This window comes from Hoyosella sp. YIM 151337, from assembly GCF_026041215.1.
Classification (GTDB): domain Bacteria; phylum Actinomycetota; class Actinomycetes; order Mycobacteriales; family Mycobacteriaceae; genus Hoyosella.
In genome coordinates this window covers 230,687-288,357 of record NZ_JAPEIQ010000039.1, presented here as the reverse complement: position 1 = coordinate 288,357, position 57,671 = coordinate 230,687, and the positions used below count along the sequence as shown (strand labels likewise).

The window sequence follows — 57,671 nt, the reverse complement described above, 5'->3', positions numbered from 1 at the left end:
CACGACAGCACGATGGCCGCGTCACTCGGAGATACCACCCCTTTCCTGGCGCGCCTGATGCGGTAACGCTTGTTCCCTGACATCAAGGGAAGCAGGGTGTCGTGAAGAGAGTCACGTAGAAAAACGACACCTCCCACTGAGTCCCGAAGCCGCCCGGATACGCACAGATGTGCGGGTGTGGCCACATTTCTGGCGCCGCGTTTGCGACAGCGGGCGCCCCGAGTGTCGCGCCTGCTGCGAGAGCACCCACAACCAGGACTCGGCCAATTCTTTGTTTGACGGCCATTGCAGCCTCCAAGAGAGATTGAGTCCAAATGTAACGGTGCTATTCTATCGATTCTTCACTGCAACTTAAATACCGTATTCGCACCAAAGCGTCGTTTATATTTTGAAAGTTGCAATTTCAATATCCCGCCCAGCGAATTGAAATATCAAGCACATTGTTTTGCCTGACGAGGCACACTGATCGCAGTCGGACTTCGAGCGCTTGCCGGTTGCCTGGCCCTCGGGCTCCGCAACGATGCAGCACGAAATCGCGTCATGCAGGTCGAAGCCCGTGCGTTAGTGACAAGATGGTTCAGTGACCGTCCGACGACCGCTGCGCAACCAGCAGCGTCCACTCGTGTCGCTTTACCGGGTCAATCTTGACGGGGGCGGCAACTGGCTGCCCGTCAGCGTCCGGCATGAGTTCTTTACCTATCTCGCTGGGATGGGGATTTCCCATTTGTGGCTGGCCGCTCCTTCCGGGAGTGCCGCTACAGCGGCCACTGGGGTGATACCGGCGCAGTACGATCTCGACGATTTCTCCAGTCTCGCGACCGCAGCTCATTCCCGAGACATCGGGCTGGTCATCGACATCACTCCGTCGTGCACGGATGTGTCGCGTCCCGCCGACAATGCCTGGTGGTGGGACGTCCTGTCTCGCGGACGACACTCCCCCTACGCCGGCGTCGTCGACGCAGATTTCGACGCAGATCCGTATCACCAGCTGCGACTCCCCTATTTGGACAATGCAGCGAGCACGCCTGTCGTCAGTTCAGGGGATCGGTTGCTACTCGCTGGTTCCCCCCTTGAGTTCCCGCTCGCAGCCGGGACCTCGCACTTGCCCGTCGACCAGATGCTTCGCCACCAGCCTTACAGATTGGTTTCAGAAAAAGAGCATCCGAACTATCGCATCGCCCGCGGTTCAGCGTTGTTTGCGGCGCTGCGCCAGGAAGATCCGGCTGTCTTTGACCGTACGCATGCGCAGCTGCGTGCGCTCGTGGCAGATGGGATTCTCGACGGGTTGTGTGTTCGCGGACTCGAGGATCTCGGTGACCCGCGCGGCTACCTACAGTGGCTGCGCGCGGCCGTAGGGTCAGACCGTTTGCTGGTCGTCGACCAGATGGAATGGCAGCCCCAGGTGCTCGATGCGGAGCTGTCTGTCGACGGCGCCAACGGAGCGAGCATCACACGTGAGATTGCTGGGGTGTTCCACCGAAAATCGGCCTCCAGCGCAACCGCTGCCGAGCGATACGTACCTCGCTCCGAGCTTCACCTCTACCTGGCGGACGTCGCACGATATTGGCCCCGCAGTCTTTCAGGGGTACCCGTGCCGCCGGAACCTGGACCACCCAACGCGATGCCCGCGCAGCAGACCACCAACGTCGCGGCATCCCTATTGCACATCATGGGTCCCGGCCTGCCGGTTGTTACCGCAGGCAGCGAGCTTTGGAAGAAAACAGATAGCCTCGTGACGCTCCTCGCCCGTTGCCGCGAACTCGCCGTCGAACTTGGCGCGGCGGAATCGGACGACCCGGTGCTCGAGAGGGCCGAATACACGACAGATCTCGCCCGGTTTTTCCTCTTTCGCTCCGCACTGCGGTTGCGGGAAGAGCGGCCAGATCTCTTCGTCGGCGGTGATTACGAAGCGATCGCTCCCATTGGCGCTGCGCAAACCCACGTCATCGCATTCGAGCGGGCGCGCGAGCACTCGCTTCCCGAGTTAGTTGTTGCCGTGACGCGGCTGCCCGAGTCATTACCTCAATCTGACGGCCGTCCGGACTGGGGCGATACCGCGCTGCCACTCCCAGAGGGCTGGTGGCGCGACGTACTGACGGGCAGACGGCACCACCGCGCGGCCGCCGCCGCTCAGCTTTTTGCAGACCTCCCAGTCGCATTGTTGGTGCGGGGGAGCGAGACGCCGCGCATGCCTGTTCCACTCACCGCCCGTGAAAAGGACTATTCTGGCGGCGAGGACGCGGAGGCACCCCCGGCAACTTAGACAGATTTACGCATTTCCCGCTGAATCAACGCGCCCACTGCCGGGAGGGCTAACACGACATGCTTGTGTCCCTGCCCACGCAGTTGCCCGTAGAGCTTCGCAACGCTGCGATACGACGACGCCTCGGCGCGTGCATCTACAACCGCGAGCAGTGCGTCCGCCGCCTCGTCCCCCTGGCCCGCCAGGAACTGTCCGAAATCTGGCTGCCCCGATGAGGCAAACGCATCCCAGTGCGGCTGCATCCGATCAAGGAAGTCAGGCAGCAGAACGCGTATCACTCCATTGACGAACGTCGCATGGACAGCGTTGACGGTCTTGTAGGCACCTTTCAGCATCACGCCGGTGGGCCCGCGCTTCGACCGAACTTCGTCGTCGAGCACAGCGCGCGCCTGAACGACGAACGCTTCGCGGCTTTCCTCGTCCGAGATCAAGACATCCCGCAGCGATTTCGTCATTGATGTCCTCCGTATCCAGCGCCGCCGCACAACGCGGACCAGAAGAATTTACCGCACGCCGTGACCATTTGTACGCGGATACCCGCTGACCTTCCGTGAGCGGTTAAACGTGCACCGACGGGGCAAAACCGTCCAGCCGGTATAGTCGGAAGCGTGACAAATGGCTCAACTCGGGATCGCATTCTCGACGCACTCGAACAGCTACTGCTTGCTACCGGGTCTGCTCAAGTGACACTTGACGCCGTCGCTGCTGAAGCGGGCGTTTCCAAGGGCGGCCTGCTGTACCACTTCCCGAGCAAAGATGCCCTTCTGTTAGGACTTGTCTCCCGTCTCGGCGAGCGTGCGGACAAGCAACTGGACGATGCGGTCTCGGCTGGGAGTTCGATCACTGAATTCTATCTACAGAGCCCTGATGCTGCGGCTGAGGCGGACCTGCAGGTTTACCGTTCACTGTTAGCAGCCCTGCACAGCGTCGATGGCCAGAACCACGCGCTCCGCGACGCTGTCATTGCCGTGCTCCGAGGCTGGGACGAGCATCTGCAAAACGAGATCGAGGACCCCGTCCTCGCTGAGATAGTGCGACTCGCCGGCGACGGTATCTACTTCGGGGCAATGCTCGGAATGCCGCCCCCGGATCCTGAACTGCACCGGCGAGTCGTCGAACGACTGGCACAATCCGGCGATCGCTAAATCAGGTAACGGAATGCGGGGCTGCCGGGCGCGAGGTGCTCTACCTCCATACTTGACTTCCTGATCCGCTGCATCAATGGCTCAAGGCCGTCGGCGCTGCCAAGTTCGATTCCGACGAGCGCCCCGCCGGTCTCGCGGTTGTTGCGCTTGACGTACTCGAAGAGCGTGATGTCATCGTCCGGCCCCAGAACCTTATCGAGGAATCGGCGCAGCGCACCGGGCTCTTGCGGGAAGTTCACCAGGAAGTAGTGCTTGAGCCCCATGTGCACGAGCGACCGTTCAACGATCTCGCCGTAGCGGGAAACGTCGTTATTGCCGCCGGAGATCACACATACCACGTTTTGGTGCGGCTCGAACTTCATTTGCCTGAGCGCGGCCACGGCGAGCGCACCAGCAGGTTCAGCGATCACACCTTCGTTCTGGTAGAGGTCCAGCATTTCTGTACAGACAGCACCCTCGTCGACTTTGAGCAGCGATATGTCACCGGGATGCCGCGGCGAAGGCACTGATGCGACGAGCGGCAACGAGGCGTGCGTGACTGCCGTCGCACCTGCCGCGGAGAGCACCGCGTACGGGAAGTCGCCTATCCGCCGCACTGCTGCGCCATCGACGAAGGGATCGATGTCGCGCAGGGTTACCGGGCCGCGCGCGGCGAGGGCAGCGATCATCGATGCCGCGCCAGCAGGCTCAGCACCGACGATCGTCGTCGATGGTGAGCGCTCGTGCAGGTACGCTGTCATTCCGGCGATGAGTCCGCCACCGCCGACAGGCACGACGACGACATCAACCTGCTCGTCGAGCTGAGCCGTGATCTCCTTTGCAACGGTGCCTTGCCCGGCGGCCGTCCGCGGGTCATCGAACGGGGGCACTAGTGTCGCTCCGGAGGCTTCACAGTCACGCAGCGCCGCTGCAGCTGCCTCATCGTAGGTTGGCCCGGTCACCTTTAAGGCGACGTATGGTCCACCGTGGGCGCGGATACGGTCACGCTTCTGGCGCGGTGTGTTGGACGGCAGATAGATACGCCCCTGTATCCCGAGCTCACGGCACGCGAAAGCCACTCCCTGCGCGTGGTTGCCGGCGCTCGCGCACACCACACCGGCCGCACGCTCATCGTCGCTGAGCTGGACCATGAGGTTGTAGGCGCCACGGAGCTTGTACGAGCGGACACGTTGCTGATCTTCGCGCTTGAGGTAAATGTTCGCACCGGTTGCCTGCGACAAGCGTTCACACTTCTCGAGAGGGGTCTGCGACGCAATGCCGTTAATACGCTCGGCCGCTGCATCAATGTCGGCAGCGGTCAGCGTGGCACGGCTGATCGGGGTGGTCGCAGCTTCAACGCGGGGAACTGTAGACACCCGACCTATGCTGCCATTAATCGGGCGCGGATACACACTCACTTTGCCCCGCCTGATATGCATTGGTTACGAAGGCGCTTGTGACAGCTCGTAACAAACCAGGGGCGTATGAAGGCGTTTAACCAGCGGGTTCGAGCACGATTACGGGAATTTCGCGGGTAGTCTTCTTCTGGTATTCGTTGTAGTCCGGCCACACGTCCGTGGCGCGTTCCCACCAGAGTTGACGTTCCTCGCCAGTGGACTCGTGCGCGATGTAGTCCTTCTTCACGCCGCCATCTTGAAGCTCGACCAGCGGGTTGGCGCGCACGTTGTGGTACCAGACGGGATGCGTAGGCGCGCCACCCATTGACGCGACGATTGCGTAGTTGCCGCCATGTTCAACCCGCATGAGCGGGGCCTTGCGCAGCTTGCCGCTTTTCGCGCCCAGGGTGGTAACGATGACGACTGGTTTGCCGCCCATCGTGTTGGCCTCTTCGCCGTGTGTGCGCTCGTAGGTTTCAACTTGTTCGCGGACGTAGTCCGCAGGACTGGGTTCGTACTCACCATGGAGAGGCATAGTTACAGTCAACATCAACTAGCGATTCATTGCAGTGGGTTTTCCACTGCTCCGGCGAAAAGTGGGGCGCCGGTGGGCGTGTGCATGACGACGAAGCTGAAGGGGCGGTCAGCTCTGAACTGGATCTCAGCATCCGGCGGGAGGCTGGTCACTCCGGCTACTCCGGTAACGGCGGCAGCTTCCGTGCCTTGCTCATCGACGGTGATGTTCGCGCGGTGTATCGCATCGTTCACCGCGAATTGAGGTGTTATCCCGTCAAGGTCGGTGAGGTCGGTGAGCCCAAGTTCACGAAGCTGACCCAAGAGTTCGATCGTGGTTCCGAAGTCCCATCGGGGCAGGGCAACATCCACGGAAACAGTCTCTCCGCCTTGGTGCAATTGTTCGAGCAGACTCGCGCTGAGATTCGGTGCGGCTGGCGTGCCGGTCTCACCCGACGGGTCAGCCAGCACGAGCCACATGGAAAGCTCACCTCCGGCATAGGGCAACTCGATGGCGCTCCAGCCTTCAGCGTCGCCACCCCCAGTCAAGTAGCGCAGTGAGAGTGAGTCCTTGCTCATCATCGGCACAGTGACAGTGGAACCGTCGCCTAATGTGAATTCACTGTCTTCCGTTGCAGTTTCGGTAAATTGATGTTCCCATTCGGCTTTCATGTAGATCGCGTTTGCGAGCACCGCGACGGTCTCTGGGTCGAGTTCGTCGAAAAGGCGGTCGATGCGTCCAGCAGTCTGCTCGTCCACCCATTCGTCGATCGTCTGGATAGCCTCTGGGCTGGCGAAGTCGACATCAATGGGCCGAGCGCCGTAGTACTCGGCCAGGGTTTCGGTGAACTCTGGCTCGAGCGTGAGCCCGTCTTGAACAAAGAGCCCATTTGCGATGGCGACGATTGGGTCTTGCGGCTCGTCATCTGGTCCGCGGGCTTCCCCGGGCTCAGTCCGCGGTGGGGCGTCGTCGATCGTCACTGTTTGTTGAGCGAGTGTGCGCGCTGCTTCCGCGAGTCCATCTGCGGGAAAGCCGAACACGTCGTCGAGCTGACTGGCGGTTTCGCCATCTGCACCGGCACGCAGCATTGCGAAAGCGTAGGCGATGCTAAGGGGCGAGTACACCGAGTTTTCCCCCTCGGTCAGAACTGACTGGCCGAAGCGTTCGGCGAAATCGTAAAGGCCTGTCACGAGCGGGTCAGCTGCATCGGGTGGAGTGGTCTCGCCGTTGGCGGTTGCCTCAGGCTGCGTGATCGTGCCGTTGTTGGTTGCCTCGGGTTCGGTGGCGCACGCCGTGGCGAGCACTAGCGCAGCGCAGGCGCCCAGGGTCATTGCTCTACGAACTATCACGTCAGCACTCTCCCTTCTCGTCAACTCCCTCGTCTCACCCTAAACAACCCGGGCCAAGCAGCGCTTTGAGATCGCCCATGAGCGCCGATGATGGCGTAACGCGGTAGCCGTCATCGAGCTTCAGCGTTGTCGTGCGGCTGCCAGTGATCAGGCGAACATGCACGTCCGCTTGCCCTGGGTGCCGGGTGAGGACCTGTTTGAGCGCGCCCACTTTGTCGGGCGTGCACATCCGAGTGTGCATGCTGACTGAGATGGGCTGCGCGACACCTATTTCCGAGAGGTCAGGCACGACGAGGTCGTTCGCGATTATCGATATCCGGTCGTCTTGCACCTTGAGACGGCCACGCACCAGGACGATGGCGTCCTCCGCCACTTCCATCCCGAACAACGAGTACGCCTGCGGGAAGAACATCACCTCGATTCCAGCTTCGAGGTCTTCTAGTTGGGCGGCAGCCCAGGGCTGGCCGTTCTTGTTCACGCGCCGGGTGACGGACGCGAAGATGCCTCCCACAGTGACTTGGGTGCCGTCTTTGACCGAACCTTCGAGGATGGCGGTGATCTGCGTATCGGTCTGCGCAGCTATCAGGTGCTCGATTCCGTTGAGGGGGTGGCCAGATACGTAAAGACCGAGCATTTCCCGTTCGAGCGCGAGTTTGTGTTTGGTGTCCCATTCTTCGTCAGGGACTTTGACTTCGAATACGCTGGCGATTTCGTCGTCCGCACCGCCACCGCCGAAAAGGTCGAACTGACCCATCGCTTCGGCTTTCTTCGTACTCATCACGGAATCGACAGCATCGGAGTGGACGAGAACGAGTCCCTTCCGTGGATGCTCGAGTGAGTCGAAAGCTCCGGCCTTGATAAGCGATTCGATCGCTTTCTTTCCGCAAGCGGAGGCGTCGACCTTGTTGAGGTAATCCGAGAAGGAGCCGAAATGGCCTTTCTCATTGCGTGCCTTGATAATCGCCTGCACGACGTTGGCACCGACGTTGCGGACGGCGCCAAGGCCGAACCGAATGTCATCCCCCACCGACGTGAAGTTGTGTTCAGATTCGTTGACGTCTGGCGGCAGCACAGTCACGCCGATCTTGCGGCAGTCGGAAAGGTAGATCGCCGCCTTGTCTTTGTCGTCGCCGACCGATGTGAGGAGGCCCGCCATGTATTCGGCCGGGTAGTTCGCCTTCAGGTAGGCCGTCCAGTACGACACGAGCCCGTAACCGGCTGCGTGCGACTTGTTGAATGCATATCCAGCGAACGGGAGGATCGTATCCCACAGCGCCTTAATTGCATCGTCACCGAAGCCGTTGGCGCGCATGCCTTCCTGGAAGCCATCGAACTCCGCGGCGAGGACTTCGGCCTTCTTCTTACCCATCGCGCGGCGCAGAATGTCTGCGCGCCCGAGTGAGTACCCTGCGACCTTCTGAGCGATCTGCATGATCTGCTCTTGGTAAACGATCAGGCCATAAGTCTCAGCAAGGATCTCCTTGAGCGGCACCTCGAGCTCAGGGTGGATTGGCCGGACTTCCTGACGACCGTTTTTGCGGTCTGCGTAGTCGTTGTGGGCGTTCATGCCCATGGGGCCAGGCCGGTACAGCGCGAGGACCGCCACGATGTCTTCGAAGCCGGTGGGCTGCATGCGGCGCAGCAAGTCACGCATCGCCGAGCCGTCGAGCTGGAACACGCCGAGTGTGTCACCGCGGGCGAGTAGCTCATACGCTTTCGGATCGTCGAGCGCGAGGGTGTCGAGGTCGATATCGATGCCACGGTTGGCTTTGAGGTTCTCGATTGCGTCACCAATCACAGTGAGGTTGCGCAAACCGAGGAAGTCCATTTTGAGCAGGCCAATATCTTCACATGATGGGTAGTCCCATCCCGTGATGATCGCGCCGTCCTGCTGCCGTTTCCACAGTGGAATCGCGTCCATCAGCGGTTCGGATGACATGATCACTGCGCAGGCATGCACACCGGCATTACGAATGAGGCCCTCGAGGCCAAGGGCGGTCTCGTAGATTTTGCGAACATCCGGATCGGTCTCGATGAGTGACCGAACCTCGACGGCTTCTTTATAGCGTTCATGGTCTGGATTCATGATCCCGTGCAGCGGGATGTCCTTAGCCATGATCGGTGGCGGCAGCGCCTTACTGATCCGGTCAGCAATCGCGAACCCTGGTTGCCCGAACAGGACGCGGGCAGAGTCTTTGATCGCCGCTTTCGTCTTAATGGTGCCGAACGTGATCACCTGTGCGACCCGATCACTTCCCCACCGCTCGGTCGCGTACCGCACCATTTCGCCGCGCCGGCGGTCGTCGAAGTCGATATCGATATCCGGCATCGAGACACGCTCGGGGTTGAGGAACCGCTCGAACAGCAGCCCATGGGGAATTGGGTCGATGTTGGTGATTCCGAGAGCGAACGCCACCAGTGACCCGGCCGCGGAACCACGACCGGGGCCGACCCTGATTCCCACCTCCCGGGCATGCCAAACGAGATCCCCGACTACGAGGAAGTATGCGGGAAAGCCCATCTGGTTGATGACGTCAAGCTCGTAGTCCGCACGCTTTGTGTACTCCGGAGGCACGCCATCTGGAAACCTACGTTGCAGGCCGGCATGCACTTGCTGCTGCAGATAGGTCGCCTGGGTCTCGCCTCCCGGGACCGGGAAGACCGGCATCCGGTCCCGGTGGGTCCACACATCTTCATACGATTCGACGCGGTCGGCGATGAGTAATGTGTTGTCGCACGCACCGGGTACTTCTTCATCCCAGATCGCACGCATCTCGGTTGCAGATTTCAGGTAATAGCCGTCGCCATCGAATTTGAAGCGTGTCGGATCGCTCAGCGTCTTTCCGGTTTGCACGCACAGGAGTGCCTCATGGCTCCGGGCTTGATCCACCGTCACGTAGTGACAGTCATTCGTGACGATAGGGGGAATTCCTGCTTTCCGCCCCACCTCCAACAGACCTTCACGAACGCGGCGCTCGATGGAGATTCCGTGGTCCATCAGCTCGAGGAAAAAGTTCTCCGGACCGAAGATCTCACGCCACTTGGCAGCCGCCTCGAGTGCCTCACGCTCATGCCCAAGGCGGAGTCTCGTCTGCACTTCGCCGGAGGGGCAGCCAGTCGTGGCGATAATGCCTTCCGAGTACTGGGCGATCAGCTCAGCATCCATTCGCGGCCACTTGCCGAGCTGGCCCTCGATGGATGCCAATGACGACAGCTTGAACAGATTCCGCAGGCCCGTCGCGTTCGCCGCGACCATTGTCATGTGGGTGTATGCACCACTGCCGGAAACATCGTCGGATTTCTGCGAGGGGTCACCCCAGCGGACACGTTTCTGGTTGAACCGCGACTCTGGCGCGACGTACGCCTCGATACCAATGATCGGCTTGATATCCGCACTGACAGCCGCTTTATAGAAGTCGCTAGCACCGAACATATTGCCGTGGTCGGTCATGCCCACGGCCTTCATGCCGAGACGCTTCGCCTCCGCAAACAGCGGCTTGACTTTCGCGGCACCATCGAGCATCGAGTACTCGGTGTGGTTGTGCAGATGGACAAACGACCCCGAATCAGTCACGCGCACCCTCTCCCGCTCCAGCGAACCTGCCGCGTCGCCCAAGCCTAACGACTACCACGGCTCACTCATGCTAGGCGCACCCTCTGACAATTTTCCGCCCAGCCGCTGCAGTCAGTCCCTGAGCCGAAGCGGGGCGAGCTCCGCGAACCGGTCCCCGGGACCCGGGTTGTCCACCTCGGTGCCACCGCCGAAGTCACGCATGACGCCCCACACCGCGTTCAGCGCCGTCTGAATGGCACCTTCCGCCCAGCCCGCAGTCCACGAAATATCATCACCAGCAAGGAAGATTCCCCGGTGCCGCGGAGCCAGCTCCTCCTGCATGAAGTGACTGAACAGTCGCTCTTGGTACCGGTAGTGACCAGGCAGGTTCGCTTTGAAAGCGCCCATGAAGTCTCGCTCGGTCTCCCACGTCAGCGTGACCGGCGTCGCGATCACGTGCCTGCGGATATCGACCGCGGGATAGATCTCACGCAGTGATTTCAGCGTGAGATCCATTCGCTCAGCCGCATTCAGCGGGAGCAGCTTGAGCGAATCATCGGCCCATGTATACGACAGGCACATCATCGCTGGTGCGTCATCACCGTGATCCAGCAGATAGGTTCCTCGGCTCATGCGGTCGGTAAGCGTCATGCTGAGCCGTTCCCGGCCGGTCGCGGGGTCTCGCTGCTTCCAGAATGGCCGGTCCACTAGCGCGAACACCTTAGTCGAACCCATGTAATGCGTCCGCTCGATCGCCGTCCAGTGATCGATCGGGAACAGATCGTCGTCACACCGTACGCCACCGAGAAGCATCCAGCTCTGCGCGGTGAAAACGACCGCCGAATAGGTGCGGATTTCACCGCTAGCGTCAGTCACTGTGTAGTTGCGCGGGGCGGTTCGGCGCAGCTCGGTGACGCGCGGCCGCGGCCGTCCACCGTTGAGCACGCTCACGCTGGTTCCCGCAGGCCAATGCGCCATGCCCTCGTGCGACGCGGGCGCGCGTTCCCACAATCCCATCGGGAGTTGCTGGCATCCGCCCACTACACCGCGGTGATGGTCGTCCGCGGCAGTACAGACGACGCGAAGAATCTCCAGTATCGAATTCGGATAGTCGGTATCCCAGCCGCCGGTGCCGAACCCGATTTGACCGAAGATCTCACGCAGCCGGAACGAGCCAAAGTGTTTCGACGCCGCGAGGAATCCGTAAAAGGTTTGGTCATCGAGACGGATAACCAACTCATTCCAGAGCCGTTTGAGCGTCGTGGTGTCGCGCCGTCTGATGGCGTCCTGTAACGGTCCGACCCCTGCATAGTCTTCTAGGGTCTTGTGCCAGGCGTCAGCAACGTCCCGGAAGACCTCGGGCAGATCGTCAAGCGTGCGGGCATAATACGTTTCGCCCTTAAGGTCGATGACGGTGCTCGGCGTCGCCTCCGCGAGCGGATTGGGGAACGGAAACGTCCGCAGGCCGAGCTGATTGAAGTAGTGGAAAAGCGTGGTCGACGATGGCGGGAACCGCATCGCACCCATTTCCGCTACCACGCCTGGGGCTTGCGGAAAACTCACGGAACGCATGCGGCCTCCGATCTGATCCGATTCGTAGACAATCGGCCTCAGTCCCATCTTCATAAGTTCGTAAGCCGTGACCATGCCCGCGAGACCGCCACCGATTATCGCGACTTCTGCGCCGTAGCGCTCCCGCGGAATCGAGCCAAGCCCGGCGGGGTGCGCGACGTAGTCGTCGTACGGAAAAGGGAAATCAGGACCGAACATCGTGAGGGGCCGGATATCGGTATCAACAGCGGTGCTGTCATGCGTCACCGGAATCGTCATGGTGAAGACCTCCTGCCTGTTCGTGTGTCAGTAAAGATCCCGCCGCCGGTCACTGAGGTGGGTGTTTACCGCGCGAGACCTGTCAAGAACGGTGGTGTCGATGTCCGCTATGAGGAGGTCCTCGTGCGCGCCCGCGCGCACCAGTTCGCCCCCGTCCGGAGCGATCGCACAACTGAGGCCACAAAACTCGAGTCCGTGTTCACTCCCGCACCGATTCACGTAGGTAATGAATAACTGGCTCTCGTACGCGCGGGCAGGGACGATATGCAGTGCAACGTGCTCGAATGGGCGCATCAGGCCAGTGGGTACGAGCAGCCACTGGGTACCAGCGTCCGCATGCGCCCTGACCGTCTCGGGAAATTCCACGTCATAGCAGGTGATCACGCCGCAGCGAACCCCATGGAAATCGAACTGGGCAACCAAGTCCTGCCCAGGCGCGAATACCGATCGTTCATAGTCGCCGTACAGATGAGTCTTGCGGTAGTGCGCGAGAGAGTGGCCATCTGCGCCCGCGATCATAGTGCTGTTAAACACGGCGCCTGCGTCGCTCTCCGGGTATCCGCACCCGATCGCGATGCCGTGCTCGCGAGCCATCTCGCACACGCGGCGGCACGTCTCCCCGGTGCTCGGCTGCGCAAACTCAATCATCCGCTGGCCAACGTTATATCCGGTGCTGGATAGCTCCGGCGTGACGAGGATATCCGCGCCTGCCGCTGCGGCGGAATGAGCCGCGCGGCCGATAGCGTTGAGGTTGCTGGCGATCGAACCCGGCTGCGCCGGCCCCTGAAAGAGCGCTGCTCGAACCACGGTCACGTCAGCGGCCGCCTTCAGGAAGCGCCGGGGCGAGCACCCACAGCACACGCGCACCCGCCGGCCCGATCGCGGTGAATGCATGCTGCCGACTCGGTGTGAAGGTCAATGCATCTCCTGCTCCGAGGTCAATGGAGCCAGCGGTCGGTGCCGCTGGTCCGGCGTCCTGAATTGGCGTGTGAGAATCTCCGGCCGGAGAAACCTCGATCCGCAGTTCCCCGTCGAGTACAAGCACGAACTCGACGTCCACAGGAAGCGCGTAGGCCTCGGTCCCACTGCCACCGCCCGGCTCGATTTCACTGAGAAGAACCTGCAGTCGCCGCTCACTGCGTGGGGATAGCAGATACTCAGCCATTCGCTCGCCACCGAATGCGATTGGTGGATACGCCCCGGCGCGCACGACATCGCCGACCGGCGCAGCCTCGAACAACGAGCCAACGGGTAACTCTAGGGCGCCACAGATGCGGATAAGGGTTGCCACGGAGGCGCTCGAGTTGCCGCGCTCGATTTTCGACAAGTAGCCCTTGGTGAGACCGCAGGTGGCGGCGAGATCATCGAGCGTAAGCCGCTGAGCCTGGCGCGCCGCTTTGAGACGAGCCCCGATTATGCGTGCCGCGTCGGGGGCTCGTTTGCCGCTCCCGCCCTCACTAATGTCCGGCACGTCCAGAATATATACACCTCTCCTGCCAGGAAACAAGGGTTGACAGCATGCTCCGGCTGGGAAACCATACGTTTTATTCCTAGCTTTGTCGGAGGAGAAATGAGCGCTCCTTTTGATCTGCCGCGGATCACCAGCCCCAACGGGGCTGAAGAGACCGTCGGTCAAGTCGACGCCACTCGCGTGCCGCGCTTCGCTGAGCCAGCCACGTTCGCCCGCCTGCCGCGACTCGACGAGGTCTCACGAGCTGACGTCGCCATTCTGGGCGTCCCGTTCGACGCGGGCGTGAGCTATCGGCCCGGCGCCCGCTTCGGACCGTCACATATCCGCGCGTCGTCGAAGCTGCTGCGCCCGTATCACCCCGCACTTGACGTCCACCCATTCGCTGCGCAGCAAGTTGCGGATGCGGGCGACCTTGGTGTCAACCCCTTCAGTATCGATGAGGCGCTTCGTACGGTGGAAACCGCAATCACCGCACTTCGGCAGGAGGGATCTACTGTGCTCACGCTGGGTGGCGACCACACTCTTGCGCTGCCCATCCTGCGCGCTCTGCACCGAGACCATGGCAAGGTCGCCGTCCTGCATTTCGATGCCCACCTTGACACGTGGGATACCTACTTCGGAGCCCATTACACGCACGGCACGCCGTTCCGCCGGGCGAGCGAGGAAGGCCTCATCGACATGGAACGGTCACAGCACATCGGTATCCGCGGCCCCCTGTACAGCAAAAGGGACTTGGAAGATGATTCGGTGCTGGGGTTCCAGATCGTGCGGTCAGACGACTTTCAGACCGACGGAGTCACGAGCATCATCGATCGAATGCGCAGGCGGCTCGCGGGCGGTCCCGTGTACGTATCAATCGACATCGACGTTCTAGATCCCGCGCATGCTCCCGGCACGGGCACGCCCGAGGCCGGCGGACTCACGTCAAGGGAACTTCTCCAGACGCTGCGCGGGCTCACCGGAATGAACGTCGTGGGTGCGGACATCGTTGAAGTTGCTCCTGTGTACGACCACGCAGAAATCACAGGCATCGCTGCCGCGCATGTTGCCTACGAACTCCTCTCGGTCCTCGCCGCTAACGGCCCAGTATGAGAAGCACTGACGGATAATGTCAGGGCGCACCCTGGGGCACAACCGCGCGCGCCGTCGCGCGCCGCCGGGCCCGTCGCACTGAATCAGCGGTGAAAACTGCGAGCGCACACCAGATCAGCGCGAAACCTAACCATCGTGACGCTGGCATGTCCTCTCGGAGCACGAGGATGCCCCACGCCATCTGAAGGGCGGGAGTGAGGTACTGCAGAATCCCCATCGTCACGAGCGGCACCCGCTGCACGGCTACCGCGAACAGCAACAGCGGCACCGCGGTAACGGGCCCCGCGGCGATCAGCAGCGCGGCATGGGCCGGGCCTTCGCTCACAAAAGTGGCCGAACCGGCCACACCAAGCACAATGAGAAAACCCAGCGCGAAGGGGGCGGCAATGAGTGCCTCACCGGCGACGCTCAACCGGGGGTCCAGTGGCATTACCTTCTTCACTACGCCGTACATCGCGAAGCTGAACGCGAGACACAGCGCGATGACCGGCGGGCGCCCGTAATCGAGTGTGAGGACCACAACGGCGGTGACCGCGATGACCACCGCCACGAGTTGCGCCCGGCTGAGCCGCTCCCGGAAGAGAAGCACTCCGAACACGACACTGACAAGCGGGTTGATGAAGTAACCGAGCGCTGTCTCAACCACGCGGCCCGTCACCACGCCGAAGATGTAAACACCCCAGTTGATGGTGATGAACAGCGACGCCGCGGCCACCAATCCCCAGGACCGTCCACCCATCGCGAAAAACGGGCGTATCCGGCCAAACATTGCGACCACGAGCACCATGAGCACCGCGGTCCACACGATGCGGTGGGCAAGAATCTCCAACGGTGCAGAAGCGGCCAAGAGCCCGAAGAACGCCGGAAACATGCCCCAGCACGCATAGGCGCCCGCACCAAACGCAACGCCGTCAGCGGGGGCAAACCGGGAGCGCTTCACCCGAAGAAATATCTCATTAACGGGCGCGGACCGCGAAGTGACCCCACACCGCGTCACCAGCCAACGGTTCCACCGTCGCGACAGCGTCCTGCCGGGCCGCCGCCCGGAGTGTGTCCCCGTCCCCGCGGACCACCACACCGACGATGCATGCGCAGTCCGGGGTCACCCCGTCGTCAAACGCTCCGCGGAAGGTCCGGATCCGTGACAATGCGGCAGCCACTGCAGTTTCCAGCGCATCGCCCGGCGTATTCCGGCCTTCGACTGGTGCGGGCAGATCGATCGGCATATCCGGAAGGGTCCGATACGCTTCGTCCTCTGCCCGCGCTCCCGAACTTCCGTCGACGACGACTCGCGAGATCCGCACGTCACCCACCGCACTGATGACGACAGCAGGAGAAGCGGGCGGATCGAACGTCACAAGCCCCCAGTGATCCAGTGCGCCTGCTTGGTCGAGAGCCGCTGCGGCTCGGGCCGCGTACTCCCCTGCCGATTCACCGCTCATCGGGCCAAGCCGGTCGGTGCGCACGTTGTCGCTGTTTCGCGGCGGTGTCATCATACCGATGACAACCACGATGACCAGGAACATTGTGAAGGCTGCGGCCATCGTCCACCACCAATGTCGCCACGAGCGAGTCAGCATGCTGGTGGCTGGCCCTCAGTGGGCCCGCAGCACGCCGAGTGCGCGCTGCAAGTCGTCCGGGTACTCGCTGGTGATTTCTAGCCAGCGCCCATCCGCCGGGTGCGCAAAGGCGAGCGAGCAGGCGTGCAGCCATTGCCGCTCTAATCCGAGGCGCTGCGCGAGGCGTGGGTCCGCGCCGTACGTCAAGTCGCCGCAGCAAGGATGTTTCAGCGCGGAGAAATGCACTCGGATCTGATGGGTGCGGCCAGTCTCAAGATCCACGCTGAGCAGACTCGCCGCCTGGAAGGCCTCGAGAGTGTCGTAATGCGTGACGCTGTGTTTACCGTCTGGGCGCACCGCGAACTTCCAGTCATTACTGCCGTGCCGCCCTATTGGCGCCTCGATCGTGCCGCTGCTGGGATCCGGATGCCCCTGCACCAGCGTGTGGTACTGCTTTTTGACAGTGCGCTGCTTGAACGCGCGTTTCATGATGCTGTACGCGCGTTCCGAGACCGCCACGGCCATCACGCCAGATGTACCGACATCCAGACGATGAACAATCCCCTGCCGTTCCGGCGGGCCCGACGTCGAAATGCGATACCCGGCAGCAGCGAGACCGCCAAGGACGGTCGGCCCGGTCCAGCCCACGCTGGCGTGTGCCGCCACGCCCGCAGGCTTGTCGACGGCCACAACGTCGCTATCGGCGTACAAGATTGTCATGCCTTCAACAGGCTCTGGCCGGTTCACCGGCTCACGCTTCGGTTCCGGAAGTTCAACTTCAAGCCAAGAGCCCGCATGCAGTCGATCGGATTTGCCTGCGACAGCGCCGTCAACGTGCACTGCACCACTGTCTGTCAAAGACGCCACAACTGTCCGGGACAGACCGAGCAGCCGCGCGAGGCCCGTATCGACACGCATTCCTTCCAGCCCGTCTGGCACCGGCATCGACCGCGTCGTCGTCGACGAATGCGCCATCATCGCTTGCCCTCGTTGTCCGCGTTCTCCTTCTTCGAATGCCGCTGGCCGTCGGGGTCGTAGCCGAGAAATGTCAGCACCACGAGGAAAGCTGCACCACCAACGATGGCCGGATCGGCGACGTTGAACACCGGCCAGACGCTGCCATCGGGCGCGAACAGCGAAACGAAATCGACGACGTGCCCCCGCATCGGGCCTGGCGCGCGGAACAAGCGGTCAATGAGGTTTCCCAGGGCACCACCGAGAACCAGTCCGAGGCCGAGCGCCCACGGCAAGGACCGAAGGTTGCGGCTTAGCCTGATGATGACGACGACCACTGTGATCGCGACGATGGTCAATAGCCATGTCATACCGGTAGCCATGGAAAAGGCAGCGCCGGGGTTGCGGTACAGCGCCAAGTACACGGCGCCTCCGAGCAACCGCACTGGCTCCCTGTCTTCCAGGGCAGCCACCGCAATGATCTTGGTAGCAACATCGAGCGCGAGCACAATCGCTGCCACAGAAAAGAGCAGGCGCAAGCGGCGAGGCTGTTGGTTATCGGTTTCCGTCTCGTCGTGACTCACACTGCCATCATCCCTTATCTCGGGTTACGGACAGTCCTCAGCCTGTCCGTGCGTGGCGTGCATTACCCTCGCACCTGTGATCTTTCCTGTCTTTCTTCCCCGGTCCAACAGGGCTCGGCACCGTGGCACTGCCGGTGCGCGCGGCACAGCTGCCGGTCTCCTCGTTTTCACGCTCGCAACCGGGTGCACGATCGGCTCGGAGCCTGCAGATGAGCCCGGGGCCGCAGAGGAGACTGCACAGGAGTTCGCTATTCCCGTGCCGCCCGTCACGGTGACTGTGGAGGAACCTGGAGCGGAGCCCCGGCAGATTTTGGCTCCTGATCTCAGCGAAGGCGCGCGGCACAGCACGGTCCTCACCGTGACTTCTGAGGTGTTCCAGCAGCTGGGCGACGAGCCTGAAGCCGACTTGTCGCGGCCCGCGGTCACGGTTCCGCTCGACAGCGAGGTCGTCGCGGCCGAAGGCGGCGAGTGGACGGTCACGTTCACAATCGGGCGGGCCGAGAGCCGGGACGCGATCGTGAATTACTCTCTCGGTGCCGCCGAGGGAAGTGTCGCTGGCCTGTCGATCATGTCGGATGGGTCGGTCCCCGAGCTGCGGATCACACCCAATGCTGAGGCTGACGACGTCGCGCGCAGCACCATTGAGCAAGCCCTGTTCCAAGCGGTGTACGGCATGGTCGTGTTTCCGCAAGAGCCGGTCGGCGCTGGCGCGCGCTGGACGATCGAGCAGCCCGTCGCCCAGAGCGGCATGGAGATCGTGCAGCGCACCACCGTCACATTGCGAGAAGTTTCGGGCACGGCCGCGCTACTGGACCTCGAGATAGAGCAGCAGCCGCGTCTCCCCTATCTGGAAGTCCCCGATGAGGGCCGGATATCTGTTGACGAGTTCGACGTTAGCGGCGGTGGCGCACTGACGGTTGACCTCGAGCGGCCACTGCCCGCCGAAGGCAGCACCAGTGTGCGAGGCACTCAGCTGTACTCGGACCCCGACACCGGCTACACGGCCCGTCAGCGGGTGTCGATGACGACTGGCTGGTCCGCGCCCTGACAGACAAACACGCTGACAGACCATGAGGGTCTGTCAGCGTGTTGTGAGCCTAGCTAGCAGCGGTTCAGCAGAGTTCCGTTTCGATGCCGAACGAAGTCGCGATACCACACGCGTCCTCGCGGGACAGCTTCCACTCGCCGTCTTCGGCGACGAAGGTGAGGATTCCCGTGTTCGGTTCCTGGTCTGGCGCGATCTGGAGCGTGAAGTCCGCGGTCAGTGTGCACTCATCAAGCGGGAAGATGGCGTTCGCGTCATCGGAGATCTCGTACTGGATATCCGGGTTCGCCGCAGCTTGCTCCGCAAGCTGAGCCCACACCTCGGGGTCATCCCCGCCGCCTTCGATGAGGTTCGCCTTCTCTTCATCCGGCAGCGTGGGGTCAAGCGCATCATCGAGAATCGCCGTCAGCTCGTCCCTCGTGGGAGTGTCACCGGCGGGAACCTCACACTCCGCGGTGGGCGCCGCGGTCGTACCGGCGGCGTCATCCCGAGCCTCACCGTTTTCGTCCGAACCACACGCAGACAGGGCAAGCGCCGGGAGCGCTACGCCTGCGATCATCATGCTACGAAGTTTCAACGACACAGTCCTTTACTTCTCATCACGCCGATGTGACGCACTGGCAGGCCACATCGGCACGAGCAGTCTCTGCCCACAGATAGTACGGCCCTGCCAGCGAACAATTGCGGATACCTGCCGCATCCACAATCACTTCTTAATATGTGGTACCGGCCACAGGAGTTGCGATCGGCACCTACGCTATTTCGACCACCGCACGAATGCCTCCACCCAGGTCGTGGCCCACAGCGTCGGAGTCACCGGCGGCAACCGCGAAATCAACCGCCAGAATTTCACCCGCGATGAGATCGGCATGACGCTGCGCCCACTGTCGGCAGTCATCCGGCACGACGAGCGACACCTTGATGCGATCAGAGACGTCCAGGCCGAGCGTGCGGCGCAGTTCCTGCAGTTCCCGGATCCGGTCTTTCGCCCAGCCTTCCGCCTCGAGTTCCTCCGTAATCGTCAGATCGATGACGACGACGCCTGCCCCACCGGGCAGCGCGGCCGTGGACTCCGGTTCCGCAGCGACGAGCCGCTGGGTGAACTCTTCTGGAAGAAGCGTGATCCCGGCAGCGGTGACCGTACCGTCGTCGTTCGCCGTCCAGTCCCCCGATTTCACCGCCCGGATCGCCGTCTGGACATCCTTGCCAAGCCGCGGTCCTGCCACACGCGCGTTGACTGCGAGCTCGAACCGGCCGTGCACGTCCACGTCGGTAGTGAGGTCGATGTGTTTGACGTTCACCTCGTCGGCGATGATGTCAGTGAAGGGCCGCAGCCGTTCCGCATCGGCCGCCGCTATGGTCAGCGACGCAAGCGGCAACCGAACACGCAGTTTCTGCGCCTTGCGCAGGCTCAGCACTGTGGAGCACACGGCCCGTGCTTCGTCCATTGCCCCAACCAGTCCGGAATCTGCGGGAATGTCCTCCGCGGCAGGCCAATCAGTGAGGTGAACTGAGCGCCCACCCGTCAGCCCGCGCCAGATCACCTCAGTCATCAGCGGCAGTAGCGGTGCCGCCAGGCGGCACGTCACTTCCAGCACCGTGTGGAGCGTGTCGAAGGCGTCCGCCTGCGTGTCCTGGCCCGCCCAGAACCGGGAACGCGAGCGGCGCACGTACCAGTTCGTCAGGGCATCACTGAACTGCCGAAGAGTGTCACACGCGGTCGCGATGTCATTGCTTTCCAGCGACTCCGTGATGATGTCACGGGACTCACGCAGCTTCGCGAGGATGTAACGGTCGAGCACATGCTCAGAATCGGTGCGCCACGTGGCTTGGCGGTCGGCGTATAGCCGCAGGAAGCTCCACGCGTTCCAGATAGGCAACAGCGCCTGGCGCACGCCTTCACGGATGCCTTGCTCGGTGACAATGAGGTTGCCGCCGCGCAGCACCGGTGACGCCATCAGGAACCACCGCATCGCGTCCGAACCGTCACGCTCGAACACTTCGTTGACGTCCGGGTAGTTGCCTTTCGACTTGCTCATCTTCAGACCGTCATCGCCGAGGACGATGCCGTGCGCGATGACGGTGCGGAACGACGGGCAGTCGAACAGCGCGGTAGCGAGAACGTGCAGCGTGTAGAACCAGCCGCGGGTTTGCCCGTTGTATTCGACGATGAAGTCACCCGGGTAATGGCTGTCGAACCACTCGCGGTTGTCGAACGGGTAGTGCACTTGCGCGAAAGGCATCGAGCCCGATTCGAACCAGCAGTCCAGCACCTCGGGTACGCGCCGCATCATTGACGTGCCAGTTGGATCGTCTGGGTTCGGCCGGGTCAAGTCATCGATGTACGGCCGGTGGAGATCTTTCGGGCGCACGCCGAAGTCGCGTTCAAGCTCATCGAGTGAGCCGTACACGTCCACGCGGGGGTACGCGGGATCATCCGATTTCCACACCGGAATTGGGCTGCCCCAGTATCGGTTACGGCTGATCGACCAATCGCGGGCTCCTTCGAGCCATTTGCCGAACTGGCCGTCGCGGATGTGCTCGGGCACCCAATTGATCTGCTTGTTCAGCTCGACCATGCGGTCGCGGAAGGCGGTGACCTCCACGAACCAGGACGACACTGCCCGCTGGATGAGCGGGTTGTTGCAGCGCCAACAATGCGGGTACGGGTGATCGTAGGTTTCGTGACGAAGCAGCACACCGGCCTGTTTGAGGTCGGCGATGATCGCTTTGTTCGCATCGAATACCTGCTGACCGGCGTACGGCGGTACCTCGGTGGTGAACTCACCGCGAGAATCGACCGGTACCACGGCGTCGATACCGGCGGCGTCAGTAACTGCTTTGTCGTCCTCACCGAAGGCCGGTGCGATGTGGACGATGCCCGTGCCGTCGCCGGTTGTTACGTAGTCGGCAGTCAGTATCTGGTGTGCGTTCTCACGTCCTTCGAAGAACGGAAAGATCGGAGTGTACTGTGTGCCGACAAGCTGCGCACCGGTGAAGCGCGCGAGGATTTCCGGCTCTTTGCCGAGCTCACGCTGGTAGTGACCGAGTCGTGCTTCAGCGAGCAGGTACTTGCTTCCGTTTTCCGCCTGCACTTGGACATACTCGACTTCTGAGTGCACTGCCATCGCGAGGTTGGAGGGCAGAGTCCAGGGCGTGGTCGTCCACACCAGGGCTTGGGTATCCGCCAGTTCACCTTTGAGCGACATTCCCACCGTGACGGCCGGATCCTGGCGCATCCGGTACACATCGTCCATCTTGGTTTCCGTCGCAGAGAGCGGAGTTTCACAGCGCCAGCAGTACCAGAGCACCCGGAAACCCTCGTAGACGAGGCCCTTGTCCCACAACGTCTTGAACGCCCACATCACCGACTCCATGTAGTCGGTATCGAGGGTCTTGTAGTCGTTATCGAAGTCAACCCACCGGGCCTGCCGAGTGACGTATTCCTGCCACTCGTGGGTGTAGCGCAGCACCGACGTGCGGCATGCGTCGTTGAACTCGGCAATGCCCATCGTGTCGATCTCAGACTTGTGGGTGATACCGAGCTGTTTTTCGGCTTCGACCTCGGCTGGCAGGCCGTGGCAGTCCCAGCCGAATCGTCGGTCGACCTTCTTGCCGAGCATCGTCTGGAAGCGCGGCACCAGGTCTTTCACGTATCCCGTAAGCAAGTGGCCGTAATGCGGGAGCCCGTTAGCGAAGGGCGGACCGTCATAGAACACGAACTCGGGCGCATCCGCACGACGGGCGATGCTCTCCCGGAAGGTGCCATCGGCGTCCCACTGTTTGAGGACTGCTTTCTCCAGGTCAGGGAAGCGCGGAGACGCCTGGTCAGCTCCGGGGAAGCTGACGAGCGGATACTTGCCTGTAGTCGCGGTGCCGGACACCTCAGTACTCCTCGTGCTGCGTCATTGTTCGCTGCGGCACGGGGACGACAAAAGCCGCGGTACCACCCCGCTTGCGGCTTCGGTGAAAGAGGCCGCCACTCAACTGCAGGCGGTAACGGGCCCACCCGTCCGGTTCTACTAGGCGCGTGCTGTTCTTCCGGAAGCTCCCCGGTGATGGCCGGATCGGTGCTGTTGGCTGCGATGATACGGCAACTGTTGCCCGCTGCGCTAACGGGATAGCTCGAGCGCAATCGACTCACTAATCGGGGTGGTGTGGCGCCCGATCAAGCGGCTCAGGTCGCCGCTGCCACCTTCCAGGAGACCCTTACTGACGGCGATGTCCACATCAGCGAGGATGTGCGCCAGCGGCGCCGGAACACCGGCGTTCGCAAGTACCTCCTCGAAGGCCGCTGGCGGCAAGTCGGTATACGTGACATCTGTGCCTGTCTGGCGCGCAAGCTCGGCCGCGTAGTCCGTGAGCGTGAATGAGGTGTCGCCGCTGAGTTCGTACGCGACGTTCTCATGGCCCTCAGTCGTGAGCACTACCGCAGCAGCCGCTGCGTAATCGGCGCGCGAGGCTGTACCGAGCCGCCCTGCACCCGCGCTGCCCGCAACACCAAACTGCAGCTGCGCGGGGATTTGTTCGGTGTAATTTTCGCTGTACCAGCCGTTGCGCAACAGGGTGTATTGCACCCCGGATTCGATGAGGATCTGTTCGGTCTCTTTGTGCTCCTCTGCCAGCAGAAAGTCTGCGGCCGGGCCGCCGAGAACACTTGTGTACACCAGCCGCGACACATCCGCCTTGACGGCCGCTTCGATGACTGCCCGGTGCTGTGGAACACGTTGTCCCACTTCGCTTCCTGAAATCAGCAAGACCGTGTCGCCTGCATTGAACACCGCTTCCAGCGTCTCCGGCACGCCGTAATCTGCCGTTCGCACTTCGATACCACGGCCCGTGAGTGCCGCGGCTTTCTCTGCACTTCGCGCCACGGCCGTGATGGCGCTCGATGGCACCTTCTCAAGCAACTCAGCTATGACGAGTGTGCCGAGTTTTCCGGTTGCCCCTGTGACGACGATGCTCATGAACCAGCCCTTTCGCAAGACGTGTGATAGTCACATCGCAAGCTACCCGAACAACTAACTAGAAGTTAGTACCAACTTTGAAGTAAGTTACAGGCATGGACGTAAGACAAGTGGTCAGAGACGCGGATGTGTACAACCAGAGATGCCCGTCACGCAGCGTCCTCGAACACATCACGAGCCGCTGGGGTGTGCTGGTTCTCGGAATTCTTCTGGCTGGCACACAGCGTTTCAGCGAACTCCGAAAGGGAATCGGCGGCGTCAGCGAGAAGATGCTCGCGCAGACGCTGCAGACACTCGAACGCGATGGCCTCGTGCTGCGCAAGGCCTACCCAGTGATACCACCGCGCGTCGAGTACTCCCTTACCCCGCTGGGACTAGAAGCCGCGCGGCGCGTGGCTGAGCTTGCGAGCTGGTCGGAGCTGAATCTGTCTAAGGTGCTCGACGCGCGTCAGACGTACGACGCCCAGTCGTGAGCAGGTGACGATCCCAAAGGCCGGCAAGTACCACTTTGGCGCACTGGGTACACGTAGCCACACCATTCCGGTGACTGTGGCGCCAGTCTCACCAGGCGAGACTGTAGGCAACCGGCGCACCAGAAAGCAGACCAGCCATGACCCACACTTCGACCCTGGCAACTTTGGACCGGGCAGAACCGGCGTTCACCCTCTCGGTTTCCGGCGGCGGCACCCCGACTGCCCTCATCACGTGGCCCGATAGCGTTCCGCCGCTTGCCGACATTGTCGAGAGCTTCGCGAACGTCGGATTGCGCGTCGCCGAACATGAAGAGGCTGGGGGCGGCCACCGTTTTACCTTCTGCCCGACTGAACCCGAGTGGGGGGAGGAAACAGCTGCCCTCCTCGCGGATGCGCTCGCCGCCGCGGCACGCGGCCGCTTCGAACTGGATATCTATGCCCAGTTGATTGGCTCCGCACGTATTGCCTGGACACACATCATCCTGGTGCGGGCGGCTTGCCGCTACCTTCGCCAGGCCGGTCTCATGCTCGCGGAGTCCAGCATCGTGGCAATCTTGAAACGTCATCCCGATTTCCTTCGCGCGTGGACTGCCCTGTTTGAGGCCCGCTTCGATCCGGACCGGCAAGGTAAGCCGGGCGGTGCAACGAGTTCACTCAGTCCGTCGGCGCTCAGCGAGATCATCAACGCTTCGGTCGCCGTCACCTCGACACTTGACGAAGACCAAGTGCTTCGGGCCCTGCATTCGTTCCTGCACGCGACACTGCGAACAAACTGGTTCCAGCTTCCGGCGCCGCGTGCGGTTGCCTTCAAAATAGACCCGTCGAAATTGTCGCTTGCGTCGCCCGTCACGCCGTTCCGGGAAATCTTTGTCCACTCCCCCTCGGTTGAAGGCAGTCACGTTCGGGGCGGACTCATCGCGCGCGGTGGTTTGCGCTGGTCCGACCGGCCTGACGACTTCCGGACCGAGGTGCTGGGCCTGTTGAAGACGCAGGTGGTGAAGAACTCCCCGATCGTTCCCGTAGGCGCGAAGGGAGCATTCGTTGTTCGCGGAAAGAAGACAACGCACGACACGGTCCGCGCCGCCTACGAGGAGTTCGTTGGCGCACTGCTGGATGTGACAGACAACCTGGTCGGCGGTAACACTGTCCGTCCAGCACGCACAGTGACATACGACGGCGACGACCCGTATCTCGTTGTCGCAGCAGACAAAGGCACCGCCGCGTTCTCTGACGTCGCGAACGCCATCGCGGTCGACCGCGGGTTCTGGCTCGGCGACGCGTTCGCGTCCGGAGGATCCGCTGGGTACGACCATAAGGCTATGGGCATCACCGCGCGAGGTGCCTGGTGCTCGGTGCATCGTCATCTCAGCGAACTCGGTATCAATGCGGCCAGCGATCCGTTCACCGTTATAGGTATCGGGGACATGTCGGGCGACGTGTTTGGCAACGGCATGCTGCTGTCGCGCGCCATCCGGCTGGTCGGCGCGTTCGACCACCGCCACATCTTCCTCGATCCGGACCCCGACCCGGAAGCATCTTTCGCCGAGCGCCAGCGCCTAGCTGCGCTGCCACGCAGCAGCTGGCATGACTACCGCCGGTCACTGATCTCCGACGGCGGCGGTGTGTGGTCCCGCAACGCCAAAACAATCCCGCTCTCACCGCAGGCGCAACAGCGGCTCGGTGTGTCGGCGACCCAACTGTCGCCCAGCGAACTCATCAAAGCGATGCTCACCGCTGAAGTGGATTTGCTGTGGAACGGCGGAATCGGGACATATATCAAAGCCAGCGACGAAACAGACAGCGCTGCAGCAGATCCTGCAAATGACTCAGTTCGGGTCGACGCCGCCCGCTTACGCTGCCGTGCCGTGGGCGAGGGCGGCAATCTCGGCTTCACCCAGCGTGCCCGAGTGGAATTCGCGCTGGCTGGCGGAAAAATCAACGGCGACTTCATCGACAATGCGGCGGGAGTCGCGACGTCCGACCGTGAAGTGAATATCAAGATCGCACTCGGCGCCGCCGTTGCCGCGGGTTCGCTCAGCACACACGCACGCGACGGCATTCTCGCAGCAGCCACAAGTGACGTCGCGGCTGACGTTCTGGCAGATGCGGACCGTCAAACCCTCGCGATCAGTCTTGCCGAGGCGCATTCTCGATTCCTCATCAGCAAACACGAGCGGCTGATCGAAAATCTCGAGGCGGCTGCCGGAATCACGCGCGAAAGCGAGGGGCTGCCCACCGAAGCTGAGTTCCGTGCACGGCAGCTTGCGGGCACCGGACTAGTTCGGCCCGAGATTGCGATCCTGCTGGCACAGTCGAAGAATCTAGTCCGGCGCGAACTCGCGGCTTCCGTTGAACTCGATGACCCCATTTTCGCCAATACAGTAGTCGACTACTTCCCGCCGGCCGTTCGCGCTGCCGCGTCTCGTGAAATCACCGACCATCAACTCGCTCGTGACATAAAATCCGTCACCGTCACAAGCGAACTCATCAATCGGGTGGGACCGGGCTTCGTGCGCCGGCTGGAGGAACAGTTCGGCGTCACAAGTGGCCAGATCGCCGTGGCGTACTGGGTGGTGCGCGAAGTCTTCGGCATCGACGAGCTTTGGGCGGCCTTCGTGGATGCCGAAATCCCACCGCATACGCGCATGACCTTGCTCAATGCGGTGCAAACATTGATCGAAGCCGAGACGTCGTGGCTATTGCGGCACAAACGAGGGGTGCCCGCCAGCAAGCTGGTGGCCGAGTTCGCACCGCACGTTTCGGAGCTAAAGGGTGAATTGCCGCAGCTGCGCGGCCTGCTGGCGCCCGACCTGACCACACTGCGCACACTTTCACACGCGCTGGCGTTCGCCGAGGCTGCCCGGCAAACCGGCTGCCGCGTGGGCGTTGTCGCACAAGCGTTCACCGAACTAGGCCGCGCCCTCGGTTTCGATTGGCTGACGGAGGAACTCACTGCAGCTGCCACTCCCGAAACCGATCACTGGGACGCGCTTGCAGCGACAATCCTCACTGCGGCACTGCACGATCGGTGGCATGACACGGTCCGCCGCATCATGGAACAGTCTCGCCCCGATCCCTCCGCTGTGAATGCGCAAGCAGCAGTGGCGAAATGGCTCGCCGGTTCACGCGAATGTGAGCGAATCGGAGAACTCGTGAAGGAAGTACGGTCAACTGGCCGCGTGACACCCGCACGACTATGCGTGCTAACAGCCGCGTTTGGGTGACGTCATGACTGCCTGACTATCAAGCCGAGAAGCAACTCCGCGCGCACCCGGGCGACACTGAGATCGCATCGCAGTATCGCTTCGGTGCGCGCGATCCGGTTGCGCAACGTGTGCCGGTGCACCCCGAGTGTGGCGGCAGCGGATTCCCAGTGCCCGTTCGCTTCAAGGAAAGCCCGCAAGGACGGCAGCAGTTCCGTGCCCTGCTGCGCGTCGTGCTCCGCGAGCGGCCGGATGAGCGTATCCGCCAGCGCGGCGAGGACCTCCCGGGTCTGTGGGAACGTGAGGAGTGCCTGGCCGGTGAGCTGCGCGAATTCTAGTGGAGTACCGCCGTACTCAGCCGCGGAGGCGGCGAGGGCCGCGGTGCTGGACGCATCGCTCAGCCGATCTGCCGGGACCTCCGAACTGAGACCGCAGCGTGTGGCTTTGCGCTCTTCAGACCGCAGCGGCTGCAGCAGCGATTGCGCGAACTCGGCAGTGTCGGTGCCGCGCAGGGCCACAAGCAACTGACCCTTCGAGCGATGTGTGTAGACGGGTCGGCCCTGCTCTGTGAGCTGCTTGTCGACAGCTGCTGCTGCTGATTCGATGACATTCTCGTCGGCGGACGTGATTGTGAATGCCCGCACGTGCCCGTGCGAGTCGGCAGCACCACGCACATGGACGCGGGCGGCTTCTTTATCGGCGTGCCCCGTGAGGAGCAAGCCCAGTGCGGTGCTGTTCAGGGTGTTCTGCGCTGCGCGCAGCCGCACGGGCTTTTCGAAATCCAGGGCGAGCAGCGAATTCGCATGACCCAGCAAAATTTGCTCGACATTGCCAAGCGGAACGGGACTCACCACCGCGAGGTACCCGTGGATGCTGCTCCCCACCGCGATCGTCTGAACCGCTACCGATGCGCCACTGGCGAGCACAGACACGCGACTTGTTGCTTTTCCCGAATGAACCAGGCGGCTTACTTCCTCTACCGCATCTCGTGCGGCGGCGCGCGGTTGTGAGTCCGAAAGGCGCCCAGACGGATCGAGGAATAGCGCCGTCCCGCCGACCGCAGCGGCGAGCTCACGCAACGTCGCCGTGATGCCGCCCTGCACGGCGGCGCGGGTCATGCGTGGCTGTGCCCGAGAAGCGCGCAGTACCGAGTCGTACTGAAGTTCAGCGATCCGCGTCATCACCTTTTTGTGGATCGCGGCGAACGGGGTCGGCAGCGGTACCTCAAACAGCGGAAGCCCCGCTTCGTCAGCCGCATCAGTCAGCCCTGCTGGGATCTGTGGGTGTGAGAGCCCGGTGCCGAATCCTAGTGCAGCCACATCTTTGTCACGCAGCTGGTGGACGAATTCCGCGCGGTCGGCGACGCTCAGTGGCAGCGTGATCCCCGTTGTCAGCACGAGTTCGCCACCGGAAAGCCAGCGGAACGGATCCTCCAGTTCGGTCGTCAGCACGAGCGATATGGATCTGTCCACACCTGCCGCACCACCGCGGAGTTCGAGCGCGAGGTCGGGTTGCTGCAGCACCCATTTGACTGGCACACCCATGGCGCTCCTTCGAACCACACAGCAACGAAATAGACATTATGGCACGGCGCTTCTCATCCATAACGACATTCTGTAAGGGGACGTGGTGGTGTGAACGCACCCACACTGAGTGCATTGATGACGACACCGACGCCGGGTGTCCGCCAGGCGCTGCTCCCCTGGCCCTGCCGACCGGCCTGACGGAAAAGGAAACCACATGTCAGTCTCGCCAGCTCCCGCATATCGCCTCCCGCAGAAGCGTGCGCTTGTCACCGAACTGCCTGGCCCCAAATCACAGGCACTGACCGCGCGGCGGCGGTCTGCTGTCGCCGCCGGTGTGGGCTCCGCGGTACCCGTATTCGCCGCGGACGCCGATGGCGGCGTCATCGTCGACGTTGACGGCAACTCACTCATCGATCTGGGCTCCGGAATCGCCGTCACCAGCGTCGGAGCGTCTGACCCGCACGTCGTCGACGCTGTCCGTGAGCAGGCGGGGCACTTTACGCACACCTGTTTCATGGTGACGCCGTACGAGGGCTACGTACGAGTTGCCGAGGAACTCGCGGCGCTTACCCCCGGCGACCATGACAAGCGCACGGTGCTCTTCAACTCCGGCGCGGAGGCGGTCGAGAATGCTGTGAAAGTCGCTCGCCTCGCAACCGGGAAGAATGCGGTGGTTGCCTTCGACCACGCGTACCACGGACGCACCAATCTCACGATGGCGCTGACCGCCAAGTCGTTGCCCTACAAGAAGCACATGGGCCCTTTCGCGCCCGAGATCTACCGCATGCCAGGCTCTTACCCCTTCCGTGACGGCCTCGACGGCGTGACAGCGGCGAAGCGAGTCATCAGTCAGATCGAGGTTCAGATCGGCGCCGATGAACTCGCCGCCATCATCATCGAACCGATCCAAGGGGAAGGCGGCTTCATCGTTCCGGCGAAAGGCTTCCTCCCCACCCTCGTCGACTGGGCAAAGGCAAACGGAGTGGTTTTCATCGCCGACGAGGTGCAAACCGGTTTCGCGCGCACCGGTCAATGGTTCGCCAGCAACGACGAAGAAGTCGTGCCCGACATCATCACCATGGCTAAAGGCATCGCCGGCGGACTGCCGCTGTCAGCGATCACTGGTCGCGCTGACCTGCTCGACCAAGTTCATCCTGGCGGACTCGGTGGTACTTACGGTGGCAACCCCATCGCGTGCGCGGGCGCACTCGGGGCCATCGAGGCAATGCGTGCCTATGACCTGCCCGGCCGGGCTACATCGATCGGTGACACCGCGCTTTCCCGCCTGCGTGCGCTCCAGCATGACGTCTCGGCAATCGGTGACGTCCGTGGGCGCGGCGCGATGATTGCCGTCGAGTTCGTGACGCCGGGCACCACCGAACCGGACGCCGCGCTCGCCAAAGCGGTTGCAGCGAAAGCACTCGAAGAGGGAGTCATTCTGTTGACCTGTGGCTCCTACGGAAACGTGATCCGGCTCCTGCCGCCATTGGTGATCAGTGACGAACTGCTTAGCGACGGCCTCGACGTGCTTGAAGCAGCGCTCCGTTCCCTCATCTGAATCTTCTGACAAAGGACCATTTCGTGAGCGACATCAACAACTTCCTCGCCACCGTCCCCACTGGGCTGTGGATCGACGGCACATCGACCACTGCGCTCGAGGGCGGCAGCTTCCCCGTGTACAACCCTGCGACCGGTGCAGTCCTTGCGGAAGTCGCCGACGCGGCCCCGAAAGACGCCCTGCGTGCACTTGATTCTGCCCACGCAGCACAAGCTGAATGGGCGGCCACTCCGCCTCGCGCGCGCTCTGAGATTCTGCACCGCGCCTGGGAGATTCTCATCGAGCGTACGGAGGACTTCGCTCTCCTCATGACCCTGGAGATGGGCAAAGCGCTCGGCGAAAGCCGCGGCGAGCTGAATTATGGTGCGGAGTTTCTGCGCTGGTTCAGCGAGGAAGCGGTGCGCATTCAGGGCCGCTACACTGACGCGCCAAACGGCACCGGCCGCATCCTCGTCACTAAGGAACCTGTCGGGCCTTGTCTTGCGATTACGCCCTGGAACTTCCCACTCGCCATGGGTACCCGAAAGATTGGGCCAGCACTCGCCGCAGGATGCACGATGATCGTCAAGCCTTCCGAAGACACTCCGCTGACCATGTTGCTGCTCGCGCAGGTTCTTGCGGACGCAGGTCTGCCTGCCGGTGTGCTCTCCGTGCTGCCCACGTCCCGCTCAGCGGCGCTCAGCGGGGAATTGATCAGCGATCAGCGTTTGCGCAAAGTGACGTTCACCGGTTCCACCCGGGTAGGGAGTGTGCTTATCGGTCAGTCCGCGGCCCATGTTCAGCGCACCTCCATGGAGCTCGGCGGGAACGCGCCGTTCATCGTCTTCGACGACGCCGACCTCGATGCCGCAGTCGACGGTGCGATGGCAGCGAAAATGCGCAACGGCGGCGAAGCCTGCACCGCAGCGAACCGCCTTTTCGTGCACAACAGCGTGCGTGCGGAATTCACCGCCCGGCTGACCGCGCGTATCGCGGCGATGAAGGTGGGTCCTGGCTATGAGACGAGTACCGATATCGGACCGCTGATCAACGCGAAACAGCGCGACGCCGTTGCTGATCTCGTTGCCGACGCGGTCGCCGCGGGAGCCAGAGTGGAAACGGGCGGGGCACCCATCGATGGGCCCGGATTCTTCTTTGCGCCAACAGTTCTCACAGATGTTCCGGACTCGGCGCGAATCACACGGGAAGAAATATTCGGCCCCGTGGCTCCCATCTACGGCTTCGACACCGAAGAAGAGGCGATTGCGCTCGCCAACAACACAGAATACGGGCTGGCATCGTACTTCTACACCCAGAACCTGGACCGGGCCTTCCGCGTCGCACGCGCGTTGCAGGCGGGCATGGTCGGAGTGAATCGCGGCGTGATCTCCGATCCCGCTGCGCCGTTCGGCGGAGTCAAGGCGTCCGGCTTGGGAAGCGAAGGCGGCACCGAGGGCGTTGAGGAGTACCTGAGCACAAAATACGTCGCGTTCACCCAGTGACTGTGATGTGAAACGCGTGTGATCTGCGCCCTTGAGCACACTTCGCCGGGGTGCAGATCACTATCCTCGATACCGGGACAAGCCGACGAGGCCGTCGGCGAACACTTTCCCGCTGACTTTCTTTCGCTGCCACTGCCGGCCGCGTAATCGCACTGCGTGTTCCAGCGCTGCGGACAGCCGTCGGCCGTGTCTTCAGCGCGTCACCCGTGCAGACAGCACTACCGCATCGTGAGGAGCTTTCAGCATGTCAACACCCACCTTGTCGCCACACTCCGTGGAAACGTCGGTTGCCCGGTCGTGGATGTTGCGGGGCCCGGCAATCTACAGCGACATCGTTGCGGCCGAGACTAGCTGTGCCGACGTGGTTGTCCTCGACCTCGAGGACAGTGTGGCTGAACAGGAAAAGCACTATGCGCGGGAGAACGTGTGGCGCTGGCTGGATCAAGGGCATTCCGCCTGGGTTCGCATCAACGATGTCAGCACGAGCCATTGGAGCCATGACCTCGACATGCTGGCAGCCGCGCGCGACGTTGCCGGTGTGATGCTGGCAAAATCGGAGCACCGCGACCAAATCGCAGCGACTGCCGAGCGCCTTCCCGCCGGGACCCCGATTGTCGCACTTGTGGAGAGCGCACTCGGTCTCGAGGAGGCCCGCGGCATCGCGAGTGCGCCTGGAGTTGTGCGGCTCGCTTTCGGAACAGGCGATTTCCGCAAAGATATTGGTGCAGCAGCTGATCCGGTTTCGCTTGCCTATGCTCGTTCACGCCTCGTGGTCGCAAGCCGGGCCGAGCGAATTCACGCGCCGATCGATGGACCGACGTTGACCGACCGCGTACGCGAGTACCGCGACGGCATCAACATCGGCGTCGCAGCCGGCATGACGGGCAAATTGTGTTTATCGGAGAAGCATGCCCGGCTCATCAATGACGAACTCACACCCTCAGCTGCCGACGTCGCGTGGGCAGAGGACACAATCGCAAAGCTCGGTGAAGAGGGAACCAACGTCAAGTACGGCAGCGAGCGGCCGCAACTCGAGCGGGCCCTTAAGATCCGCAGGCTGGCTGCCGCGTTTTCATAGGTTGCGCCGTACTTCGCTACCTATTTAGCGTTAGAAAAGAGTCCGGTGTAGTCGTGCAGCCGTTCCGCGGCGGGTGCTTTGGCAGCATCCTCGTCACCACGCGGCTCAGGGTCTGAGACGGGCGCAGCTGGCGCTGCCAGAAACTTCGGGTAGTCATTCACAGGTAGTGCTCCTTGTGTTGCCGGGCCCGGGAGAATTCATGAGCTGCCAGCTCGGATTCAGGCCTGGAGGATAACGGCCAACGCTCGGCCGTTATCCACCACCGTACGGCATGCCCGGTTCAACTTCTTGGGCAGCGCCGCGCGCCCCACAGGGACATTCGCAATGACCTGCCGTGTTACGCCGAACGCCCGCCATCGATAACGGCCAGGTGCTGGCCGATGCCCAGCATCGCGAGCAAAGCTGCGCAGTCTTCAGAACCGTCGCTGTGCGAAGCAACGACGCGCTGCGCTTTCGCGTACGTACCGGGATCGAGCCGGCCGATAATCGAGGATTCAGATCTGTCGCTAGCCCAGTTGGTATCCATGGATTAGCGCCGCTTGAGCGCCGCGTTGGGCTCAGTGGGGCCGTGAGAAGCCGATTTCGCGCGCTTCTCCGCACGCTTTTCCTTGAGAGACTTTCCGGACTTTTTCGTCATCGTTTGACGTGGCGACTTGTCGGACATTAACCGTCCTTCGGTTGGGAACCTGAATAGTCCCGGCAAAACAACCTTACTTGTGGTGTCTACTCCGGCGCGGCTCCGTACGTAACCCGCACGTAGTTGGGCGCGGGCGCCCTCACCGCCGCGCACTTATCGTCTGCGACAGTCGGTGCGCCTGGTCGAGCAGCAGCTTTCCGAGTGCCTCGCGGCGCTCTTCACGAAATCGGCTCTCGACCCCAGTGATGCTCAACGCCCATGCCGGGGTGCCCTGCTGGTCGAATACCGCGGCTCCCATTCCCCAACTGCCTTCAACCAGCAGCCCCGGATTCACTGAGTACCCCTCGAGCCGGGTCGCTTCGAGCCGTTCCCGGATCAGGTGGGCACTGTGCTGCTGCCCCCATTCTGGAGCGAGGTTTGCCCGTGTCAGGTATTCCGCTATCTCGCGGTCTGACAAGTGGGCGAGGATGACGATGCCAGCGGACGCGACACCTAGCGGCATACGCAGGCCGACATGCAAGACGTGTGAGCGCAGCGGGAAGCTGCCCTCCTCACTCGCCAGGCACACCGTTTCGTCACCGCGCCGCGCGGAGAGGAACGCGCTCTCGCCCGTCTCCCGGGCAATCTCGCGCAGCACCGGCCGCGCTCTCGGTGTTACGTCGTAGCGTGTCGCCGCGACCGAGCCCAACAGGTACAACTCGGGGCCGAGCGACCATAAGCCCGTCCTGGTGTCACGGTCTACGAGGCCTTCATGCGCGAGCGACGTGAGCAACCGGTGCGCTGTGGGTCGCGCCAACCCAGTCTGCCTGGCTGCATCCGTCGTGGTGGAACCTTCCTGCTTTCCTGCGGCCAGGGCGCGCAACAGGGCACTGGCCCGGCTGACTACCTCTGCTTTGGGTTCCGAATCCATAGCCCTATTCTATCGTCCATTCAGTGAACGCATGATGGAACACTGTTCGTCTTCCGACCGGTTTTGGTCAGTGTTGTTCGCGACTATTGACCGTCTAGCACGGATTGAGCTTCAGTATCTACATTCCGCTGTGACGTTCATTGAACGAACATCGCAGTGAATCGCACGGTTCCAAGGAAGGATTACCATGGCAACACGCGTGTTCGGCAGTCCTGCGGCCGCGGTCGCTGACATCACCAGCGGGGCGTCACTCGCTGTCGGCGGATTCGGGCTCTGCGGCATACCTGATGCACTCATCCAGGCGCTCGTCGACTCAGGCGTCGACAACCTCGAGGTCTTCTCTAACAACTGTGGTGTCGACGACCACGGTCTCGGCCTGCTGCTGAACGAGGGCCGCGTTCGCCGGGTCACCGCGTCGTACGTCGGCGAGAACAAAGAGTTCGCGCGGCAATACCTCTCCGGTGAACTCGAGGTGGAACTCACACCGCAAGGCACGCTCGCGGAACGCATGCGGGCCGGCGGCACGGGCATTCCGGCATTCTTCACCCCAGCGGGTGTTGGAACACCCGTCGCGGACGGCGGGCTGCCGTGGCGTTACGACGCTGAGGGAAAGATCGCCGTGGCGTCACCCCCCAAGGAGATTCGAGTCTTTGAGGGCAAACGGTTTGTGATGGAGCGCGGCATCAGCGCCGACTTCGCCCTCGTCCACGCAATTAAGGGCGACACCGCCGGCAACCTCATCTTTGAGAAAACCGCGATGAACTTCAATCCTCTCGCCGCGATGGCGGGCAAGATCACGATCGCGCAGGTCGAAGAACTCGTCGACGCCGGCGAAATTGACCCCGGCCAGATTCATCTCCCTGGTGTTTTTGTGCAGCGCCTCGTCGAGACGGGCGCGCAGGACAAACGAATCGAAAAGCGTACAGTTCGCACAGCAGGAGCGGCATGATGGCAGAAACACAAGGCTGGAACCGGCACCAGATGGCCGAGCGCGCAGCGAAGGAACTCGTCGATGGCGAGTACGTCAACCTCGGTATTGGACTGCCGACACTCATTCCCGGCTACCTCAGCCCTGACGTCCGGGTGACCCTGCACTCGGAAAACGGCATCCTCGGCACCGGGCCTTACCCCACCGAGGACGAGCTTGATGCCGACCTCATCAACGCTGGCAAGGAGACGGTTACCGTCAACCCCGGAGCTGCCTTCTTCGACTCGGCCGCATCGTTCGGGATGATCCGCGGCAGCCACATCGACACCGCCATCCTGGGCGGCATGCAGGTGTCCCGTACCGGCGACCTTGCCAACTGGATGGTGCCCGGCAAGATGGTCAAAGGCATGGGTGGCGCGATGGACCTCGTCCACGGCGCGAACCGCGTCATTGTGGTTATGGAGCACACCGATCGCGCTGGCAACCCGAAGATCGTCGACGTCTGCACACTGCCGCTCACCGGACAGGGAGTCGTCAACCGCATCATCACAAACCTCGCGGTCATCGATGTCGCCGACGGTTCGGCGCTCGTGCTGCGCGAACTCGCTCCCGGGGTCTCCGTTGACGAGGTGCGCGCCGCCACGGGCGCAACACTGCAGGTGAACTTCACGGAGCAGGAGGTCGCAGCATGAGTTCTGTGATCGTTGCCGGTGCCCGTACCCCCATGGGGCGACTGCTCGGCTCGCTTAAGGACTTCTCCGGCGCCGATCTGGGCGGCATCGCGATCAAAGGCGCTTTGGACAGAGCTGGTGTCGCACCGGAAGCCGTCGAATACGTCATCATGGGCCAGGTACTGACTGCGGGCGCCGGGCAAATCCCCGCCCGGCAGGCCGCGAACGCCGCAGGTGTCCCCATGTCGGTTCCCGCCCTGACGATCAACAAGGTCTGCCTCTCGGGACTGAACGCTATCGCCCTGGCCGATCAGCTCATCCGGGCCGGAGAGTTCGAGATTGTTGTAGCAGGCGGCCAGGAATCCATGAGCCAGGCACCGCATATGCTCGAGAAGAGCCGCAGCGGGTTCAAATACGGTGACGTGACGCTGCGCGACCACATGGCATACGACGGCCTGCACGACGTTTTCACCGACCAGGCGATGGGTGCTCTCACTGAATCGGCAAACACAGATATCACACGGGCAGAACAGGACTCGTACGCAGCAGCGTCCCATCAGCGCGCCGCACGCGCCTGGAAAGACGGCCTGTTCGACGACGAAGTCGTGCCGGTCACGATGCGGGGCCGCAAAGGCGAGACCACGGTCTTCCGTACCGACGAAGGCGTCCGTCCCGACACCACCGCCGACTCGCTGGGCCGCCTGCGTCCCGCATTCGCCAAGGACGGCACGATCACGGCTGGCTCTGCCTCGCAGATCTCCGATGGCGCTGCGGCAGTCGTCGTGATGAGCAAAGCGAAAGCCGAAGAGCTAGGACTCAATTGGATCGCCGAGGTCGGCGCCCACGGCGTGGTCGCAGGGCCGGATTCCACCTTGCAATCACAACCTGCCCGGGCGATCGCGAAGGCCTGTGCGCGCGAAGGCCTCGATCCACAGTCGCTGGACCTCATCGAAATCAACGAAGCCTTCGCCGCGGTGGGTATCGCCTCCACCCGCGAACTGGGGGCAGACGCTGAGAAAGTGAACGTTAACGGCGGCGCGATTGCGATGGGCCACCCGCTTGGGATGTCCGGCGCACGCATTGTTCTGCACCTGGCGCTGGAGCTTCAGCGCCGCGGCGGCGGGGTGGGCGCGGCTGGCCTGTGCGGCGGAGGCGGCCAGGGCGATGCGCTGATCATCAAGGTCCCATAGGACACTGTGTCAATCTGCCTCCGGAAAGCGGAGGCAGATTGACACTAGCGCCCTAGGGCAGCGAGGATCTCGCGCAGCACGCGGTCTGGTTCGTGAACGAGGTGGTGCCAACTGAACCTCAGGACCCGCCAGCCGTCGTTGACGAGAATGTTCTGTCGCTTCATGTCGTGTGCGAATCGGTCTGCGTCCCGATGCCAGGCCCAGCCGTCGACCTCGATTGCAACGCGCTCACGAACGAACGCGACATCGATTTCAAAGCCGCAACTCGGGACATGGGTGCGCCACCCCGTCAGCCCCGCGGCACGAAGCAGCCGGTGCAAGATTCGCTCCGCCTCGGAAGCGCCTCCCTCACCGGCGGCGTGCAACAGTTTCTCCGCAGCTTTGGCGGTGGCCCGCCCGCGATTGCGTTCGTGGATGGACCACAGAATCTGCAGCGACGTGTGCTTCTGGAGCGCCCGGTCCAGAAACACCGAACCGTTGGGCAGCGCGACAGCGGTTTCGAGAACCGTGAGCGGAATACAGGTGAGCCGGAGGCGGCGCACCGTGCACACGTCAGCAGCGCACAAGTCCCGCCGGCGCAGGTCGAAGTCCCTCGCGCGCACCCGGCGCACTCTGGGGACCGTCACTGTATGCCGCTTTGGCGCGCGATCGATCAGCCCGTACCACCATGCTGCACTCACGCCGTGCGCAAGCGCCGACGTCCCGGCCGTGAAGACCGCCGCGCGCAACTGCACCGCCGGTGTGATTGTCCGGTCAGCACGCAGGTAGACACTTCGGCACAAACGCCGCCACTCACCTGAACGCACCCGGCGCGTCACAGCCTGAGACGTCATGCCAGCTTCGAGCGCTTGCCCATAAGCGATTACGCCGTCCTGGCTGGCCATAATCGCGTGTACTCGTCGAGGGATCACACCGGAGTTAGACGCGCCCGGTGCCCGTTGGTTCCGCCGACACGCGGTGTGTCAATCTGCCTCCGGAAAGCGGAGGCAGATTGACACAGTCACTGCTTGCCGTAGGTAAGCCGCCGCAACACGACTTCAGCCGGACCGCGCTGGTTCCGCTTTTCGAGCATGTACGCACCGATAACTGTGAGAACCCAGACTGCGACTGCGTAGAGGAACAGGTTCGCGCTGCCCATGTGCTGACCAAGGCCGAATCCCCAAGCCGCCAGGATGGGCGCACACAGGATCGACTGCGCGAGGTAGCCGGAAAGTGACCGTTTGCCGAGCGCGTTGACCGCGGCGCCGAAGGTGCCGAGAGTCCGGCCCTGCAACCGGTGACCGACAAGGCCGAAGAGCGCGACGTATCCCACACCGCCAGCGAGCCCCGTTGTGACCTGTACTAGCTCGAAAGCCTGGACGGCCCCCTCGGGCACATCCCATACGCCGAGCTTCGCGAGCGCAGTTACGCCGCCACCGATCCATGCGGTGCCGATTCCGATTACCGCGACCCTGCGAAGCAGCGGCAGATGCGCGCCGGGCTCTTCGAGGATGCGTCGCCGAGCAGCCCAGATACCGAGCAGGATTGCGATCGGGACCGCGAGAGTGAGTAGCCCCTGAAAGACGATGAGGAACGCCCAGAACGAGATTCGGGTGATCATCGACGCGAGGTAGTTCGGCTCGCCATTGGCGGCTTCGATGACGCCATAGAGGTTGAATGCCTCCTCGGCTTCGCCCTCAGGGGTGGCCGACACCGCCGCAAACGTGAGCAGTGTGAGGGCAACAAGCACCCCCGCTCCGATCGCGCTCCACACGAGCAGTGTGCCGTCACGACGCCGCAGGAACAGCCACACGAGCAGCAGACCGGCTAGACCGTAGGCACCGAGAATATCGCCGAACCACAATAGGGCGGCGTGGACGAAACCGAATATCAGCAGCCAGAAGTTGCGGCGCTGAAGGAGGTTACGTGCGGTGCGTTCGTCGGTTCCCGCGGCTTGTTGGCGGAGGTAAAGCTGGACGATGCCGTAGCCGAAGAGGAACGCGAACATGGGGTAGACGCGCAGGTCGATCGTGGTGATGATCAACCCCTGCGTCAGTTGGTCAATGAACGACTCCGACGGCGGATGCGCAGACACACGTTCCCCCGCCCGGCCCCACAGGTACCAGGGAGTGTTTGCGATCACAATCAGCAGGAGCATAAAGCCACGCGCCAGGTCAGGCGCGAGGGCGCGCTCCCTGGCACCTACCGGCCCCCTGGCAAGGTGACGCGACATCGTTTCCTCCGTAACTGCAAGCCTGCCGGGTATACCCCGGGGACTAATTAGTCACGGGGTGTTCCATTCGGCCCGAAGTATATCCAGCGCGCGGGCACGAAGGAGACGTCCAAAAGTAGGACTTTCGTTCTCCTCCAGATACCGATAGTCTCCGAATTATGACGGTATCTGAACGGTCGCAGCGTCGCGGCCTGATAATCGGCTGCGGTGGCACTCTCGGTGCCGCCTGGACAGTCGCCGCACTCGTGGCAGTGCGTGACGTGCTCGATTGGGATCCCCGGGATGCACAGCTGCTCATGGGCACCTCCGCCGGCGCAGAGCTCGTGACTATGCTCGGCAGCGGTGTTGACGTCGATGAGCTCGTCGCCATGCAACTTGGCACGTCTGCACACCCCGCACTTGCCCACCACCTCGCTGCCGCACCAGGCCGCTTCCCGCCGCTGCCTGCCCCTGCTTTTCCGGCGTTGCCACTCGTGCTGCGCGGCAGCGGCCTAGCGCGACCGGCTGGCCTGCTGCCTCGCGGACGTGGAGACGCGTCCTGGCTGAAAAAACTCACAAACAGGCTGACCGAGGGATGCGAGTGGGTTAATCATCCCGCGACGTGGCTTGTCGCGACAGATGTGAGCACAGGTGCACGGGTCGCTTTCGGTTCTCCGCACGCACCGCAAGCGCCCCTGAGCGACGCTCTGTGCGCGTCGTGGGCAATCCCTGGCTGGTTCCCGCCGGTGCGGATCTCCGGCCGGGACTATCTCGACGGAGGCGCCGTCTCCACCGCATCAGTCGATCTCGCTCTCGACAGTGGCGTGCAAGAACTCGTGGTTATCGCGCCGATGGCGTCAACAGGAAAAATCCCGGGCCGCGGGGCGCACATTGCGGAACGACGCTTGCGCAACCAGATGAGTGAGGGCCTCGACCGCGAGGTGGCGCTCGCGGAAAGCCGCGGAATACGGGTGCTGCGACTCGACGCAACTCCCGCCGATCTCATAGTGATGGGCGCGAATTTCATGGACGGGCGCAGGCGTCTCGCCACTTTCGAGCACGCCCTCCGCTCGACCCGCACCCAGATCGACAGTAAGGCCGGTGTACTCGCATGACACATCATGACGTTGCCATTGTCGGCGCCGGGATCTCCGGAATCGGCGCCGCCATCACGCTCAGCGAAGCAGGCATCGACGATTATGTGATCCTGGAGAAAGGTGACGCTCTGGGCGGCACCTGGCGGGACAACACCTACCCCGGGTGTGCCTGCGACGTGCCGTCGAGGCTGTATTCCTACTCGTTCGCACCCAACCCCGAGTGGTCGCGGGTGTTCGCCGGGCAGCCAGAGATCCGCGACTACATCGAGCGCACGGCAGCCGAGCACAACGTGCAGAGAAAGGTGCATTTTCGCACTGAAGTTGTTCGGGCACAGTGGAATTCTTCGCTACGTCGATGGGAAATTGACACCACACGTGGCAGCTTTAGCGCCCGCGTACTCGCCGCCGCGCCGGGTCCGTGGAACGAACCCCTCATCCCAGAGATCCCCGGACTCGACACCTTCAGCGGCGAGGTTTTCCACTCGTCACGCTGGAACCACAGCTATGACCTGGCTGGCAAACGTGTAGCCGTCGTCGGCACGGGTGCATCAGCAGTGCAGTTCGTGCCCGAGATCCAGCCGGAAGTCGCGCAACTGCACGTGTATCAACGGACCGCACAGTGGGTGCTCCCCAAACCGGACCACGCAATGCCCGCCGCGGAAACATGGGCTATGCGGAGGATCCCCGGCCTTTATGGAGCGCTGCGACAGGCCGAATACGCGATCCTTGAAAGCCTGGGTGTCGGCTTCCGGAATCCGTGGCTCCTCAGAGTGATTCAGCAAACAGGGCGCGCTCACCTGTACCGGCAAGTCCGAGACAGAAAGCTGCGCACCATCCTCACCCCGGACTACATCCTCGGATGCAAGCGCCTGCTGATGTCCAACACTTACTACCCTGCCCTCACCCAGCCTAACGTCGAAGTACACGGAAACGCCGTGCGCGAGATTCGCGGCAACATTGTGATCGGCGCCAATGGGCAGGAGCGAGAAGTTGACGCCATCATTTTCGGCACCGGCTTTCACATTCTGGACATGCCAGTCGGATCACGGGTATTCGACGGTGACGGACGCAGCCTTGACGACCACTGGAAAGGCAGCCCGCAAGCCTACTTGGGCACCGCGATAGCGGGTTTCCCGAACGCGTTCGTCCTCCTCGGCCCGTCTCTCGGAACAGGGCACACGTCTGCGTTCATGATTCTGGAGGCGCAGCTCGGGTACCTGCGCCAGGCTGTGACCTATCTTCGTGAAAACAAGTGGGCACCGATGGCGCCGCGTGACGAGGTACAGCACGCATTCAATGCGGAGGTTCAAGAGGCTCTCGGCAGCACGGTGTACAACGCGGGCGGCTGCCATAGCTACTACCTGGATGCGAACGGCCGCAACAGTTTCAGCTGGCCGTGGTCAACCCGCCGGATGCTCACCCGCCTCGCCACCTTTGATCCTGCCGCGTTTCGGCGACACAACCACGCAACCACGGAGGCGCAGCGATGACCCCCTACCGACCCCTTACTCTGCCATTGTCAACTGTGCTCGTGACGGGCGCCGGCCGGGGCATAGGCCGCGCTGCCGCGCACTTGTTCGCGGAACACGGTGCACGCGTTATTGTCACCGATCTCGACGCGGCAGCCGCAGCCGCAGTTGCGAACGAAATCGGTCCGGACGCAACCGCATTCGAACTGGACGTCAGGACACGCACTGCGTGGGAGCGCGTCGAAGCGGAGTGTGGGCCCGTTGACATTCTCGTCAACAATGCCGGAATCATGCCGCTCGGGGCGTTTCTCCACGAGTCAGACGACACGATCGACGCAATCATGGAGATCAACGTCCGCGGAGTGATGCACGGAATGCGGGTCTTCGGCCGACAAATGACGGAACGCGGGCAGGGCCACATCGTCAACGTGACGTCACTGGCAGGCAAAATTCCGATCCACGGCATGGTCGCTTACAACGCAAGCAAATTCGCAGCAGTGGGGCTCTCAGCTTCGGCCCGGCTGGAATTTGCTGACCAAGGTGTGAGCGTATCAAGCGTGCTGCCCTCGGCTGTCCGCACTGACCTGTCGTCCGGGGTGCAACTGGGCGGTGTGCTGCCCACTGTTAATCCCGAGGATGTCGCGGCAGCGATCCTCAGAACGTGCGCTACCCGCCAGGCGGAGATCGCGGTCCCGCGTTACCTCAATCCGGCGGGTGTGGCGTTGGCGCTCATTCCAGAACGAGTGATGTCGCTGGTCCGAAAGGCCGTGGGCGGCCGTCGCGCGCTGACGGGAGTGAACCACGAGACACGCGGCGACTACGAGCGGCGGATCGCGCAGATCACCAAAGCCGACCAGCCTTGACTTCCTTGAGAAACACGACACCCTCAGTTCTGTCCAGGTAGCGCGGATCAAGCGAAAAATAGCTGAGATTTGAGGACGTTTCAGCCCGCAGCTTGGGTGTGTGACCCGTCTCTGTGAACGCCCTGACTAAACTGTCTGCAGCGCAGATCGTCACATGCCCCGGCAGTGCTTCGGAAAGGAAAGCTTCGAACGTCTTAGGTGCCGGTTCGTTAATCTCGTGGTGTTTTGCTACCCCGAGTGCTGACGCGAGGAACGCGTACTCCTCGCCCAGTTGCACGTCGACAATCGCGCCAGCACTCCACCATTCGATGTCCTGGCCGTTGAATACCCAATGGCTCTTGTACTTCTGGAGGTGACGATTGTGCGCGAAGACCAAAGTGGGACCGCGCGGCCGCTCCCGCTCGGCAATCGCGGCGAGGTTGCTGGCCATCAATTCATCACGCAAGCCAAGCAGTCGCGGCACCCGCTGATCCGAATCATCTGCCACCGCAGCGTGATACCGCATCAAGCCGGCCGCTGTTCGCGCGTACAACCGGGCCCGCCACCAGTCTTCCTCAGTCAATCGCGACACTAAATGGGGCGATTCGGAATACAGCAACGCGGTCAGATCATCGATAAGCAAACGCAGTCGCATCGCGTCTGTCGAAGTGCCAACCGACAGGGACGGCTCGAAGGCAGCTTCGGCGTTCGCCCATCGCTCGTCGTCGCCGACGAGCGTGTCGATCACCTGCTTGCGGCATGGCATCAGTTCAGGGTTCACGTGCTCTTCCAGCAAGGAAAACAGTGCGGTGATGATCACTCGTGGGCTTTCCCCGCCCGTCATCTCCACGGGTGCGTCGAATCCGTAGAACCGCAAGCACTCTGACTCGTCACGCTCGCTGTTGTACGCGCGCATCCATTCCACCAGCTGCCGATTCGCCGGGGAGTCACCGAACCCATGACTGAACCCATCGCGCATCACCATGTCCAGACTTCCCACTCCTCGCACCACGAAGTTGTTGACGAGGTTATCTGCGATGCAATGAGTTTCGAGAGCAACCGAGCGGTAACCTTCGAACTCGGCCAAATACCTGAAGAACTGATTGCGCAGCTGCGGCAGCGCTTCCTCCTCATGCATGCACTCGCCGAAGGCGAGTAACCGCGGGGGTCGCGGCAATGAACGGAGAAAGGCACGCAATGGGTGCGGATCGCCTGGCTCATCGGTGAGCGTCCACAGATACTGCGGCGGAACATCAGCAGCCACGCCCCCACTGTAACGCCGACCCAGTGGAACGACGGGAGCTATCTACCAAGGGGTATCGGTGGTGGGCACCACACCAGCACCGATCGCGTCGACGAGTTCAGCGTGATCAGCAACAGTCTGGGCCGCATAGGCCGTGCCGAACGAAATCATTGAGTCAACGAAGGCATCGCCCTTGCCCAGGTAGCCTGCGATTGCCGCTGGATCACCGCTTCGGGCATGCGACTTAGCTAACGCGCGCCCACATATGGCGGAAAACTCCGGCAGGATGCCCGCTATTTCGCGGCCACTCGGAATCACTTTCATATCTCGGAACTGCCTAACGTAGTAGTCAAGCCCATCTACCCGAACGTAGCCGAGGAAGATGTCACTAGCTGACTGCATCAGGCGCTGACCGACCGTCACTCGCTGTCCGTGATTGCCAAAAGGACTGGGGCCGAGAAACTCCTCATACACTGAGGCCGCCGCCTGCTTGACCTGGAACATCACTGGCTCACGACCGCTGTCGCCCTCCATGAGATGCAAGTAGACCCGCATACCAACGCTGCCGACACCGACCACCTGCTGCACACTGTCAACCCGGGTGAACCTGCCGACCAGCCGCCGCAGATACGGCGTGATCGAGTCGAGATACGTATCGAAAACCTGGTTGTAGACGCTGATCTCTTCGCTCTCCCCCAACGTGAAGTGCCGTCGTTTAGGAGGAGCTTCGGTGATCTTCCGCCGACCGTCAACGACCTCGGTGAGCTGCCTTGTGGCCCCAGCCTGGGAGCGCTTCTCACTTCTCTTGAGAATGTTGCTCTCGTGCCACTCAGCGTCCGCCGTCGACAAGCGTCGCAGGGTTTCCTGTGCCGTGATGCTGTCGTACCAGACCTCTAACTCGCCGGATTTTGCGTACCGCCGCATGCTGTCGCGATAGGTGCGCATCGCAGCTCGAGCGCTTTCGGCGGCGACCGACGTAGACACTCCTTCGGTGTCTGCTAGGACAAAGATACTGGTGGCGAGCCGTTTCAGATCCCATTCGAACGGGCCTTCCAGCGTCTCATCGAAATCCCTCGCATCGAACAGCAATCGCCGTTCTGGAGAGGCCCACAACCCGAAGTTGAGGATATGAGCGTCCCCGCACATCTGCACGGTCAATCCGGAATGCTCGCTGGTGGCGAGGTCAGCGGCCATCACTGCCGCCGCACCCCGCAAGTATGCCCACGACGATGACGCCATCCGTGCATATCGGATCGGCAGCAGCGAATGATCTCGGACAGCTTCCTGAGCGCGCAAACGATCGAGAGCGGGCGCGGTCCGTCGGGACGGATCCCAGTTTCCTGAGCTCTTACGGGGCGCACGTTTGCGCGCGGACTTTCCTGCCTCGGCGTCCGCATCGACTCGGTTTGTCGCACGAACGCGAACTTCGCCGTTCGAAAGCACAGAACTCATTTCGCCTCCAAGCTTCCAGCCGAGGACGAATTACTTGCCCCAGCACGCTGCGACACATTAGGTCCGATCTTACGGCGCGGGTTTCCGCACCATCGGTGTTGTGACGATTGCTGCTGGGGCCCGGAACTCGACAACAGTCAATTCACCATCGCCAATTTGTCAGCAGGGAACTTGCGGTTGAGACGCGTCCGTTCACGGATCGCTGACGGGAGATCGTCCATCGCGAGCAGAGTGTCACAGGCGCGCAGCGAGCCCTCTGCATCACCCACCCAGTACGCCACAATCGAATACTCGAAAAGCAAACCCCAGCGGTAAACCGAGGGGTGCACGAACAGCACATCGTCAGGCATGGGCCGCTCCAGTGCTGCCTTCACGAGGGTATGAGCCGTGTGGTGATGTCCCCTTGTGCGCAACCGGGAAACAAGCTCGTAGCACGCCTCGAGCCGCGACGGTCGGCATTCCATCGCCTGCACGAACGCATCCATAGCTGCGGGCCAATTCCCTAGCTGGTCCTCGAGGAGGCCCACCTGTAGAAGCGAGTAATAGACTTCTTCGCCCCAACCACCCATTGCGGCTCGCTGCCTGTAGAGGCGCACCGCCTCGGGTATATCACCCATATCCCGCATCGTCTGCGCGAGGTAAAACACGCTGCGCGCATTGGCCGGGTGGCGCTGCAAATCCTCCGCCAAAAGGCGCGCGTCCCGTTCGAACTTATCGGAGCGGGAACCGCCGTCAGCAAAATGTTCGACGACGATGGCATCGAGGTTCTCGACGCTAGCAGGATTATCAGATGTGATGAACTCGTGGGTGACGCCCTCGTAACGCCACGCGATTCGCCCACTCACGAGGCGGCGATTGCGGTACAAGAGATCACCCTCATGGCGAATCATGTAGCTATCGGCAGTCGGCGTCGGCCACTCTCCCACCGTCCGAACAACCATATCGGCATCGATAAGCAGCAGGTAGTCGGCTTTCCCAGCCGCATGCTGGAGGTTCAGCGACCGGTTGTGCCCGAAATCAACCCACTCGTCCTGATGCAGCTCACCCGGTATCTCGCTAAGGCAGCGGCGGACAATTTCTTGCGTACCGTCAGTCGAACCCGTATCTGAGATCACCCAGGTGTCAATCAGGCCCATGACCGATCGGAGGCAGCGTTCGATAACGCGTGCTTCATTCTTCACGATCATGCAGAGGCAGATAGTGGGCCTGCTCCCTGTGTCACCTGATGATTTCAACCCGTACCACCTCAGCTTGGTCAAATGCGTGTCTGCTCGATCGATTCAACTACGGTGCATCGGCGTTGAAGCACACCGTCTGGACGGTGACAGAACCAATCGAGGCCACTGCGCCAAATGTAAACCGCCACCGGGTTGGATCAGTGGGATGCGGCCGAGAGTCTCGTGCGCTGACAACCAACCCGCCGACATCGAGTCCCCCGTTAATGGCGACATCACCACTGTTGCATGGAGGTGTATCAACGGTCGTTGGCCCCAATAAACTCAGGCTTGCACTAGCGGTACTGGTGAAATAGACCTCCGAGCCGGGGCCTGCTGGTCCTGTCGGGCCGGTCGCGCCAGTGGGGCCTGTTGGACCGGTGGCACCAGTGGCGCCGGGTGTACCCTGCGGACCAATCGGCCCGGTAGCGCCAGTTGGACCGGTTGGCCCGGTCGGACCCGTCTCACCCTGCGCACCAGTCGGACCCGTCTCACCCTGCGGGCCAACGGGCCCCGTATCCCCCGTCGCCCCGGTCGGACCCGCCTCACCGGTCGCACCAGTAGGACCCGTCGCCCCGGTCGGACCCGTCTCACCCTGCGCACCAGTCGGACCCGTCTCACCCTGCGGGCCAACGGGCCCCGTATCCCCCGTCGCCCCGGTCGGACCCGCCTCACCGGTCGCACCAGTCGGACCGGTCTCGCCCTGCGGACCAATGGGCCCCGTATCCCCCGTCGCGCCCGTCGGACCCGCTTCACCCGTGGCGCCAGTCGGGCCCGTCGCGCCCGTCGGACCCGCATCACCCGTTGGACCAGTATCCCCGGTCTCGCCCTGCGGACCTGTCGGACCTGTCTCGCCCGTCGGCCCGGTCGGTCCCGTCGGCCCCGTCGGACCGGCCTTGCATGTGTGGCATAGAGACCCGTGGGGACCGAGCGAGCCAAGCGCCAGCAGCGATCCAAACCCGGCCGCGGACCCTGAACTGCCAGGCAGACCGTGAGAGCCCGTACCGCTTGCTGATCCGCTGCTACCGCTGCTGCCGGATCCAGCATCGATTGATGCCGAACTTACCGCGGGAGCAACGGACGGCTGTTGTGAACCGCTAGAAGCGGTAGTTAACACAACGCTGGTGAGCCCGGTAAAGGCACTCACTGAGGCAGCGCACGCCGCTACGAGAACTGCATTGCGGGCTAACTTTTTCATCGCTGCTCCCACGTGAACCACCGCACACCGGTGTGACGGCAAGGCGCCGAGCATCTCGCTGTGTGGCGATCTGCTTGACACCGTTCGGACTCTTGGGGCTTATGCCACCACTCCGGCGGGGGTGCGCACGGGGTTAGTTACTAGTTGTTAGCTTCGTGTGATCGCATCGTTGCTCGCCAGCTCATTCGGGTGCGGCCACCGGCTCCGCCAGTACTACGAGCCCCCGCACTAGTGCCTGCAACCCGAATTCAAATGCTGCGTCAGCACGGCCAATCATCGTTCCAGCTGCTGACACGGCGGCCCGCATCGCCTCGCCAGCCTCTGGCGGGGTAGCCCAGACCTCTTCTGGTGCAGCAACATCAAGCGCGGAGCCCAGTACGTAGCTGTCCACCGAGGTGATCGCGTGCAGCACCTCCGCGGGCGCGAAGCCGGCATCTGTGAATGCGTCTGCGAGCGCGTTGTACATGCCGAACGCCACCTCGGTCTGCACCGTGGTGGCGGTAAGGAGCGGGATGAGTCGTGGATGCTGGGCGTAGCTGCGCCGGTATTCCCGCGCAATGCCGAGAACGAGTTCCGGCCACTCGGCTGCCCGTTCCCGCACCTGCTCGACGTCGATTTGCGCCATCATCCGCGCGCGCAACAGCTCGATGATCTCACTGCGGCCACTCACATGGTTGTAGAGCGACGACGGACGGACCTTCAGCCGCCCGGCAATGCCAGGCATGGTGAAGTCACCGCTCTCGTCGACCATCTTGAGCGCCTCATCAGCGATCCAGTCAGCGGTCAGCAGCCGACGGGGCGGACGGCCCATGCGTTCTCCTCAAAACTCACCCTTGACGTTTGTGATGGTCTTCACCATACTTAACGAATCACATTCGTTTTATACCGACCCGCACCGAGGACACACGATGCGTACATTCACCGCCCTGACTCCCCCCGCTTCGCCTGCTCGCACCGAACCCGCAGACCGACTTCCGCTGCGTGTTGGGGTTGTCCAGCATCAGTGGCACGAAGACTCCATTGCGATGCGCAACGAACTGCGTGAGGGCATCGCGATCGCTGCCCGCCACGGGGCCAAGGTTGTCTTCCTTCCAGAATTGACGCTGAGCCGTTACCCGGCGTTCGTGCCCGGCGGCGATCATCCAGCCGAAAACGCGGAAGACCTGCTCACGGGCCCGACGTACCGCTTCGCCGCCCAGGCTGCAGCAGAATTCGGAGTACTGGTTCACGCATCGCTATACGAGCGCAACGATCATGAAAACGGCCGCAGCTTCGGTGACGGACTGGGTTTCAATACCGCCATTCTCGTTGCACCAGATGGCACCCTCGTCGGGCGCACCCGCAAGATTCACATCCCCATCACGACTGGTTACTACGAGGACACCTACTTCCGCGGCGGCCCGCAGGCACCCGATACCTGGAAGGTCCACACCGCCCCGGAAATCGATGGCGCGAAGATCGCGATGCCGACGTGCTGGGATGAATGGTTCCCGGAGGTTGCGCGGATCTACTCTCTGCGAGGCGCGGAAATCATCGTTTATCCCACCGCGATCGGTTCGGAACCCGAACATCCCGAATTCGACACCCAGCCGCTGTGGCAGCACGTTATTGTCGGCAACGGCATTGCGAATGGAACATTCATGGTGGTCCCCAATCGGCATGGTGACGAGGGAGTCATCAACTTCTACGGGTCGTCGTTCATCTCAGACCCTTACGGCCGCATACTCGTTCAGGCACCACGCGATGAGTCTGCTGTCCTCGTCGCCGACCTCGATTTGGCACAGCGCAAGGACTGGCTCACCCTCTTTCCGTTCTTGCAGACCCGACGCCCCGACACGTATGCGCAACTCGTCGCCCCTCTCGAAACCGCAGACGCGAAAGTACCGTCATGACGGACCTCATCACGCCACGCATGCCCGCCGAATCGGAACCGCACGCGCGCACCTGGATGGCATATCCGCGCGAGGGGTACTCACTCGGCGACACCCAGGCGGAGCGCCACGAAGCGCGCAGCGCCTGGGCTGCGGTCGCGAACGCGATCGTCGACTTTGAGCCGGTAACCGTCGTCGTTGACCCTGCTGAGTTGACGCACGCACGGCACTACCTCGCCGGTGCGGTCGAAATCGTTGAGGCCCCGCTCAATGACGCGTGGATGCGTGACATAGGCCCGACCTTCGTCCTCGGATCAGACGGTCGCCCCCGCGCGGTCAATTGGGTGTTCAACGGTTGGGGTGCACAAGATTGGGCACGCTGGGACAAGGACGAAAAGATCGGCGCGTTCGTCGCGGAACAAGCTGGTGCGCTCCGCGTCGACTCACCCCTCGTCAACGAAGGCGGGGGGATCCAGACAGATGGTGCGGGCACCGTCCTCGTCACCGAAACGGTGCAGCTCGACCAGGGCCGCAACCCCGGCTGGACGAAAGCCGGCGTGGAGGCAGAGCTTGCGCGCACCATCGGCGCCGAGAAGGTGATATGGCTTCCGCGCGGTCTTACCCGTGATTTCGAGCGTTTCGGCACGAGAGGCCATGTCGACATTGTCGCTGCAATTCCGAGTGCCGGACGGGTCCTGGTGCATGATCAGCGCGACCCGGCACACCCTGACCATGCGGTGAGCCAGGAAGCGATCGCATTGCTGAGCCAGTCCGTTGACGCGTCCGGACGCACGTTCACAGTGGTGCCGGTACCCGCCCCCAAGATCCTGGAGGACGACGAGGGCTGGACCGACTACAGCTACATCAACCATTACGTGGCGAACGGTGCCGTGATTGCTTGCATGTTCGATGACCCGAACGACCAAGTCGCGGCTGACATTCTCGCAGACGCTTATCCCGGCCGCGAGATCGTCCCCGTCGATGCGCGCCCCATCTTCTCGCGGGGCGGCGGTATCCACTGCATCACGCAGAATGAGCCCGCCGCTCAGTCAGTTTCCGGCTGACACATTCACCAGTGTTATTCCGGAATGAGCCACAGCACGCCCAGCGGTGGCACCTGTACCACCGCTGAGGCGGGCTGACCGTTCCACTCTTCAGATGTTGCTTCCACGGCGCCCATGTTGCCGACACCTGAACCGCCGTAGTCGGTCGCGTCGGTGTTGACTGCCTCACGCCAGCGACCGGCCCGGGGCAGACCTACTCGCACATCGTGGTGCGGAGTACCGGAGAAGTTCGCGATACACACCACGGGCTGGCTGTCCGGGCTCACAGGATCGAACCGGATGAAGCTCAGAACGCTGCGCCCAGCATCGTTCGCGTCGATCCAAGTGAACCCCTCGGGCGAGTTATCGCCCGCGTACAGTGCGCGGTGTGACCGGTACGTGCGATTGATATGCGCGACAAGGTCTTTGATGCCCGAATGCAAGGGGTCGTCGAGAAGGTGCCAGTCAACGGAACCCTCATGTGACCACTCCCGCTGCTGGCCGAACTCGCCGCCCATGAAGAGCAACTGCTTGCCGGGGTGGGCCCACATGTAAGCCAGGAGGGCCCGCACTCCGGCCGCCTTCTTCCAATGGTCGCCCGGCATCCGTGTGAACAGCGAGCCTTTGCCGTGAACCACTTCATCGTGCGAGAGCGGCAGGATGAAGTTCTCACTCCACGCGTACACCAGCGAAAACGTGATGTCATTGTGGTGGTAAGAGCGGTGCACAGGGTCACGGCCCATATAGAGCAGTGTGTCGTTCATCCACCCCATGTTCCATTTGAAACCGAAGCCCAAACCATCCGCGTCAGTCGGTTTCGTGACGCCGGGCCACGACGTGGATTCCTCCGCGATCATCAAGACACCTGGGTGATGCTTGTAGACGGTCGCGTTGAGTTCTTGCAGGAAGCGGACCGCATCGAGATTCTCACGCCCGCCGCGTTCATTCGGAATCCACTCGCCTTCCTTGCGCGAGTAGTCCAGGTACAGCATCGACGCGACGGCGTCCACGCGCAGACCATCGATGTGAAACTCGCTAAACCAGTACAGCGCATTCGCGACGAGGAAGTTCCGCACTTCGGGCCGTCCGAAGTCGAAAACGTACGTGCCCCAGTCTGGCTGCTCACCGCGGCGCGGGTCCGGGTGCTCGTACAGGGCGCTGCCGTCGAACTTTGCAAGCGCCCAGATATCGCGCGGGAAATGCGCTGGAACCCAGTCAAGGATGACGCCGATACCGCGGTTGTGGAGAGTGTCGATGAAGTACCGCAGGTCGTCCGGCGAGCCGAATCGCGAGGTGGGTGCGTAGTACGACGTGACCTGGTAGCCCCAGGAGCCGCCGAAGGGGTGTTCCGCAAGCGGCAGGAACTCCACGTGGGTGAACCCCATATCGGAGACGTAATCCGCTAGTTCTTCGGCAGCCTCGCGGTACCCCAGACCGGGCCGCCACGAACCGAGGTGCACTTCGTAAATACTGATCGGCGAGGTCACCGGGTGGGACGACGCCCGCTGGGCGGACCAGGCATTATCTGTCCACTCGTACGCGGACTGGTAGATCACCGACGCGGTCGCTGGCGGGTGTTCCGCGCACACGGCCATCGGGTCGGCTTTCTCGTGCCAGCCGCCGTCGGCGCCGTGGATGCGGAACTTGTACTTAGTGCCGGGGCCGATGCCAGGCACAAAAAGCTCCCACACACCCGAACTGCCGAGCGACCGCATGGAATGCTCGACACCGGACCACCCGTCGAAGTCCCCGCACACGCGCACACCGCGCGCATTTGGCGCCCACACCGAGAAAGCGACCCCATTCACCACACCGGAAGGTGTGTCGTAACTGGTGGGCCGGGCGCCGAGCACATCCCAGAGCCGCTCGTGTCTGCCTTCGGAGATCAAGTGAAGGTCAAGTTCTCCGAGGGTGGGAAGCCACCGATATGGATCGTCGAGTGTAGACGTGTGGCCGTGATAGGTAACCTCAAGCTTGTAATCGCCGACCGTCTTGCCAGCGAAGCCGCTGAACAGACCCTCATCTCCGCGCTCCAGCGGATACCGTTGTCCGTCCTGCACCACGGCAACTGATGCCGCCTCTGGCCGGTACACGCGGACGACTGACCGCCCGGATTCGTGCTCATGCGCACCGAGTATCACGTGGGGGTTGCTGTGGGAACCCATCGCGAGGGCGTGAACCTCTTCAGACGCGGGACGATGGCTCGTCACGGACGGGATTTCCGGTTTGGGCGACATTACCTGTCCTTCCTGGCCGGGTACACAACTAGCTGCGGACGGGGCCAATCAATCCGGACGATGTGACACACCGACCGCTCCGGAGTGAGGATGATTGTGTTGTGGCTGCCCCAGTCCCACGTCTGGCCGCTCACTTCGTCGTGGGCACTCAAGCGCGCATCAAGTGGATATCCCAGCGCGGCGAGGTCGAGGTACAGCGTGCCCTGCTGGGTGTGGAAGGGGTCGAGATTGACGATGACCACCACGGTGTCCCCTGTCTCGGGGTCCTGCTTCGAGTATGCGACCAGTGCATCGCTGTCCGTGTGGTGGAAGTGGAGGGTCCGTAACTGCTGCAGGGCAGGGTGCCGCCTGCGTATCGAATTGAGCCGCAGCAGCCACGGTTCCAGCGAGTCGCCGGTTTGCAGAGGTGTCACGAAGTCCCGCGGCCTGAGCTGGTATTTCTCGGAGTTGAGGTATTCTTCGCTTCCCTCGCGCACAGCCACATGCTCGTACAGCTCGTAGCCGGCGTACACCCCCCAGGTGGGTGACATCGTCGCGGCGAGCGCGGCTCGCAGCGCGAACATTGCCCGGCCGCCATACTGCAGCGAAGCATGAAGGATGTCCGGCGTGTTCACGAACAGATTCGGCCGGCATTCGTCGGCGTGCGCGACGATCTCTTTGCCGAACTCGATCAAGTCGTGCTTCGAGGTGCACCACGTGAAATAGGTGTACGACTGGGTGAAGCCCAGTCGGGCGAGACCGTACAGGCGCGCGCGCCGAGTGAAAGCTTCCGAAAGGAACAGCACGTCATGGTGTTGCGACTTCACCTCACCGATCAGCCATTCCCAGAAGTTCGGCGGCTTCGTGTGCGGGTTGTCCACCCGGAAAATCTTTACGCCATGCTCCACCCAGTACAGAACGACCCGAAGCGCCTCCGCATACAGGGTCTCCGGCGCGTTGTCGAAGTTCAGCGGATAGATGTCTTGATACTTCTTCGGCGGGTTCTCGGCGTAGGCGATCGTCCCGTCGGGCAGCGTCGTAAACCACTCGGGGTGTTCGGCCACCCACGGGTGGTCGGGAGCGCATTGCAGGGCGAAGTCGAGGGCGACCTCCATCCCAAGCTCACGCGTTCGTTCGACGAACGCCTCGAAGTCGTCTACGGTCCCCAGATCTGGGTGAATTGCATCATGTCCGCCTTCAGCGGCACCGATCGCCCAGGGGGATCCGACATCATCTGGACCCGGGTCAAGGGTGTTGTTCTTGCCTTTCCTGTTCACTCTGCCAATTGGGTGAATCGGTGGCAGATACACGACATCAAATCCCATATTCGCGACCCGGTCGAGTTCACCGATCGCGGTCTGAAATGTGCCGTGCACCGGGTTACCGCTGGTATCCCAACCGCCCGTCGAACGGGGAAAGAACTCATACCACGACCCGAACAGTGCCTGCGAACGGTCAACGTGTAGGTGGTGCGACTCCCCTTCGGTCACGAGATCACGGAGCGGGGCTTCTTCGACTATCTTCTGGACCGGGTATGACATCGCCTCCGCGATCCGTTTCGGGATCGGCAGGCTCTTGTCACGCAGGTCCGCGAGCGCTCCATTGAGTATCCGGATATCGCCATCCGAACGCGACGTCTCGACCATGCGCTCAATCAGTCTGGCGCCCGTCTCGAGATCGTTGGCAAGTTCCTCAGCACCTTGTCCAGCCGCTGCCTTAACCTCAACCGCGTGCCGCCAGGTCGTCCACGGGTCGCTCCATGCGTCAACACGAAACGTCCAAATACCCTCTGTGTCGGGCGTGATCGCCGCGATGCAGTCGTCCGGGTTGTTCGGATGGCTCGTCATTCGCGTCAGCCTGGCTTCGGTGTCCTCCGGTCCCTGCCAGACGACGGTCGCCGCGATCGCATCATGGCCTTCACGCCACACGCGCGCCTCAATCGGCACATGCTCACCGACAACCGCTTTCGCCGGGAACCGGCCGCATTCCACAACGGGGAGCACCCCGTCGATGCCGAGTCTGCCGTACGTCATGCGATACCCCCTCCGAGCACCGAGCGGTACACATTTACAGTCTCGTGCGCGATGGAACCCCAGTCGAACTTTTCCTTCGCCCGCAACCGGCCCGCCTCGCCCATCGCCTCAGCACGCTGTGGGTCACGCAGAAGCTCGTTCACAGTTCGTGCGAGCCCGGATTCAAAAGTACCCGGGTCGTTTTCGTCGTAGTGCACTAGAAGACCAGTCTCGCCGTCGGCGACGACCTCTGGGATGCCACCGACATCTGATGCCACCACCGCGGTGCCGCACGCCATCGCTTCAAGGTTGACGATGCCCAAAGGCTCGTACACGCTCGGGCACACGAATACTGTCGCTTGTGAGAGTACTTCGAGCATTGCCTGGTGGTTGAGCGGCTTATCGATCCAGAAGACACCGTCGCGCAGTCCACTCAGTGTGTTGACGCCGAGGCGGGTCTCTTCGGCGATATCTGGTGTGTCGGGTGCACCCGCGCACAACAGAACTTGTGCCTCCTTGTCGATCTCATGCGCAGCTGCAATAAGGTGCCGGAGACCCTTCTGCCGGGTGATACGGCCGATGAAGGCAACACTCGGCCGGTCGGGGTCGACACCGAACTCACGGAGCGTGTCAGTCTCTTTCACTGGGTGGAATCGTTCGGTATCAACACCGTTGTAGACGACGTGCACGCGGTCCGGATCGATATCGGGATACACCTCGAGCACATCGTTGCGCATCCCGTCGCTCACCGCAATCACCGCGTCCGCCGCCTCGTAGACGGCTTTCTCCACCCATGAAGACAGGCGGTAACCACCACCGAGTTGCTCCGCTTTCCACGGCCGCCGGGGCTCAAGTGAGTGAGCGGTAACCACGTGCGGGATACCGTAGAGCAGGCTCGCAACGTGGCCCGCAAAGTTCGCGTACCACGTGTGTGAATGGACGAGATCAACACCTTCGACAGCTGCGACTATGGACAGATCCACGGAGAGCGTGGACAGAGCCGGGTTGGCAGCTTCGAGGCCTTCCGCCGGGTGGTGGGCCACCGCCCCGGGGCGCGGGGCCCCGAAGCAGTGAACATCCACACCGACCAGCTCACGCAGACTGTCGACGAGAGAGCCAACGTGCACTCCCGCGCCGCCATAAACAAAGGGTGGGAACTCGCGGGTCAGCAGGCCGATTCGCATCGCCAATCACTCCTCAGGAGGCCGATGGCTGTGGGTTTCAGAGGGTTGAGCGCCGGTTCTCACGGCCGGTACACGGATTTCGTGAACCAAGCCTATTTCTTGCGGAGTAACGAGCGGATGCGCGGCTACGATTCGCGCCGCATATCCGAACGTCCCCCCGTGTTGCACCGGCACCTCGGCGGCATAGCTGTTCCCGCCGCGGTGCTGCATCTGTGTCACCACCGGCGCGATGAGACGATCGCCATCAACGTCGCCGGTAAATACCTCGACCGCGATGTCATCATGCGACAACGCGCCGCAGTCGACCTCTGCCCGGAACAGTGCGCGGGCAGAATCCGCACTGAGCTCAGCCCAAAATTCGAGCGCGGACACACTCGCCCACTTCTCTCGAACACTGGCCGTCCACGCGGCAAGTTCCCGCGCCCCGGTGAAGTTATCCACCGACACACGGGCTCCCGCTTCCGCAGCAGGGCGGTACAGCAGGGTGAGGTAGTCGTCGAGCATCCGGTCCGCAAGCACCTGCGGCCGAAGGGATTTGAGTACCGCTCGCATCATCCGGAGCCAGCCGGGCTGATCATCGTAGAACAGCGGCACGACCTTCGTCTCGAGCAGGTCATACAGCGCGGCCGCTTCCTGCTCATCTCTGCTGAGCCCGCCAAGCCCATCATGGCCTGATGGTATGGCCCAGCCGAAGTCTGGTGCGAAGCACTCTGCCCACCAGCCGTCTCCGATCGAGAGGTTCAGTCCACCGTTGAGCGCCGACTTCATGCCTGAGGTTCCGCAGGCCTCCAGCGGACGGGTGGGCGTGTTGAGCCACACGTCACAGCCCGCGACCATGTCCCGGCCCAGTTCGATGTCATAGTCCGGAACGAACACCACGCGCCGTCGCAGCGCCGGGTCGCTGGCGAAGTGCATGAATTCCTGAATCAGGCGTTTGCCGCCGTCGTCAGCCGGGTGAGCTTTACCTGCAACGATCAGCTGCACCGGGCGGTCCGGATCGAGAAGGATGCGTCGCAGCCGCGCCGGATCGGACAGCATGAGCGTGAGCCGCTTGTACGTGGGTACCCGGCGAGCGAATCCGATTGTAAGAACGTCGGGGTCCAGGCAGTCTGCGATCCATGCGGTTTCCGCTGCGAATTCAGAGTCTTCCTGCGCCTCAGCCGCACGTCGGCGCACTGTGTCGATGAGCCTCTGCCGCAGCGCTTTCCGGCTCGCGAGGAATTGCTCATCTGGCTGCTTGAGCTGCGGCGCAGCCGCCGCCCATGTGGGCTCGTGCACACCA

General features: G+C 62.5%; 48 protein-coding genes (2 of these 48 running past the window's edge). 18 read left to right on the top strand and 30 right to left on the bottom strand.

What is annotated here, in order from left to right:
• Positions 1–66 carry the 3' portion of a lipase family protein gene (locus tag ONR57_RS19470; protein ID WP_265125285.1) on the top strand. Its footprint begins 1,053 nt before the window's first position, so 66 of the gene's 1,119 nt are visible here — the last part of the coding sequence; its start codon lies beyond the left edge, outside the window; the stop codon is at positions 64–66.
• Between the two features lie 514 nt (positions 67–580).
• The gene (locus ONR57_RS19465; protein ID WP_265125283.1) at positions 581–2,263 is read left to right on the top strand and encodes a hypothetical protein; all 1,683 of its coding nucleotides are present in this window, start codon (positions 581–583) and stop codon (positions 2,261–2,263) included.
• Here ONR57_RS19465 and ONR57_RS19460 read toward each other — a convergent pair.
• A complete protein-coding gene (locus tag ONR57_RS19460; protein ID WP_265125280.1) occupies positions 2,260–2,718 on the bottom strand; it encodes a hypothetical protein in 459 nt (152 codons plus the stop codon). The two genes, ONR57_RS19465 and ONR57_RS19460, sit on opposite strands and share 4 nt — an antisense overlap.
• Before the next feature lie 153 nt (positions 2,719–2,871).
• On the opposite strand from ONR57_RS19460, the gene ONR57_RS19455 reads away from it, so the two are divergent.
• Positions 2,872–3,408, top strand: coding sequence for a TetR/AcrR family transcriptional regulator (locus ONR57_RS19455; RefSeq protein WP_265125278.1), 537 nt, complete (start codon positions 2,872–2,874; stop codon positions 3,406–3,408).
• On the opposite strand, the gene ilvA is transcribed toward ONR57_RS19455, so the two are convergent.
• The 7 genes from ilvA to ONR57_RS19420 all read right to left on the bottom strand — a co-directional run bounded on the left by ilvA (position 3,405) and on the right by ONR57_RS19420 (position 13,501).
• Positions 3,405–4,763 carry a threonine ammonia-lyase IlvA gene (gene ilvA, locus ONR57_RS19450; RefSeq protein WP_265125276.1) on the bottom strand — a complete coding sequence of 453 codons (1,359 nt, stop codon included), beginning with the start codon at positions 4,761–4,763 and terminating at the stop codon, positions 3,405–3,407. The genes ONR57_RS19455 and ilvA overlap by 4 nt on opposite strands.
• Positions 4,764–4,881: 118 nt before the next feature.
• Positions 4,882–5,319: a nitroreductase family deazaflavin-dependent oxidoreductase gene (locus ONR57_RS19445; RefSeq protein ID WP_265125274.1), complete on the bottom strand. Its 438-nt coding sequence runs from the start codon at positions 5,317–5,319 to the stop codon at positions 4,882–4,884.
• 26 nt (positions 5,320–5,345) lie between these two features.
• Entirely contained in the window at positions 5,346–6,647 is a 1,302-nt protein-coding gene (locus ONR57_RS19440) for a serpin family protein (protein WP_265125272.1), read from the bottom strand.
• A gap of 34 nt (positions 6,648–6,681) precedes the next feature.
• On the bottom strand, positions 6,682–10,221 hold the full coding sequence (gene dnaE, locus ONR57_RS19435) for a DNA polymerase III subunit alpha (protein WP_265125270.1): 3,540 nt from the start codon (positions 10,219–10,221) through the stop codon (positions 6,682–6,684).
• Positions 10,222–10,332: 111 nt separating this feature from the next.
• Positions 10,333–12,030 carry an NAD(P)/FAD-dependent oxidoreductase gene (locus ONR57_RS19430; RefSeq protein WP_265125268.1) on the bottom strand — a complete coding sequence of 566 codons (1,698 nt, stop codon included), beginning with the start codon at positions 12,028–12,030 and terminating at the stop codon, positions 10,333–10,335.
• Between the two features lie 27 nt (positions 12,031–12,057).
• Entirely contained in the window at positions 12,058–12,837 is a 780-nt protein-coding gene (locus ONR57_RS19425; protein WP_265125514.1) for a carbon-nitrogen hydrolase family protein, read from the bottom strand.
• Positions 12,838–12,844: 7 nt separating this feature from the next.
• Positions 12,845–13,501, bottom strand: coding sequence for a helix-turn-helix domain-containing protein (locus ONR57_RS19420; RefSeq protein WP_374116492.1), 657 nt, complete (start codon positions 13,499–13,501; stop codon positions 12,845–12,847).
• Positions 13,502–13,600: 99 nt separating this feature from the next.
• On the opposite strand from ONR57_RS19420, the gene speB reads away from it, so the two are divergent.
• Entirely contained in the window at positions 13,601–14,593 is a 993-nt protein-coding gene (speB, locus tag ONR57_RS19415; protein ID WP_265125266.1) for an agmatinase, read from the top strand.
• A 19-nt stretch (positions 14,594–14,612) separates the two neighbouring features.
• On the opposite strand, the gene rarD is transcribed toward speB, so the two are convergent.
• From rarD to lspA, 4 genes are read right to left on the bottom strand one after another with little or no spacing between them, the layout of a single operon-like run.
• The gene (gene rarD, locus ONR57_RS19410; RefSeq protein ID WP_265125264.1) at positions 14,613–15,533 is read right to left on the bottom strand and encodes an EamA family transporter RarD; all 921 of its coding nucleotides are present in this window, start codon (positions 15,531–15,533) and stop codon (positions 14,613–14,615) included.
• A gap of 16 nt (positions 15,534–15,549) precedes the next feature.
• Positions 15,550–16,137 carry a hypothetical protein gene (locus ONR57_RS19405; RefSeq protein WP_265125261.1) on the bottom strand — a complete coding sequence of 196 codons (588 nt, stop codon included), beginning with the start codon at positions 16,135–16,137 and terminating at the stop codon, positions 15,550–15,552.
• 51 nt (positions 16,138–16,188) lie between these two features.
• Positions 16,189–17,097 (bottom strand): RluA family pseudouridine synthase, encoded by a 909-nt coding sequence (locus ONR57_RS19400; protein ID WP_265125512.1) that lies wholly within the window; start codon positions 17,095–17,097, stop codon positions 16,189–16,191.
• Positions 17,098–17,126: 29 nt separating this feature from the next.
• A complete protein-coding gene (gene lspA, locus ONR57_RS19395; RefSeq protein ID WP_265125259.1) occupies positions 17,127–17,690 on the bottom strand; it encodes a signal peptidase II in 564 nt (187 codons plus the stop codon).
• Positions 17,691–17,766: 76 nt separating this feature from the next.
• Here lspA and ONR57_RS19390 point away from each other — a divergent pair, with 76 nt between their 5' ends.
• On the top strand, positions 17,767–18,738 hold the full coding sequence (locus ONR57_RS19390; protein WP_265125257.1) for a hypothetical protein: 972 nt from the start codon (positions 17,767–17,769) through the stop codon (positions 18,736–18,738).
• Positions 18,739–18,802: 64 nt separating this feature from the next.
• Here ONR57_RS19390 and ONR57_RS19385 read toward each other — a convergent pair whose 3' ends face one another.
• From ONR57_RS19385 to ONR57_RS19375, 3 genes are all read right to left on the bottom strand, one after another.
• Positions 18,803–19,297, bottom strand: coding sequence for a hypothetical protein (locus ONR57_RS19385; RefSeq protein WP_265125255.1), 495 nt, complete (start codon positions 19,295–19,297; stop codon positions 18,803–18,805).
• 190 nt (positions 19,298–19,487) lie between these two features.
• Positions 19,488–22,619, bottom strand: a complete 3,132-nt coding sequence (ileS, locus tag ONR57_RS19380; RefSeq protein WP_265125253.1) for an isoleucine--tRNA ligase — start codon at positions 22,617–22,619, stop codon at positions 19,488–19,490.
• Between the two features lie 228 nt (positions 22,620–22,847).
• Complete coding sequence (locus tag ONR57_RS19375) at positions 22,848–23,702, bottom strand: SDR family oxidoreductase (RefSeq protein ID WP_265125251.1); 855 nt, start codon at positions 23,700–23,702, stop codon at positions 22,848–22,850.
• 95 nt (positions 23,703–23,797) lie between these two features.
• Here ONR57_RS19375 and ONR57_RS19370 point away from each other — a divergent pair, with 95 nt between their 5' ends.
• Together ONR57_RS19370 and ONR57_RS19365 are read left to right on the top strand one after the other, a co-directional pair.
• On the top strand, positions 23,798–24,175 hold the full coding sequence (locus ONR57_RS19370) for a helix-turn-helix domain-containing protein (RefSeq protein ID WP_265125249.1): 378 nt from the start codon (positions 23,798–23,800) through the stop codon (positions 24,173–24,175).
• A gap of 137 nt (positions 24,176–24,312) precedes the next feature.
• A complete protein-coding gene (locus ONR57_RS19365; protein ID WP_265125248.1) occupies positions 24,313–27,399 on the top strand; it encodes an NAD-glutamate dehydrogenase in 3,087 nt (1,028 codons plus the stop codon).
• A gap of 2 nt (positions 27,400–27,401) precedes the next feature.
• Here the strand turns inward: ONR57_RS19365 and ONR57_RS19360 are convergent, their stop codons facing one another.
• On the bottom strand, positions 27,402–28,922 hold the full coding sequence (locus ONR57_RS19360) for a PucR family transcriptional regulator (RefSeq protein WP_265125246.1): 1,521 nt from the start codon (positions 28,920–28,922) through the stop codon (positions 27,402–27,404).
• Positions 28,923–29,118: 196 nt separating this feature from the next.
• On the opposite strand from ONR57_RS19360, the gene gabT reads away from it, so the two are divergent.
• From gabT to ONR57_RS19345, 3 genes are all read left to right on the top strand, one after another.
• Positions 29,119–30,462, top strand: coding sequence for a 4-aminobutyrate--2-oxoglutarate transaminase (gabT, locus tag ONR57_RS19355; protein ID WP_265125244.1), 1,344 nt, complete (start codon positions 29,119–29,121; stop codon positions 30,460–30,462).
• A gap of 23 nt (positions 30,463–30,485) precedes the next feature.
• Entirely contained in the window at positions 30,486–31,943 is a 1,458-nt protein-coding gene (locus ONR57_RS19350; RefSeq protein WP_265125242.1) for an NAD-dependent succinate-semialdehyde dehydrogenase, read from the top strand.
• 244 nt (positions 31,944–32,187) lie between these two features.
• Positions 32,188–33,021 carry a CoA ester lyase gene (locus ONR57_RS19345; RefSeq protein ID WP_265125240.1) on the top strand — a complete coding sequence of 278 codons (834 nt, stop codon included), beginning with the start codon at positions 32,188–32,190 and terminating at the stop codon, positions 33,019–33,021.
• Between the two features lie 20 nt (positions 33,022–33,041).
• Here ONR57_RS19345 and ONR57_RS19340 read toward each other — a convergent pair whose 3' ends face one another.
• From ONR57_RS19340 to ONR57_RS19325, 4 genes are all read right to left on the bottom strand, one after another.
• Positions 33,042–33,182, bottom strand: a complete 141-nt coding sequence (locus ONR57_RS19340; protein WP_265125238.1) for a hypothetical protein — start codon at positions 33,180–33,182, stop codon at positions 33,042–33,044.
• Positions 33,183–33,358: 176 nt separating this feature from the next.
• A complete protein-coding gene (locus ONR57_RS19335) occupies positions 33,359–33,547 on the bottom strand; it encodes a hypothetical protein (protein WP_265125236.1) in 189 nt (62 codons plus the stop codon).
• A 3-nt stretch (positions 33,548–33,550) separates the two neighbouring features.
• Complete coding sequence (locus ONR57_RS19330; protein WP_265125234.1) at positions 33,551–33,685, bottom strand: hypothetical protein; 135 nt, start codon at positions 33,683–33,685, stop codon at positions 33,551–33,553.
• 112 nt (positions 33,686–33,797) lie between these two features.
• On the bottom strand, positions 33,798–34,568 hold the full coding sequence (locus tag ONR57_RS19325; RefSeq protein WP_265125232.1) for an IclR family transcriptional regulator: 771 nt from the start codon (positions 34,566–34,568) through the stop codon (positions 33,798–33,800).
• Positions 34,569–34,755: 187 nt separating this feature from the next.
• On the opposite strand from ONR57_RS19325, the gene ONR57_RS19320 reads away from it, so the two are divergent.
• Genes ONR57_RS19320 through ONR57_RS19310 form a run of 3 tightly spaced genes read left to right on the top strand, consistent with a single transcriptional unit; the run spans position 34,756 to position 37,357 of the window.
• Positions 34,756–35,517, top strand: a complete 762-nt coding sequence (locus ONR57_RS19320) for a CoA transferase subunit A (protein WP_265125230.1) — start codon at positions 34,756–34,758, stop codon at positions 35,515–35,517.
• On the top strand, positions 35,517–36,188 hold the full coding sequence (locus tag ONR57_RS19315; protein WP_265125511.1) for a CoA transferase subunit B: 672 nt from the start codon (positions 35,517–35,519) through the stop codon (positions 36,186–36,188). The genes ONR57_RS19320 and ONR57_RS19315 overlap by 1 nt, the downstream gene beginning before the upstream one ends.
• Positions 36,185–37,357 carry an acetyl-CoA C-acetyltransferase gene (locus tag ONR57_RS19310; RefSeq protein ID WP_265125228.1) on the top strand — a complete coding sequence of 391 codons (1,173 nt, stop codon included), beginning with the start codon at positions 36,185–36,187 and terminating at the stop codon, positions 37,355–37,357. Before ONR57_RS19315 ends, ONR57_RS19310 begins: the two co-directional genes overlap by 4 nt.
• A 44-nt stretch (positions 37,358–37,401) precedes the next feature.
• Here ONR57_RS19310 and ONR57_RS19305 read toward each other — a convergent pair whose 3' ends face one another.
• Together ONR57_RS19305 and ONR57_RS19300 are read right to left on the bottom strand one after the other, a co-directional pair.
• Positions 37,402–38,241 carry a type IV toxin-antitoxin system AbiEi family antitoxin domain-containing protein gene (locus ONR57_RS19305; RefSeq protein WP_265125226.1) on the bottom strand — a complete coding sequence of 280 codons (840 nt, stop codon included), beginning with the start codon at positions 38,239–38,241 and terminating at the stop codon, positions 37,402–37,404.
• 116 nt (positions 38,242–38,357) lie between these two features.
• The gene (locus ONR57_RS19300) at positions 38,358–39,569 is read right to left on the bottom strand and encodes a DUF418 domain-containing protein (protein WP_265125224.1); all 1,212 of its coding nucleotides are present in this window, start codon (positions 39,567–39,569) and stop codon (positions 38,358–38,360) included.
• Positions 39,570–39,727: 158 nt separating this feature from the next.
• On the opposite strand from ONR57_RS19300, the gene ONR57_RS19295 reads away from it, so the two are divergent.
• From ONR57_RS19295 to ONR57_RS19285, 3 genes are read left to right on the top strand one after another with little or no spacing between them, the layout of a single operon-like run.
• Positions 39,728–40,663, top strand: coding sequence for a patatin-like phospholipase family protein (locus ONR57_RS19295; protein ID WP_265125222.1), 936 nt, complete (start codon positions 39,728–39,730; stop codon positions 40,661–40,663).
• Entirely contained in the window at positions 40,660–42,135 is a 1,476-nt protein-coding gene (locus tag ONR57_RS19290) for an NAD(P)/FAD-dependent oxidoreductase (RefSeq protein ID WP_265125221.1), read from the top strand. The genes ONR57_RS19295 and ONR57_RS19290 overlap by 4 nt, the downstream gene beginning before the upstream one ends.
• The gene (locus tag ONR57_RS19285) at positions 42,132–42,977 is read left to right on the top strand and encodes an SDR family oxidoreductase (protein ID WP_265125219.1); all 846 of its coding nucleotides are present in this window, start codon (positions 42,132–42,134) and stop codon (positions 42,975–42,977) included. The genes ONR57_RS19290 and ONR57_RS19285 overlap by 4 nt, the downstream gene beginning before the upstream one ends.
• Here ONR57_RS19285 and ONR57_RS19280 read toward each other — a convergent pair.
• The 4 genes from ONR57_RS19280 to ONR57_RS19260 form a co-directional block, all read right to left on the bottom strand.
• A complete protein-coding gene (locus ONR57_RS19280; protein ID WP_265125217.1) occupies positions 42,955–44,220 on the bottom strand; it encodes an erythromycin esterase family protein in 1,266 nt (421 codons plus the stop codon). The genes ONR57_RS19285 and ONR57_RS19280 overlap by 23 nt on opposite strands.
• Before the next feature lie 42 nt (positions 44,221–44,262).
• On the bottom strand, positions 44,263–45,651 hold the full coding sequence (locus ONR57_RS19275; protein ID WP_265125215.1) for a DUF2252 domain-containing protein: 1,389 nt from the start codon (positions 45,649–45,651) through the stop codon (positions 44,263–44,265).
• Positions 45,652–45,788: 137 nt separating this feature from the next.
• Entirely contained in the window at positions 45,789–46,838 is a 1,050-nt protein-coding gene (locus ONR57_RS19270) for a glycosyltransferase (RefSeq protein ID WP_265125213.1), read from the bottom strand.
• A gap of 1,406 nt (positions 46,839–48,244) precedes the next feature.
• Positions 48,245–48,874, bottom strand: a complete 630-nt coding sequence (locus ONR57_RS19260; RefSeq protein ID WP_265125211.1) for a TetR/AcrR family transcriptional regulator C-terminal domain-containing protein — start codon at positions 48,872–48,874, stop codon at positions 48,245–48,247.
• A 97-nt stretch (positions 48,875–48,971) separates the two neighbouring features.
• Between ONR57_RS19260 and ONR57_RS19255 the strand changes: the two genes are divergently transcribed.
• Positions 48,972–49,955, top strand: coding sequence for a nitrilase-related carbon-nitrogen hydrolase (locus ONR57_RS19255; protein ID WP_265125209.1), 984 nt, complete (start codon positions 48,972–48,974; stop codon positions 49,953–49,955).
• An 8-nt stretch (positions 49,956–49,963) separates the two neighbouring features.
• Positions 49,964–50,998, top strand: coding sequence for an agmatine/peptidylarginine deiminase (locus ONR57_RS19250; protein ID WP_265125510.1), 1,035 nt, complete (start codon positions 49,964–49,966; stop codon positions 50,996–50,998).
• A 14-nt stretch (positions 50,999–51,012) separates the two neighbouring features.
• Here ONR57_RS19250 and glgB read toward each other — a convergent pair whose 3' ends face one another.
• The 4 genes in view from glgB to glgP are tightly spaced (at most 6 nt apart) and all read right to left on the bottom strand, a layout consistent with a single transcriptional unit that may run on beyond the window.
• On the bottom strand, positions 51,013–53,214 hold the full coding sequence (gene glgB / locus ONR57_RS19245) for a 1,4-alpha-glucan branching protein GlgB (protein ID WP_265125207.1): 2,202 nt from the start codon (positions 53,212–53,214) through the stop codon (positions 51,013–51,015).
• Complete coding sequence (locus ONR57_RS19240) at positions 53,214–55,226, bottom strand: alpha-1,4-glucan--maltose-1-phosphate maltosyltransferase (protein WP_265125204.1); 2,013 nt, start codon at positions 55,224–55,226, stop codon at positions 53,214–53,216. The genes glgB and ONR57_RS19240 overlap by 1 nt, the downstream gene beginning before the upstream one ends.
• A complete protein-coding gene (gene glgA, locus ONR57_RS19235) occupies positions 55,223–56,389 on the bottom strand; it encodes a glycogen synthase (protein WP_265125202.1) in 1,167 nt (388 codons plus the stop codon). Before glgA ends, ONR57_RS19240 begins: the two co-directional genes overlap by 4 nt.
• A gap of 6 nt (positions 56,390–56,395) precedes the next feature.
• Positions 56,396–57,671, bottom strand: partial view of an alpha-glucan family phosphorylase gene (gene glgP / locus ONR57_RS19230; protein WP_374116491.1) — the 3' portion only. Its footprint extends 1,190 nt past the window's final position; the window shows 1,276 of its 2,466 coding nt (coding positions 1,191–2,466); the start codon falls outside the window, past its right edge; the stop codon is at positions 56,396–56,398.

Excerpts from the sequence above, each read along its gene's own strand:
- ONR57_RS19460 (WP_265125280.1), bottom strand. The coding sequence starts at position 2,718 with ATGACGAAATCGCTGCGGGATGTCTTGATCTCGGACGAGGAAAGCCGC.
- ONR57_RS19445 (WP_265125274.1), bottom strand. The coding sequence starts at position 5,319 with ATGCCTCTCCATGGTGAGTACGAACCCAGTCCTGCGGACTACGTCCGC.
- ONR57_RS19430 (WP_265125268.1), bottom strand. The coding sequence starts at position 12,030 with ATGACGATTCCGGTGACGCATGACAGCACCGCTGTTGATACCGATATC.
- speB (WP_265125266.1), top strand. The coding sequence starts at position 13,601 with ATGAGCGCTCCTTTTGATCTGCCGCGGATCACCAGCCCCAACGGGGCT.
- ONR57_RS19405 (WP_265125261.1), bottom strand. The coding sequence starts at position 16,137 with ATGGCCGCAGCCTTCACAATGTTCCTGGTCATCGTGGTTGTCATCGGT.
- ONR57_RS19400 (WP_265125512.1), bottom strand. The coding sequence starts at position 17,097 with ATGCCGGTGCCAGACGGGCTGGAAGGAATGCGTGTCGATACGGGCCTC.
- ONR57_RS19385 (WP_265125255.1), bottom strand. The coding sequence starts at position 19,297 with ATGATGATCGCAGGCGTAGCGCTCCCGGCGCTTGCCCTGTCTGCGTGT.
- ONR57_RS19375 (WP_265125251.1), bottom strand. The coding sequence starts at position 23,702 with ATGAGCATCGTCGTCACAGGGGCAACCGGAAAACTCGGCACACTCGTC.
- ONR57_RS19370 (WP_265125249.1), top strand. The coding sequence starts at position 23,798 with ATGGACGTAAGACAAGTGGTCAGAGACGCGGATGTGTACAACCAGAGA.
- ONR57_RS19365 (WP_265125248.1), top strand. The coding sequence starts at position 24,313 with ATGACCCACACTTCGACCCTGGCAACTTTGGACCGGGCAGAACCGGCG.
- ONR57_RS19360 (WP_265125246.1), bottom strand. The coding sequence starts at position 28,922 with ATGGGTGTGCCAGTCAAATGGGTGCTGCAGCAACCCGACCTCGCGCTC.
- gabT (WP_265125244.1), top strand. The coding sequence starts at position 29,119 with ATGTCAGTCTCGCCAGCTCCCGCATATCGCCTCCCGCAGAAGCGTGCG.
- ONR57_RS19345 (WP_265125240.1), top strand. The coding sequence starts at position 32,188 with ATGTCAACACCCACCTTGTCGCCACACTCCGTGGAAACGTCGGTTGCC.
- ONR57_RS19335 (WP_265125236.1), bottom strand. The coding sequence starts at position 33,547 with ATGGATACCAACTGGGCTAGCGACAGATCTGAATCCTCGATTATCGGC.
- ONR57_RS19330 (WP_265125234.1), bottom strand. The coding sequence starts at position 33,685 with ATGTCCGACAAGTCGCCACGTCAAACGATGACGAAAAAGTCCGGAAAG.
- ONR57_RS19325 (WP_265125232.1), bottom strand. The coding sequence starts at position 34,568 with ATGGATTCGGAACCCAAAGCAGAGGTAGTCAGCCGGGCCAGTGCCCTG.
- ONR57_RS19320 (WP_265125230.1), top strand. The coding sequence starts at position 34,756 with ATGGCAACACGCGTGTTCGGCAGTCCTGCGGCCGCGGTCGCTGACATC.
- ONR57_RS19315 (WP_265125511.1), top strand. The coding sequence starts at position 35,517 with ATGGCAGAAACACAAGGCTGGAACCGGCACCAGATGGCCGAGCGCGCA.
- ONR57_RS19310 (WP_265125228.1), top strand. The coding sequence starts at position 36,185 with ATGAGTTCTGTGATCGTTGCCGGTGCCCGTACCCCCATGGGGCGACTG.
- ONR57_RS19305 (WP_265125226.1), bottom strand. The coding sequence starts at position 38,241 with ATGGCCAGCCAGGACGGCGTAATCGCTTATGGGCAAGCGCTCGAAGCT.
- ONR57_RS19300 (WP_265125224.1), bottom strand. The coding sequence starts at position 39,569 with ATGTCGCGTCACCTTGCCAGGGGGCCGGTAGGTGCCAGGGAGCGCGCC.
- ONR57_RS19295 (WP_265125222.1), top strand. The coding sequence starts at position 39,728 with ATGACGGTATCTGAACGGTCGCAGCGTCGCGGCCTGATAATCGGCTGC.
- ONR57_RS19290 (WP_265125221.1), top strand. The coding sequence starts at position 40,660 with ATGACACATCATGACGTTGCCATTGTCGGCGCCGGGATCTCCGGAATC.
- ONR57_RS19285 (WP_265125219.1), top strand. The coding sequence starts at position 42,132 with ATGACCCCCTACCGACCCCTTACTCTGCCATTGTCAACTGTGCTCGTG.
- ONR57_RS19275 (WP_265125215.1), bottom strand. The coding sequence starts at position 45,651 with ATGAGTTCTGTGCTTTCGAACGGCGAAGTTCGCGTTCGTGCGACAAAC.
- ONR57_RS19270 (WP_265125213.1), bottom strand. The coding sequence starts at position 46,838 with ATGATCGTGAAGAATGAAGCACGCGTTATCGAACGCTGCCTCCGATCG.
- ONR57_RS19260 (WP_265125211.1), bottom strand. The coding sequence starts at position 48,874 with ATGGGCCGTCCGCCCCGTCGGCTGCTGACCGCTGACTGGATCGCTGAT.
- ONR57_RS19255 (WP_265125209.1), top strand. The coding sequence starts at position 48,972 with ATGCGTACATTCACCGCCCTGACTCCCCCCGCTTCGCCTGCTCGCACC.
- glgB (WP_265125207.1), bottom strand. The coding sequence starts at position 53,214 with ATGTCGCCCAAACCGGAAATCCCGTCCGTGACGAGCCATCGTCCCGCG.
- ONR57_RS19240 (WP_265125204.1), bottom strand. The coding sequence starts at position 55,226 with ATGACGTACGGCAGACTCGGCATCGACGGGGTGCTCCCCGTTGTGGAA.
- glgA (WP_265125202.1), bottom strand. The coding sequence starts at position 56,389 with ATGCGAATCGGCCTGCTGACCCGCGAGTTCCCACCCTTTGTTTATGGC.